53 protein-coding genes and 1 pseudogene (1 of these 54 running past the window's edge) are annotated in these 57,671 nt (G+C 54.7%); 23 read left to right on the plus strand and 31 right to left on the minus strand.

Annotation, left to right across the window (positions count from 1 at the left end; genetic code table 11):
- Nucleotides 1–85 precede the first annotated feature (85 nt).
- From IM299_RS04770 to IM299_RS04800, 7 genes are all read right to left on the minus strand, one after another.
- A complete protein-coding gene (locus tag IM299_RS04770; RefSeq protein ID WP_041907797.1) occupies nt 86–844 on the minus strand; it encodes an amino acid ABC transporter ATP-binding protein in 759 nt (252 codons plus the stop codon).
- 7 nt (nt 845–851) lie between these two features.
- Nucleotides 852–1,955, minus strand: coding sequence for an amino acid ABC transporter permease (locus IM299_RS04775; protein ID WP_041907798.1), 1,104 nt, complete (start codon nt 1,953–1,955; stop codon nt 852–854).
- A gap of 9 nt (nt 1,956–1,964) precedes the next feature.
- On the minus strand, nt 1,965–3,146 hold the full coding sequence (locus tag IM299_RS04780; protein WP_048959000.1) for an amino acid ABC transporter permease: 1,182 nt from the start codon (nt 3,144–3,146) through the stop codon (nt 1,965–1,967).
- A 67-nt stretch (nt 3,147–3,213) separates the two neighbouring features.
- Nucleotides 3,214–4,239 carry an amino acid ABC transporter substrate-binding protein gene (locus IM299_RS04785; protein WP_028014619.1) on the minus strand — a complete coding sequence of 342 codons (1,026 nt, stop codon included), beginning with the start codon at nt 4,237–4,239 and terminating at the stop codon, nt 3,214–3,216.
- Nucleotides 4,240–4,687: 448 nt separating this feature from the next.
- The gene (locus tag IM299_RS04790) at nt 4,688–4,909 is read right to left on the minus strand and encodes a lipoprotein (protein WP_008502867.1); all 222 of its coding nucleotides are present in this window, start codon (nt 4,907–4,909) and stop codon (nt 4,688–4,690) included.
- 301 nt (nt 4,910–5,210) lie between these two features.
- Nucleotides 5,211–8,324, minus strand: coding sequence for an efflux RND transporter permease subunit (locus IM299_RS04795; RefSeq protein ID WP_088204332.1), 3,114 nt, complete (start codon nt 8,322–8,324; stop codon nt 5,211–5,213).
- Between the two features lie 11 nt (nt 8,325–8,335).
- On the minus strand, nt 8,336–9,475 hold the full coding sequence (locus IM299_RS04800) for an efflux RND transporter periplasmic adaptor subunit (protein ID WP_193357111.1): 1,140 nt from the start codon (nt 9,473–9,475) through the stop codon (nt 8,336–8,338).
- Nucleotides 9,476–9,859: 384 nt separating this feature from the next.
- Between IM299_RS04800 and envR the strand changes: the two genes are divergently transcribed.
- On the plus strand, nt 9,860–10,576 hold the full coding sequence (gene envR, locus IM299_RS04805) for an acrEF/envCD operon transcriptional regulator (protein ID WP_193357112.1): 717 nt from the start codon (nt 9,860–9,862) through the stop codon (nt 10,574–10,576).
- On the opposite strand, the gene IM299_RS04810 is transcribed toward envR, so the two are convergent.
- The 14 genes from IM299_RS04810 to IM299_RS04875 form a co-directional block, all read right to left on the minus strand.
- Nucleotides 10,492–12,573 carry a bifunctional diguanylate cyclase/phosphodiesterase gene (locus IM299_RS04810; RefSeq protein WP_041907809.1) on the minus strand — a complete coding sequence of 694 codons (2,082 nt, stop codon included), beginning with the start codon at nt 12,571–12,573 and terminating at the stop codon, nt 10,492–10,494. The genes envR and IM299_RS04810 overlap by 85 nt on opposite strands.
- Before the next feature lie 138 nt (nt 12,574–12,711).
- Nucleotides 12,712–12,876 carry a DUF2556 family protein gene (locus IM299_RS04815; protein ID WP_014885446.1) on the minus strand — a complete coding sequence of 55 codons (165 nt, stop codon included), beginning with the start codon at nt 12,874–12,876 and terminating at the stop codon, nt 12,712–12,714.
- 179 nt (nt 12,877–13,055) lie between these two features.
- On the minus strand, nt 13,056–13,352 hold the full coding sequence (fis, locus tag IM299_RS04820) for a DNA-binding transcriptional regulator Fis (RefSeq protein ID WP_000462905.1): 297 nt from the start codon (nt 13,350–13,352) through the stop codon (nt 13,056–13,058).
- Between the two features lie 23 nt (nt 13,353–13,375).
- Complete coding sequence (gene dusB, locus IM299_RS04825; RefSeq protein ID WP_008502861.1) at nt 13,376–14,341, minus strand: tRNA dihydrouridine synthase DusB; 966 nt, start codon at nt 14,339–14,341, stop codon at nt 13,376–13,378.
- A 330-nt stretch (nt 14,342–14,671) separates the two neighbouring features.
- Nucleotides 14,672–15,412 (minus strand): carbonic anhydrase, encoded by a 741-nt coding sequence (locus IM299_RS04830; protein WP_041907814.1) that lies wholly within the window; start codon nt 15,410–15,412, stop codon nt 14,672–14,674.
- 138 nt (nt 15,413–15,550) lie between these two features.
- Nucleotides 15,551–16,432, minus strand: a complete 882-nt coding sequence (gene prmA, locus IM299_RS04835; protein ID WP_028014613.1) for a 50S ribosomal protein L11 methyltransferase — start codon at nt 16,430–16,432, stop codon at nt 15,551–15,553.
- 11 nt (nt 16,433–16,443) lie between these two features.
- The gene (gene panF, locus IM299_RS04840) at nt 16,444–17,895 is read right to left on the minus strand and encodes a sodium/pantothenate symporter (protein WP_193357162.1); all 1,452 of its coding nucleotides are present in this window, start codon (nt 17,893–17,895) and stop codon (nt 16,444–16,446) included.
- Nucleotides 17,885–18,127 carry a YhdT family protein gene (locus tag IM299_RS04845; RefSeq protein ID WP_006178860.1) on the minus strand — a complete coding sequence of 81 codons (243 nt, stop codon included), beginning with the start codon at nt 18,125–18,127 and terminating at the stop codon, nt 17,885–17,887. The genes panF and IM299_RS04845 overlap by 11 nt, the downstream gene beginning before the upstream one ends.
- 109 nt (nt 18,128–18,236) lie before the next feature.
- A complete protein-coding gene (gene accC / locus IM299_RS04850) occupies nt 18,237–19,586 on the minus strand; it encodes an acetyl-CoA carboxylase biotin carboxylase subunit (protein ID WP_003860388.1) in 1,350 nt (449 codons plus the stop codon).
- A 10-nt stretch (nt 19,587–19,596) separates the two neighbouring features.
- Nucleotides 19,597–20,061 carry an acetyl-CoA carboxylase biotin carboxyl carrier protein gene (gene accB, locus IM299_RS04855; RefSeq protein ID WP_008502856.1) on the minus strand — a complete coding sequence of 155 codons (465 nt, stop codon included), beginning with the start codon at nt 20,059–20,061 and terminating at the stop codon, nt 19,597–19,599.
- A gap of 21 nt (nt 20,062–20,082) precedes the next feature.
- Nucleotides 20,083–20,535 carry a type II 3-dehydroquinate dehydratase gene (gene aroQ / locus IM299_RS04860; RefSeq protein ID WP_028014610.1) on the minus strand — a complete coding sequence of 151 codons (453 nt, stop codon included), beginning with the start codon at nt 20,533–20,535 and terminating at the stop codon, nt 20,083–20,085.
- A 234-nt stretch (nt 20,536–20,769) separates the two neighbouring features.
- On the minus strand, nt 20,770–21,369 hold the full coding sequence (gene msrQ / locus IM299_RS04865) for a protein-methionine-sulfoxide reductase heme-binding subunit MsrQ (protein ID WP_059354997.1): 600 nt from the start codon (nt 21,367–21,369) through the stop codon (nt 20,770–20,772).
- A complete protein-coding gene (msrP, locus tag IM299_RS04870) occupies nt 21,370–22,371 on the minus strand; it encodes a protein-methionine-sulfoxide reductase catalytic subunit MsrP (protein ID WP_028014608.1) in 1,002 nt (333 codons plus the stop codon).
- A gap of 77 nt (nt 22,372–22,448) precedes the next feature.
- Nucleotides 22,449–23,423, minus strand: a complete 975-nt coding sequence (locus tag IM299_RS04875; RefSeq protein ID WP_041907830.1) for an MDR family oxidoreductase — start codon at nt 23,421–23,423, stop codon at nt 22,449–22,451.
- Nucleotides 23,424–23,605: 182 nt separating this feature from the next.
- Between IM299_RS04875 and csrD the strand changes: the two genes are divergently transcribed.
- From csrD to tldD, 8 genes are all read left to right on the plus strand, one after another.
- Nucleotides 23,606–25,546, plus strand: coding sequence for an RNase E specificity factor CsrD (gene csrD, locus IM299_RS04880; RefSeq protein WP_041907831.1), 1,941 nt, complete (start codon nt 23,606–23,608; stop codon nt 25,544–25,546).
- A 282-nt stretch (nt 25,547–25,828) separates the two neighbouring features.
- On the plus strand, nt 25,829–26,872 hold the full coding sequence (gene mreB / locus IM299_RS04885; RefSeq protein ID WP_000913396.1) for a rod shape-determining protein MreB: 1,044 nt from the start codon (nt 25,829–25,831) through the stop codon (nt 26,870–26,872).
- Between the two features lie 61 nt (nt 26,873–26,933).
- A complete protein-coding gene (mreC, locus tag IM299_RS04890) occupies nt 26,934–27,950 on the plus strand; it encodes a rod shape-determining protein MreC (RefSeq protein WP_028014605.1) in 1,017 nt (338 codons plus the stop codon).
- On the plus strand, nt 27,950–28,438 hold the full coding sequence (gene mreD, locus IM299_RS04895) for a rod shape-determining protein MreD (RefSeq protein WP_008502849.1): 489 nt from the start codon (nt 27,950–27,952) through the stop codon (nt 28,436–28,438). The genes mreC and mreD overlap by 1 nt, the downstream gene beginning before the upstream one ends.
- A 9-nt stretch (nt 28,439–28,447) precedes the next feature.
- Nucleotides 28,448–29,041, plus strand: a complete 594-nt coding sequence (locus IM299_RS04900; protein ID WP_041907832.1) for a nucleoside triphosphate pyrophosphatase — start codon at nt 28,448–28,450, stop codon at nt 29,039–29,041.
- Nucleotides 29,031–30,500, plus strand: coding sequence for a ribonuclease G (gene rng, locus IM299_RS04905; protein ID WP_008502847.1), 1,470 nt, complete (start codon nt 29,031–29,033; stop codon nt 30,498–30,500). Before IM299_RS04900 ends, rng begins: the two co-directional genes overlap by 11 nt.
- A 42-nt stretch (nt 30,501–30,542) precedes the next feature.
- Nucleotides 30,543–34,340 carry an AsmA2 domain-containing protein YhdP gene (yhdP, locus tag IM299_RS04910; protein WP_193357113.1) on the plus strand — a complete coding sequence of 1,266 codons (3,798 nt, stop codon included), beginning with the start codon at nt 30,543–30,545 and terminating at the stop codon, nt 34,338–34,340.
- 84 nt (nt 34,341–34,424) lie between these two features.
- Nucleotides 34,425–35,870: a metalloprotease TldD gene (gene tldD, locus IM299_RS04915; protein ID WP_028014602.1), complete on the plus strand. Its 1,446-nt coding sequence runs from the start codon at nt 34,425–34,427 to the stop codon at nt 35,868–35,870.
- Nucleotides 35,871–35,916: 46 nt separating this feature from the next.
- On the opposite strand, the gene IM299_RS04920 is transcribed toward tldD, so the two are convergent.
- Both IM299_RS04920 and aaeR read right to left on the minus strand, forming a co-directional pair.
- Nucleotides 35,917–36,531 (minus strand): YagU family protein, encoded by a 615-nt coding sequence (locus IM299_RS04920; RefSeq protein WP_032644925.1) that lies wholly within the window; start codon nt 36,529–36,531, stop codon nt 35,917–35,919.
- A gap of 217 nt (nt 36,532–36,748) precedes the next feature.
- Nucleotides 36,749–37,675, minus strand: a complete 927-nt coding sequence (gene aaeR, locus IM299_RS04925; RefSeq protein WP_028014600.1) for an HTH-type transcriptional activator AaeR — start codon at nt 37,673–37,675, stop codon at nt 36,749–36,751.
- Nucleotides 37,676–37,854: 179 nt separating this feature from the next.
- On the opposite strand from aaeR, the gene aaeX reads away from it, so the two are divergent.
- The 5 genes from aaeX to IM299_RS04950 all read left to right on the plus strand — a co-directional run bounded on the left by aaeX (nt 37,855) and on the right by IM299_RS04950 (nt 42,833).
- Nucleotides 37,855–38,058, plus strand: coding sequence for a p-hydroxybenzoic acid efflux pump operon protein AaeX (gene aaeX, locus IM299_RS04930; protein ID WP_003860416.1), 204 nt, complete (start codon nt 37,855–37,857; stop codon nt 38,056–38,058).
- Nucleotides 38,059–38,065: 7 nt separating this feature from the next.
- Nucleotides 38,066–38,998, plus strand: coding sequence for a p-hydroxybenzoic acid efflux pump subunit AaeA (aaeA, locus tag IM299_RS04935; protein WP_028014599.1), 933 nt, complete (start codon nt 38,066–38,068; stop codon nt 38,996–38,998).
- 5 nt (nt 38,999–39,003) lie between these two features.
- On the plus strand, nt 39,004–40,971 hold the full coding sequence (gene aaeB, locus IM299_RS04940; protein WP_047367037.1) for a p-hydroxybenzoic acid efflux pump subunit AaeB: 1,968 nt from the start codon (nt 39,004–39,006) through the stop codon (nt 40,969–40,971).
- Nucleotides 40,972–41,060: 89 nt separating this feature from the next.
- Nucleotides 41,061–42,515, plus strand: a complete 1,455-nt coding sequence (locus IM299_RS04945) for an NAD-dependent succinate-semialdehyde dehydrogenase (protein ID WP_193357114.1) — start codon at nt 41,061–41,063, stop codon at nt 42,513–42,515.
- Nucleotides 42,516–42,560: 45 nt separating this feature from the next.
- Nucleotides 42,561–42,833 carry a barstar family protein gene (locus IM299_RS04950; protein WP_028014596.1) on the plus strand — a complete coding sequence of 91 codons (273 nt, stop codon included), beginning with the start codon at nt 42,561–42,563 and terminating at the stop codon, nt 42,831–42,833.
- Nucleotides 42,834–42,894: 61 nt separating this feature from the next.
- Here the strand turns inward: IM299_RS04950 and yhcN (IM299_RS04955) are convergent, their stop codons facing one another.
- From yhcN (IM299_RS04955) to argR, 3 genes are all read right to left on the minus strand, one after another.
- Nucleotides 42,895–43,161, minus strand: a complete 267-nt coding sequence (yhcN, locus tag IM299_RS04955; RefSeq protein ID WP_028014595.1) for a peroxide/acid stress response protein YhcN — start codon at nt 43,159–43,161, stop codon at nt 42,895–42,897.
- 110 nt (nt 43,162–43,271) lie between these two features.
- Nucleotides 43,272–43,535: a peroxide/acid stress response protein YhcN gene (yhcN, locus tag IM299_RS04960; RefSeq protein WP_014885423.1), complete on the minus strand. Its 264-nt coding sequence runs from the start codon at nt 43,533–43,535 to the stop codon at nt 43,272–43,274.
- Between the two features lie 374 nt (nt 43,536–43,909).
- Nucleotides 43,910–44,380, minus strand: coding sequence for a transcriptional regulator ArgR (gene argR / locus IM299_RS04965; RefSeq protein ID WP_008502836.1), 471 nt, complete (start codon nt 44,378–44,380; stop codon nt 43,910–43,912).
- 397 nt (nt 44,381–44,777) lie between these two features.
- Here argR and mdh point away from each other — a divergent pair, with 397 nt between their 5' ends.
- Entirely contained in the window at nt 44,778–45,716 is a 939-nt protein-coding gene (gene mdh / locus IM299_RS04970; protein ID WP_028014594.1) for a malate dehydrogenase, read from the plus strand.
- 88 nt (nt 45,717–45,804) lie between these two features.
- On the opposite strand, the gene degS is transcribed toward mdh, so the two are convergent.
- From degS to zapG, 3 genes are all read right to left on the minus strand, one after another.
- Nucleotides 45,805–46,872, minus strand: coding sequence for an outer membrane-stress sensor serine endopeptidase DegS (gene degS / locus IM299_RS04975; protein ID WP_028014593.1), 1,068 nt, complete (start codon nt 46,870–46,872; stop codon nt 45,805–45,807).
- 92 nt (nt 46,873–46,964) lie between these two features.
- A complete protein-coding gene (gene degQ, locus IM299_RS04980) occupies nt 46,965–48,332 on the minus strand; it encodes a serine endoprotease DegQ (protein ID WP_048960843.1) in 1,368 nt (455 codons plus the stop codon).
- A 170-nt stretch (nt 48,333–48,502) separates the two neighbouring features.
- Nucleotides 48,503–48,901: a Z-ring associated protein ZapG gene (zapG, locus tag IM299_RS04985; RefSeq protein WP_010436126.1), complete on the minus strand. Its 399-nt coding sequence runs from the start codon at nt 48,899–48,901 to the stop codon at nt 48,503–48,505.
- Nucleotides 48,902–49,090: 189 nt separating this feature from the next.
- Between zapG and zapE the strand changes: the two genes are divergently transcribed.
- The 8 genes from zapE (at nt 49,091) to IM299_RS05025 (ending at nt 56,300) form a co-directional block, all read left to right on the plus strand.
- Complete coding sequence (gene zapE / locus IM299_RS04990) at nt 49,091–50,215, plus strand: cell division protein ZapE (protein WP_060572031.1); 1,125 nt, start codon at nt 49,091–49,093, stop codon at nt 50,213–50,215.
- A 292-nt stretch (nt 50,216–50,507) separates the two neighbouring features.
- Nucleotides 50,508–50,936: a 50S ribosomal protein L13 gene (gene rplM / locus IM299_RS04995; RefSeq protein ID WP_006178824.1), complete on the plus strand. Its 429-nt coding sequence runs from the start codon at nt 50,508–50,510 to the stop codon at nt 50,934–50,936.
- 15 nt (nt 50,937–50,951) lie between these two features.
- The gene (gene rpsI / locus IM299_RS05000) at nt 50,952–51,344 is read left to right on the plus strand and encodes a 30S ribosomal protein S9 (protein ID WP_003860436.1); all 393 of its coding nucleotides are present in this window, start codon (nt 50,952–50,954) and stop codon (nt 51,342–51,344) included.
- Between the two features lie 307 nt (nt 51,345–51,651).
- Nucleotides 51,652–52,290 (plus strand): stringent starvation protein SspA, encoded by a 639-nt coding sequence (gene sspA, locus IM299_RS05005; RefSeq protein ID WP_014071978.1) that lies wholly within the window; start codon nt 51,652–51,654, stop codon nt 52,288–52,290.
- A 5-nt stretch (nt 52,291–52,295) separates the two neighbouring features.
- The gene (gene sspB, locus IM299_RS05010) at nt 52,296–52,796 is read left to right on the plus strand and encodes a ClpXP protease specificity-enhancing factor (RefSeq protein ID WP_028014588.1); all 501 of its coding nucleotides are present in this window, start codon (nt 52,296–52,298) and stop codon (nt 52,794–52,796) included.
- Nucleotides 52,797–52,898: 102 nt separating this feature from the next.
- A complete protein-coding gene (gene nanR, locus IM299_RS05015) occupies nt 52,899–53,681 on the plus strand; it encodes a transcriptional regulator NanR (protein ID WP_193357115.1) in 783 nt (260 codons plus the stop codon).
- 122 nt (nt 53,682–53,803) lie between these two features.
- The gene (gene nanA / locus IM299_RS05020) at nt 53,804–54,697 is read left to right on the plus strand and encodes an N-acetylneuraminate lyase (RefSeq protein WP_193357116.1); all 894 of its coding nucleotides are present in this window, start codon (nt 53,804–53,806) and stop codon (nt 54,695–54,697) included.
- Nucleotides 54,698–54,809: 112 nt separating this feature from the next.
- Nucleotides 54,810–56,300 carry an MFS transporter gene (locus IM299_RS05025; protein ID WP_047364731.1) on the plus strand — a complete coding sequence of 497 codons (1,491 nt, stop codon included), beginning with the start codon at nt 54,810–54,812 and terminating at the stop codon, nt 56,298–56,300.
- A 90-nt stretch (nt 56,301–56,390) separates the two neighbouring features.
- Here IM299_RS05025 and IM299_RS05030 read toward each other — a convergent pair whose 3' ends face one another.
- Nucleotides 56,391–57,671, minus strand: coding sequence for a cytosine deaminase (locus IM299_RS05030; RefSeq protein WP_193357117.1), 1,281 nt, complete (start codon nt 57,669–57,671; stop codon nt 56,391–56,393).
- Nucleotides 57,661–57,671: pseudogene (codB, locus tag IM299_RS05035) on the minus strand (cytosine permease); it runs 1,239 nt beyond the window's last position. The gene IM299_RS05030 and the pseudogene codB overlap by 11 nt, the downstream one beginning before the upstream one ends.

Raw genomic sequence — 57,671 nt, forward strand, 5'->3', positions numbered from 1 at the left:
TCCGAAAGGATGGCCTTTTTGCGTTTCTGCGCTGCACAAACCGTAGGCCGGGTAAGGCGAAGCCGCCACCCGGCAGAGCAAACGACTAATGAATTACCTGCGATAAAAATGCTCGCGTACGTTCTGACTTCGGATGCGCAAAGAACTCATCCGGCGGTGCCTGCTCAACAATCTCGCCGCGGTCCATAAAGATCACCCGGTCGGCCACGGTTCTCGCGAATCCCATCTCATGCGTGACGCACAGCATCGTCATGCCGGATTGGGCCAGCCCAATCATGGTATCCAGTACTTCTTTCACCATTTCGGGATCCAGCGCAGATGTCGGTTCGTCAAACAGCATGATTTTGGGTTTCATGCACAGCGAACGGGCGATAGCCACGCGCTGCTGTTGCCCGCCCGAGATCTGACCAGGAAACTTATTGGCATGCTCCGCGATGCGTACGCGTTCAAGGTAGTGCATCGCCAGCGCCTCCGCCTCCTGTTTCGGCATCTTTCGGACCCAAATCGGCGCAAGCGTACAGTTCTGCAGAACGGTCAGGTGTGGAAACAGATTAAAGTGCTGAAATACCATTCCCACTTCCTGCCGCACGCGTTCGATATTGCGGATATCTTCATTCAGTTCAATACCATCAACCACAATGCGCCCTTGTTGATGCTCTTCAAGATGGTTAATACAGCGAATGGTTGTGGATTTACCTGAACCGGAAGGGCCGCAAAGGACGATGCGTTCGCCCTGCTTTACCTTAAGATTGATGTCCTTCAGGACATGAAACTGTCCATACCATTTATTGACGTTTTCCAGCGTAATCATCGCGTTGGCGGTTGTCATAGTCATTTGGCTCATAATTTCCTCAGTGCGGTGTACGCCCGGTGTTAAAGCGCTTTTCCAGATGCTGGCTATAGCGCGACATGCTAAAACAAAAGATCCAGTAGATCAGAGCGGCAAAGACATATCCCTCGGTGGACATACCCAGCCAGACAGGGTCAACGGTTGCCTGCTGCACGCTGCTAAAGAGATCGAACAATCCGATGATGATCACCAGGCTGGTATCTTTAAAGAGAGCAATGATCGTATTGACCAGACCAGGGATAACCAGCTTGAGCGCTTGCGGAAGGATCACCAGCCCCTGCGTTTTCCAGTAACCGAGCGCCAGCGATTCCGCCGCTTCGTACTGGCCTTTAGGCAATGCCTGCAGGCCACCGCGTACAACTTCAGCGACATAGGCGGACTGGAAGAGAATCACCCCGACCAGGGCACGGATCAGCTTGTCGATCGTTGTACCTTCCGCCATAAACAGTGGCAGCATGACCGACGACATAAACAGTACGGTGATAAGCGGTACGCCGCGCCAGAACTCAATAAAGATAACGGAGAGCACGCGTACGACTGGCATTTTTGAACGGCGACCCAGGGCGAGTAAAATGCCCAACGGTAGCGCGCCGGCGATCCCTACTGAAGCGATAATCAATGTCAGCGTCAGGCCACCCCACTGGCGTGTTTCAACGCGTTCCAGCCCCAGAAAACCGCCATACAGCAGCACCCAGACAATAATCGGATAAACCACCGCCCAGACGGCAATATAGCGTCCACGGTGAGGCAGCTTTTTCCAGAACATGACTGCAACAGAGAGCAGGCCGATAACCAGCGCCAGATTAATCCGCCAGCGCTGTTCATGCGGATACAATCCATACATGAACTGACCGAAGCGCTCATGAATAAACACCCAGCAAGCGCCGGCTTTTGTGCAATCTGCCCGAGTTGTACCGACCCAGTTGGCCTGTATAACCGCCCAGTTCAGCAGGGGAGGAATCAATTCCCACATTAGCCACAGGCAGACAATCGTCAGCAGGCTATTACTCCAGCTGGAGAAGAGATTCTTACGCGCCCAGAGAATAAAACGTCCACCCGTCGAGCTGGCAGGGCGCGAGGAGTGCGACAGTATCGCTTTTGTCATCATAGATCCTTAGCGCTCGACCAGTGCTATACGACGGTTATAAAGGTTCATCAGCAACGAAATGGCCAGACTGATGATTAGATAGACGGACATGGTGATGGCAATGGTTTCTATGGCCTGTCCGGTCTGGTTAAGCACGGTTCCGGCGAAGAGAGACACCATATCCGGATAACCAATGGCAGCTGCCAGCGATGAGTTTTTGACAATGTTGAGATACTGGCTGGTCAGGGGCGGAATGATCACCCGTAAAGCCTGCGGAATAATGACCTGGCGAAGCGTCACGGTATTCGGCAAACCGAGTGAACGTGCCGCCTCGTGCTGCCCGTAAGGCACGGCCTGGATCCCGGAGCGGATGATTTCCGCAATAAACGCGGAGGTATAAATTGAAAGCGCCAGCGTGAGTGCTGCCAGTTCAGGAATTAACACCATACCACCCTGGAAGTTGAACCCGCGTAGGTGAGGAATATCCCAGTGCAAGGCTGCACCAAAAAGCCAGTGAGCAACTAACGGTAAGCCAACAATCAGCGCAGCGGCAACTGGCCATGTTTTACGAAGCTGTCCGGTTTTAATCTGATGCTTACGATTATAGCGGAACAGGCCGACGGAAATCGCGAGCGCAACAATAATGGCGACGATAAAGGCGTAAATCCCTTCGGCCACCTGCGGAGAGGGAATGTATAACCCACGATTACTCAGGAAAAACAGCTCAAACGCATCGACGGCCTGGCGGGGACCGGGAAGATTACGCAGCACCGCGAAATACCAGAAGAAGATCTGCAGCAGCGGTGGGATGTTGCGAAACGTCTCAATATAGATGGTGGAAAGCTTTCGCAGCAGCCAGTTTTCAGAAAGACGCGCCAGCCCAATAAAGAAGCCCAGGATGGACGCGAAGACAATACAAAGTGCCGATACCAACAGCGTATTCAGTAAACCGACCACAAACACGCGTCCGTACGTGTCACCCTCCTGATAGTCGATAAGGTGCTGAACAATCCCAAAGCCCGCGCTGCGATCCAGAAACGCAAAACCGGAGGTGATACCGCGATTATTCAGGTTAGTGATGGTGTTATGGATGAGATACACGGCGATAAGAACAACCGCAACAATAGCAATAATCTGGAATAGCCAGGCGCGGACCGCGGGATGAGAAAAGGATAGCGATCCTTTTACGGCTGAGCGGCGATGGGACATAAAGAAACCTCAGTAACCATGACTCTGGAGTGGGCACTGCCCGAGCAGTGCCCGTTACAGCTATGACTTAACGTACTGGTGGCGCGTACTGAATACCGCCGTTATTCCAGAGATTGTTCTGGCCGCGTTTGATCTTCAGCGGGCTTTCCGATCCCACGTTACGCTCGAAGATCTCTGCGTAGTTACCCACCTGTTTGATGATGTTGTAAGCCCACTTGTTATCCAGCTTCAGATCCTTGCCGAAATCACCTTCTTTACCGAGCAGGTGCGCCATATCCGGGGTGGAAGGATTCGCCGCTTTCTCATCAACGTTTTTCGAGTTGATGCCCATCTCTTCTGCATTCAGCATGGCAAACAGCGTCCAGCGAACGATAGAGAACCAGTCTTCATCGCCACGACGCACAACCGGTCCGAGAGGTTCTTTGGAGATCACTTCAGGCAGGACAATCCATTCCGCCGGATTGCTCAGCTTAATGCGTAAGGCATACAGCTGTGACTGGTCAGAGGCCAGGGTGTCGCAGCGACCGGATTCCAGCGCTTTGGCTGATTCATCCGAGCGGTCGAAAGTCACAGGGGTGTATTTCATCTTATTTGCTTTGAAATAATCCGCGACGTTCAGCTCGGTATCGGTACCCGCCTGGATACACACGGTGGCGCCATCCAGTTCTTTGGCGCTTTTCAGGCCCGCTTTATTGTGGGTCAGGAAGCCGATGCCGTCATAATAGGTCACGCCCGTAAATGACATCCCCATACCTGCATCGCGGGAGGAGGTCCAGGTGGTATTACGCGAGAGCATGTCAACCTCGCCGGACTGCAGCGCCGTAAAGCGCTCTTTCGCCGTCAGCGGGGTGTATTTTACTTTGCTGTCATCACCAAAAACCGCTGCTGCGACGCCACGGCAGACATCCACATCAATACCGGTAAATTTGCCGTTCGCATCGGCATAAGAGAAGCCAGGCAGACCGTCGCTGATACCGCATTGAACAAAACCTTTCTTTTTAACGGCATCCAGCGTCGTTCCCGCATGGGCTTGACCGGCTATGGCAAACAACATGCCTGCAGCGGTCAGGCTGGCTATCATCGTCTTTTTCATAATGGATCCTGTGTGGCGAAATTTATTGTTATAGAAGCGTTTTTAAGCGCTTAACCTGTCTGTGGCATTGGCCAACGTTTATAAAGCAAACGTAATGCCAGTTTTGAGTTCAGCGAGATAAGAGAAAACTGAACGCTTAATGCAGAGTGTAGACAGGCTTAAATAAAATGAGCGCCCCGAAACAGTGCGAAATTACAACCTGTGCCACAAATTGGAGCAAAAGTTTTAACCGGGATGAGATAAAAAGAAGAGATAGTTTCTGAGGTGAATATTGGCAGAGTATTCAATAGTATTAATGTATGAAAATCATCAGAGATAAGAAAAAGGTGTTGATAGCGGTTGGTTGAAATGAAATATAAGAATAAATGCGGAACTTTTTTATTTATTAGAAAATGGTGCACTCATTAAAAGCAAAAGCGCGACCGGAGCCGCGCTTTCTGAACAGATGTTACTTCGTCAGGGCAACAATACCTAATGTTAAACCCGCTACTGCGGCAGCGCCGCCGGCGATGGCACCTGCTGTTTCCCAGTTGTCCTGGGTGGTGCCTTTCATACAGGTATTGGTATGAACCAGTCGGCCCTGATCATCGTAAACCGGTACACAAGGAGAGTCGTGCGCGCAACCAGCAAGCAGCGCAGCGAGAAGTGCAACGGAAATGAATCTTTTCATGATGTTACCTCAGTATTATTTCTTATTCGCTACATAGCCAGGAGGGCTATTAACGAACTGGAGATTATTTTACCACCAGGGTAAGTTCCCGTTACACGTGGAATAATCTCAAATTATGTAGTTTGTAAAAATCATGGAGAAAAAGCGTTTTCTGGATAAATTCATGGAGAAATTATGGAGTCGCAAGAGGGCGCTTTTACTTAATGCAAACTCATGAATTTTTTATATGCGATTCAATAATGACTAATCCATTGTTTATATTAAAATAAAAAAGGCACCAAACGGTGCCTTCAGGGATACGTTAATCCTTATGGTTGGTAAACCGTCTTCGGACAACCACAAAGAAAACGGGCACAAAGAAAATAGCCAGAAGCGTTGCGGAAAGCATGCCTCCCATCACACCCGTACCGACGGCGTTTTGCGCGCCGCTCCCGGCTCCGGTGCTAATTACCAGCGGCATGACGCCAAGAATGAAGGCCAGGGAGGTCATCAGGATCGGGCGAAGGCGCATTCTTGAGGCTTCCAGCGTGGCCTCAATGATACCTTTACCTTCTTTATCCATCAGATCCTTAGCAAATTCGACGATCAGGATGGCGTTTTTCGCTGATAACCCAATCGTTGTCAGCAGGCCGACCTGGAAATATACGTCATTGTTTAACCCGCGCAGTGACGCTGCGAAAAGAGCCCCGATGACGCCTAACGGCACAACCAGCATGACAGAGAAGGGTATGGACCAGCTTTCATACAGTGCAGCCAGGCACAGGAACACCACGATCAGTGAAATGGCGTACAGTGCAGGCGCCTGGTTACCGGAAAGGCGTTCCTGATAAGACATTCCCGTCCAGTCATAGCCGATGCCGGAAGGCAGTTTTGCCGCCAGGCTTTCCATCATCACCATGGCCTCACCGGTACTTTTCCCTGGGGCTGACTCACCGAGGATCTCCATGGACGGCATGCCGTTATAGCGTTCCAGACGAGGAGAGCCGTAAACCCAGTGAGCGCTGCTAAAGGATGAGAACGGCACCATTTCCCCATTCGCGCTGCGCACGTAGAGATTATTGATGTCCCCCGGCAACATACGGAATTTCGCATCCGCTTGGACGTAAACTTTTTTCACGCGGCCATGATCGATAAAGTCATTCACATAGGTACCACCCAATGCCGTCGATATCGTCTGGTTGACGTCAGAAATGCTAATACCCAGCGCCTGCGCTTTCTCCTGATCGACATCCAGTTTGAACTGCGGTGTATCCTCCAGGCCGTTAGGACGCACGCGAACCAGCAGGTCAGGGTGCTCTTTCACCATGCCGAGCAGCTGATTACGCGCCTGCGTCAGCTGGATATGCCCCAGGTTTGCCTGATCGATAAGTTCAAAGTCGAAGCCCGTTGCGGTTCCCAGTTCGATAATGGCAGGCAGGTTAAACGGAAATACAAGGCCGTCTTTAATCTGGCTGAACGCTTTTGTCGCTCGGCCCACGATGGCCTCAACGCTATTTTTCTCCCCAGAACGTTCTTCCCAGGGTTTCAGGCTGACGAAGGCGATACCGGAGTTCTGGCCCTGACCGCTAAAGCTAAAGCCGTTAACGGTAAAGACGGATTCAACGTTCGCTTTCTCTTGGGTCAGATAGTAGTCCTGAACCTGGTCGAGAACCTGCTGAGTACGCGTCTGGGTCGCACCCGCCGGGAGTTGAACCATCGTCATAAATACCCCCTGATCCTCTTCAGGCAGGAAGGAGGTAGGTAAGCGCAGGAACAGCACCGCCATCCCACCGACAATAAGGACGTACACCACCAGATAGCGGCCGGTCTTACGCAAAATACCGCTTACGCTGTTGCTGTAGTGCTCCACGCTTTTATCAAAGAGTGCATTGAACCAGCCAAAGAACCCCCCTTTCTTCTCATGATGATCGCCAGAAACGGGCTTAAGCAGCGTTGCGCAGAGTGCGGGCGTCAGGATCAGCGCAACCAGCACGGAGAGCGCCATGGCGGAAACGATAGTCAGCGAGAACTGGCGATAGATGGCGCCCGTCGAGCCACCAAAAAAGGCCATCGGGACAAAGACCGCCGAGAGAACCATCGCGATCCCCACCAGCGCGCCCTGGATCTGCTCCATCGACTTCTGCGTGGCCTCTTTCGGCGGCAGCTTGTCCTCTACCATCACGCGCTCAACGTTCTCGACCACCACGATGGCGTCATCAACGAGTAGCCCTATCGCCAGTACCATCCCGAACATCGTCAGGGTGTTGATGGAGAAACCGAACGCCGCAAGAACCGCGAAGGTACCCAGCAGAACCACCGGCACCGCGATAGTCGGAATGAGCGTCGCGCGCAGGTTTTGCAGGAACAGATACATGACCAGGAAGACCAGAACGATCGCTTCAAACAGGGTCTTCACCACTTCATGAATAGAAATTTTCACAAAAGGCGTGGTGTCATAGGGATAGACGACCTTCAACCCCTGCGGGAAGAACTGTTGCAGTTGCGCCAGTTTGCTCTTGATGGCTGCCGCGGTATCCAGCGCGTTTGCCCCGGTTGCCAGCTTAATCCCCAGGCCGGTTGCGGCCTGCCCGTTGATTTTGGTCACCATATTGTAGTTTTCGCCGCCGAGCTCAATGCGAGCGACATCCTTCAGGTGAACCATCGAGCCGTCCTGGTTCACCTTGAGCGTCACGCGGCCAAACTCTTCCGGTGATTTCAGGCGAGTTTGCGCGATGATGGAGGCATTCAACTGCTGTCCAGGAACCGATGGCGTACCGCCCAACTGACCTGCCGCTATCTGGTCGTTCTGCGTTTTCAGCTGGTTGATAATATCCAGCGGCGTCAGCTGGTATTTATTCATCGCATTGCTGTCGAGCCAGATGCGCATCGCATACTGGGCGCCAAACAGCTGAACGTCGCCGACACCCGTCGTTCGGCTGATAGCATCTTTGACGTTCGAGGCGACATAGTCGGAGATATCATCCTGAGTGAGGTTTTTGTTGTCCGAAACAAAACCGGCGACCAGCAGGAAGCTGCTGCTGGATTTCTCAACGCCAATCCCTTGCTGCTGTACCTCTTGCGGCAGCAGCGGCATGGCGAGCTGCAGCTTGTTCTGCACCTGCACCTGGGCGATGTCCGGATCCGTTCCTGACTCGAAGGTCAGTGTGATGGTGACATTACCTGCTGAATCGCTGGTGGAAGACATGTACATCAGGTTGTCGATACCGTTCATGTTCTGTTCGATAACCTGGGTCACGGTATCCTGCACCGTCTGGGCATCAGCGCCGGGGTAGGTCGCTGAAATCGCCACGGCTGGCGGAGCAATCGTCGGATACTGGGCGACGGGCAGTTTGAGAATGGCCAGCCCGCCTGCAATCATCAAAATGATGGCAAGTACCCAGGCGAAAACCGGCCTTTGAATAAAGAAATTAGCCATGTCGTCGTTCCTTAACTGGCGGGAGTCGTGATGGTATCTGGCGTGGCGACGACGGTAGCCCCTGGTCTGACTTTTTGTAATCCGCTAACAATCACGCGGTCACCGTTTTTCAGCCCTTCCGTCACCAGCCAGCGGTCGCCAATGGCCTGAGGCGCAACGACGGTACGTGATTCAACCTGGTTTTTATCATTAACCACCAGCACGGTTGCGTCGCCTCGCGGCGTTCGGGTCATCCCCTGCTGCGGAACCAGAATGGCATCTGGCTGTGTGCCTTCATCAATGCGGGCGCGAACGAACATCCCCGGTAACAGCAGGTGTTGAGGATTCGGGAAAATGGCGCGCAGCGTGATTGAGCCGGTGCTTTCATCCACCGTAACGTCGGAGAACTGCAGGGTACCTTTCAGAGGATAGGGCTGACCATTCTCCATCAGCAGCTCAACGCTGCTGGCCGTGTCGCCTTTTTGCAGGCTCGTCTGCTTCAGGCGCATAAATTCATTGCTCGACTGGGTCACATCGACATAAATCGGATCAAGCTGCTGGACCGTCGCCAGCGCTGCGGCCTGCCCGTTCGTCACGAGCGCCCCTTCCGTCACGCTGGATTTGCCGATGCGGCCATCGACAGGGGACGTTACTTTGGTATACGCAAGGTTGATGCGTGCGCTTTCAACGCCCGCTTTTGCGGCGACAACGCTGGCATCTGCCTGCTGGGCCGTGGCCACGGCCTGGTCATACTCTTGTTTGCTGACATACTGTGTTCCCACCAGCGGGAGATAACGTTTCACCGTCAGGTGTGCAATATTGGCCGCCGCCTGCGCCTTTGCCAGCTCGCCTTTCGCGCTGTCGTAAGCCGCCTGATAGGTCGCAGGATCAATTTGATAAAGTGAGTCCCCAGCTTTTACATCGCTACCTTCCGTGAAGTTGCGACGGAGAATGATACCGCTAACCTGTGGACGAACCTCCGCAACGCGGAACGCATCTGTTCTGCCCGGGAGTTCAGTTGTGACGGCCAGCGGCGCACTTTTCACGATATGGACGCTGACCTGAGGCGCCTGTGCATGTTGTTGTTGATTTTCCTGGCCATCGCATCCAGTGAGCAGTACAGCGCAGACAATGAAACCGGCTAAGGGTAAACGTCTGAAATGATTCGTCATGACTGTTCCTTTAAATACCCATTAACCGATGTTTGCCGTAGATCGGTAGTGGGGCAGAGGGAAAAAATAAAATGTAGCTGCGTATAATAATGAGGGTATTTAATGTTTTTTAATTTATAAGTGCGAATGACGAGGCCTGAGAGGAAAATCAGAATCAGTCCCGTAGAAAATACGGCTATACTTCTGCCCGCTAAATCAGGCTAATAGAGCTTAACCGGTAAATTTATTTATTTCGTGAATTTAATTCCGGGCATGTATTTAGATTGTTTATAGATTAAGTAAATTGACTTTTTTTGTGCAAAATTAAAACGGCTTTTAGTGAATACTTCCAGCCATCCGAACCTGATGTTATGTATATACCCTGCGAGTAAAGAGTAGCTGTCAATGGCGCGTAAAAAGAAAGAAGAGGCTCAACAAACCCGACAGCAGTTGATTGAGGCGGCTATCGGGCAGTTTGCGACGCGAGGCGTAGCCAGCACGACGCTGACGGATATCGCCGATGCCGCAAAGGTTACGCGTGGTGCTATCTACTGGCACTTTACCAGTAAAGCAGAGATATTTAATGCCATTTGGGAACAGCAATTACCGCTACGTGACATCATTCGCGACAGGCTTTCTCTCTCCGAAAATGATGATCCGTTGTTAATACTTCGTGAGCAATTCATTACTGCGCTTCAGTATATCGCATGCGAACCCCGTCAATGTGCGCTATTACAAATTTTGTATCATAAATGTGAATTTACTAGCGATATGATTTCAGAGGATGAAATTCGGAAACGTATTGGGTTCAATTATGATTCTTTGCGCGTTACGCTGGAAAAATGTATTTCTCGAAACATCATTTCGTCGCAGGTGAACGTTGAGCTGACCATGATAGTATTCCACGGTTTTTTTAGCGGCATCATTAAAAACTGGTTAATGAATACCGACAGTTTTAATCTTTATCAGCAGGCGCCAGCCCTGGTCGACAGTATTCTGGCGACACTCCCTCTCTTGCGCGTGTCGCCTCATAATAATTACGGCTCAGCGCCTGGCAACATTTCACCCCGTGCACAAAGCGCCTCGATGGTCTGCGCGCTGGCGGGTTTACCTAACAGGTAACCCTGTAAGGTATTACAGCCCAGCTCCGTCAAAAAGGCTTGCTGCGCTTCGGTTTCCACACCTTCGGCCACGACTTTCAGGTTGAGCGTTTTCGCGAGGGCCACAATCGCAGAGACAATGGTGGCATCCTCGCTTTCACCGCTTAACTCTTTCACAAACGCTCTGTCTATCTTCAGTTCACAGGCCGGTAAACGCTTGAGATACAGCAGGCTCGAATATCCGGTCCCAAAATCATCAATCGAGGCTTTCACCCCAGCATCCGTCAGCTCTGTCAGCACCCGCACGCTCTCATCGGGGTTGCTCATCGCCGTAGTTTCCGTGACTTCCAGGATCAACATTTCCGGCGGGACGTGATGACGCTCCAGGCAGTCGAGCACTGTTTTAACCAGCGAGGGCTGTTCGAACTGCAGCGTCGACAGGTTTACTGCCATTGACCAGTTTCGATGCCCCTGCAGATGCCATTCTCTCAGCTGGCGACAGGCTTCATTGAGCACCCAGTTACCAATAGGGATGATAAGCCCGGTTTTTTCCGCCAGCGGCAGGAAAAGATCCGGCGTCAGTAAACCCTGCTTCGGATGCTGCCAGCGCAGCAGCGCTTCAAACCCGAGGAGAGGGCCCGCGGGCGCGTGAAACTTTGGCTGATAAAGCAGGCGCAGTTCATTACGATCGACGGCCATCCACAGATCGTTCATTAACTGAAGATGGGTCTGCGCCAGAGTGTTCATGGAGGGCTGGAAAAAGTGATAGCCGTTTCGGCCCATATGCTTGGTGTGATACATCGCCGCGTCGGCGTTAAACATCAGCTCACGTTCGGTTTTGCCGTCGTGAGGGTACAGGGCGATACCAATGCTAAGCGTTACCACCAGTTCGTAGGGGTCGAGAGTGAACGGGCTATCGATCGCCCGCACCAGCGAATTTGCCAGCGAGGCCGCATCGTCCGGACCTTCTCCCTCAGCCAGCAGAACAAACTCATCGCCGCCAATGCGTGCAAGGGTAAACTGGCCCTTCAGGAGATGCAGCAGACGCTGCGTAACGGCGACCAGCAGCCTGTCACCGACATCATGGCCGTAGGCGTCATTGATGGCTTTAAAACCGTCGAGATCCATGAACATCAGGGCGAAATGGGTACCTTCACGGTCAGCTTTGCTGATGGCCTGATCGAGCCGGTCCTCCAGCAGGATACGGTTGGGCAGACGCGTCAGCGTATCGTGCAGCGCCAGCTGCGCAAGTTCCCGGTTCGCTTCTGCCAGCGACGAGGCCAGAAGGGCGGTTCGTGCCTGCAGGCGGGCATCCAGCATCGACACCAGCAGGGTGATCCCAAGAATAGAGAGCGCGACGACGCTGACCAGCACGGCCAGCCAGCTGCCGTTAATACCCTGATGGTGAACCATGGTGGACATTGGAAACTGCGCGGCCTTCATCCCGGCGTAGTGCATACCGGCGATAGCAATTCCCATCGTGATGGCGGCACCCAGGCGCATCAGCACCACCTGAGCGGCTTCGTGGCGCAGGCGGAAGGTCAGCCACAATGCTGCAAGCGAAGCGACAAGCGCAATCACGACCGAAATGGCCACCCACAGCGTGTCCCAAACGATCCCCGGCCTCACCTCCAGCGCCGCCATACCGGTGTAATGCATGGCAACAATGCCGATTCCCATCACCAGAGCGCCGGGGAGCAGGCGGCGCATGCGCAGCTGTTCACAGCTGACGAGCCATAGCGCAAACAGTGACGATCCCACGGCGATGACCATAGATAAAATCGTCAGGGTCGCGTTGTAGCTCATGCTCATGGAGAGATCCATCGCCAGCATGCCGATAAAGTGCATTGCCCATACGCCAATGCCCATCGCAACACCGCCTCCCGCCAGCCAGACGCGCGCTGCGACACCCTGACTCCCGGCGACGCGTGCAGCCATATTCAGCGCGGTGTAAGCAGCAAGGATAGCAACAGCAAAGGAGAGGGCTACTAGGATAGGGTTATATTGGCTAACCAGCATGGTCGGTTCTACTCGAGTATGACGTTACGCAGAAGAGGTTGAGAAGGGCGAGACATTATCACCGTCAGGTAACGGCTCAAAGGGATTTAAATCCCCGTTTTTAGTGGGCAATACGGGGAGGCCGATGACGGCAGGGTGTTAATCGAGTTCTGAACAGTTCACTAATTTCAGCGGATTGACGGAGTTCATATTGCGGCACTTGTCGGTTTCGGTGCTCATCAGTTCAATCCACTGCATCAGGAGGGCATCGAAAAGGAAAACGGAGATTGCAAAGACGACCAGCCACCAGTATTTACGAATCATTGTGTCATTCCGCGAGAAGAGAGCCACTGAAGTGGTGGAAATATACACGAAAAGAAGCGGTTTAAAAGCGGGATAAGCAAAGGTTTACAAAGCGTTGACGGTGAAAGAATAAGACAATAAAAAAGGCGCATCCCCATGCCAGGTAGCGCCTTTTTAAACAAGCATTTAACTGATTAGTATCAGTTCATGCCGTATTTTTTCAGTTTCTTACGCAGAGTACCACGGTTGATACCCATCATCAGCGCAGCGCGGGTCTGGTTACCGCGGGTGTATTGCATCACCATGTCCAACAGTGGCTGTTCAACTTCAGCCAGTACCAGCTCATACAGGTCATTAACATCCTGACCATTCAGTTGAGCAAAATAGTTCTTCAGTGCCTGTTTAACCGAGTCACGCAGGGGCTTTTGAGTTACCTGATCCTGAGAGTTAACGGTAGAAACGGTCAGTACGTCAGAATTTACGCGTTGTTCGAACATAGTTCTGTCAGCTCTTTATTTCATTACGCAAGATTTTCGAAGTATGCCTCCAACGCCTCCAGCTGTTCGCTGGCATCCTCAATGGCGTTGAATGTGCGCCGAAACTGGTCATCTGGAGCGTGCTCCTGGAGATACCAGGAGACGTGTTTACGCGCAATTCGGTACCCTTTTGCCTGACCGTAGTGGTCATGCAGTTCCCGAACATGCGAACAAAGCAAGCGCTTTACCTCTGCCAGAGGCAGTGGGGCAAGCAGCTCCCCAGTGTCCAGATAATGCTGGATTTCCCGGAAGATCCAGGGTCTTCCCTGAGCTGCACGTCCTATCATCAGAGCATCAGCTCCCGTATAGTCGAGTACAGCCCTGGCTTTAAGCGGGTCAGTTATGTCGCCATTCGCGATAATCGGAATGGAAACCTTCTGCTTAACTGCCCGAATGCTGTCGTATTCAGCTTCACCATTGAACAAACAGGCGCGAGTGCGTCCGTGGATGGTCAGGGCCTGAATACCACAATCTTCGGCCAGTTGGGCAATCTCTACACAGTTACGGTGTTCCGGCGACCAACCCGTGCGAATCTTCAACGTAACAGGAACGTCCACTGCGCTGACAACCGCCGTCAGGATAGCTTTCACCTGGTCGGGGTATTGCAGAAGGGCTGAACCTGCAAGCTTGCGATTCACCTTTTTGGCCGGGCAACCCATATTGATATCAATAATCTGGGCACCACTTTCCACGTTAATACGCGCGGCATCTGCCATCTCTTCAGGCACGCTTCCGGCAATTTGCACGGTGCGAATACCTGGTTCATCAATGTGCACCATCCGAAGGCGGGATTTATCGCTTTCCCAAACCTGCGGGTTAGACGACATCATCTCGGATACGGTTAAACCGGCTCCCATCTCATAGCACAGCGTCCTGAACGGCCGGTCGGTAATACCTGCCATTGGGGCTGCGATCAGGCGATTTCTAAGCTGGTGGTGTCCGATGCGCATGAGTTAAGAAATGACCATACTGTGACTGCAAGGCGGCGTATATTACGCATTTTTTGCACGAGATGAAAGGCCAAACTTTGAACAATCCACTGTTGTAGATCAAGGAATCGCCGCGCAATCTTTTCGTTTAAAATTATTCATTATTTAAATCATTGAGTTATGCGATGATGGCTATTTTATGTGCGCTTACAATTTCCCGTAACTTCTCATCATTTCTGAATAAATGCGACAGATGAGCGGGATAATCTGCTGTTTTTAACAGCAGATTTCCCCACTTCTTTGCGATCTGCGTCGCATTTTAGAACATGATCTCAGGGCAAAAAATAGACGTTATTCGAGGATAACACGACCATGGAGGGACTGTACCGGCCGGTTATTATCGTGATGCATTGTGTGGGTGAATTTCTCGAGCTGCCCGGCGGAGACCGTCAGAGGATGCTTAAGCACGATCCAGGTGACGCCTTCTGAACACGGTGGCGTTGTCAGCGAGCCGCTAAAGCGCCAGTACGTTTTATCTTCCGGCAGCAGCTTATTCAGGTTGAGCTCCTGCTTGATGGAGACGTTCAGCTCAGCCTGCTGAGGCATAACGTCCCACAGTTTATCAAGCTCACGGTTCTCTGCCCCTTTGTCGAACATGACCGCGACCACCGCCAGTTCCCCCTTCGCATTTTTATGCACAAGGTGCATCTCCATCGCGTAATGCTTGCCGTGCACGGTGTTTTCGCTCGGCGCGTGGAAGTGGAACTGCTGTAATGTCCAGGTTTGCTTATCCAGCGTGATAGTGTCGCGAGTGTCGGCCTGCTCGCTTGCCTGAATGGTATGGCCATTGTTTGTCAGCGTCACAGGGCCGTCAACATAGTGCGTTTGCAGCGGGGAGAGATGGGCGTTAGCGGTTGAATCAATATCAATGGGAGACTGGTTCATTCCACTGTTACAGGTCTTGTACGCTTCATCCAGTTCACCCCAGTGCTCCGGTGAACTTTCTCCTTTGTAGCTCCAGTGTGATGCGCATGCTGAAGCCGAGATCATGCTCAGCGCTAACAGCGCTGCCTTGCTATAAACGTGTTTCATAATATTCTTCCCGTGAATTTTTATTATCCAAATCAAAATTTATCAATATGATTTGTAGGGTTATTTTACCGGAGGCAGGCCAGGTGCGGGAGGAATATTCGAGGAGAAAAGGCGTGGTCAGAGGACCACGCCAAATACTTATTTTTTACGACCGGTAATGCGGCACCACTCTTCTTTCTCTACAACCGGGTCGAGCGCAAAGAGATCGGCGTAGGCTTCGCAAACGCTCTCCGCCTGGCTTGCCAGAATGCCGGAAAGTCCCAGCAGACCGCCCTCAACCGGCAGCACGCTGATTAATGGCGCCAGTTCACGCAGTGGGCCCGCGAGAATGTTTGCGACCACCACATCGGCTTTCATGGCTTCTGGCTGCGCTTCCGGCAGGTAGAGCTCCAGACGATCGGAGACGCCGTTACGCTCGGCATTATCGCGGCTGGCCTGAATGGCCTGCGGATCGATATCGATCCCGATGGCTTTCGCCGCGCCCAGTTTCAGAGCGGCAATCGCGAGGATCCCGGAACCGCAGCCGAAGTCGATCACCGTCTTACCTTCCAGATCGAGACCATCCAGCCACTGCAGGCACAGAGACGTGGTTGGATGGGTGCCGGTGCCAAACGCCAGGCCTGGGTCAAGCATCACGTTCACCGCGTTTTCATCGGGAACCTCGCGCCAGCTTGGGCAGATCCACAGACGTTTGCCGAACTGCATCGGATGGAAATTGTCCATCCACTCGCGTTCCCAGTCTTTGTCTTCCAGCTGTTCGATTTTATGCGCGAAGCCTGCACCCAGCAGCGGATGGTTTTCCAGAATCGCCACCACCTCTTTCATGTCGGTTTCGGCATCGAACAGGCCGATCACGTCGGTATCACCCCACAGGCGCGTTTCGCCCGGCAGCGGTTCAAAGACCGGCGTGTCGTGCGTGTCCTGAAAGGTGATGGAGACAGAGCCGGCTTCCATCAGCGCATCGCTTAGCTCTTCGGCGTTCGCGCCGGTTGTGTTCAGTTTTAGTTGGATCCACGGCATGGCAAAACTCTTTATTTATCAGTAGAAATCATAGCGGGTTGTGGGGCGGGCTGACCGAAACGGTTCCCCACCACAAACGCCAGTAAACTTAGCAGTAACGAAGGCACAATCGGATGGAAGCCCAGATACTGAATCTTAAATGTCGCAAGGATGGCATACAGCACACCGCCAACAATCATCGCGCTCAGCGCGCCTGCAGCGTTCGCGCGTTCCCAGTAAAGACCTAATACCAGCGGCCACAGGAAAACGGCTTCAAGACCGCCAAACGCCAGCAGGTTCAGCCAGATGATCATCTCCGGCGGATGCCATGCAGCTAACATCAGCAAAGCTCCTAACACCAGCGTAATGACGGCAGACATCCGCTTCAGGCGACGTTCATTTTCAACCTGCTCAGGGCGCAGGTTCAGATAGAGATCTTTAATGATCGTAGCGGAACTTTGCAGTAACTGGGCGTTAATGGTCGACATAATGGCGGCCATTGGCGCTGCGAGGAAAATTCCGGCGGCGAAGGGCGGCAGCACTTTAACCATCAGCGTCGGGATCACCAGATCCGGCACGGTAAGGTCGGGGATCACCGCGCGCCCTAACGCACCTGCCAGGTGCATACCAAACATCAGGACCGCGACCACAATCGTCCCGATGATGATGCCCTTGTGAACGGCTTTACTGTCTTTATAGGAGATACAGCGCACGGCGGTATGCGGCAGACCAATCACCCCGAAGCAGACTAACACCCAGAACGAGGTCATAAAGGTCGGCGAGAGGATATCATCCGCGCCCTGCGGTGAAATCAGTTTCGGGTCAATCGCTTCAAGGGTTTCCACCGCATGAGTGAGTCCACCCGCGGCATGAACAATCCCCACCAGCAGAACAATCGTGCCGATGAGCATGACCATTCCCTGCAGCGTATCGTTCAGCACGCTGGCGCGGAACCCGCCAAACGCGGTATAGAGCGCGATGCTTACCCCGAAGATAAGCAGGCCTGTCTCGTAAGGGATCCCGGCCGCCGTTTCCAGCAGGCGTGCCCCGCCGATAAACTGTACGGTCATCGCGCCAATAAAGGCGACCAGCAGGCTTAAGCTCGCCAGCCACACCAGTAAGCGGCTCTGGTAACGGGCAAACAGCATGTCGTTGAGCGTGACGGCATTATAGCGGCGCGCCAGAATGGCAAATTTCTTACCAAGAATACCGAGGGAGAGCCAGACGGCAGGCAGCTGGATCATCGCCAGCAGTACCCAGCCTAACCCGTACTTGTAGGCCGCACCGGGGCCGCCAATAAACGAGCTGGCGCTGATATAGGTCGCGGTCAGCGTCATTGCCAGCACAACGCCGCCCATCGAACGGCTGCCGAGGAAATACTCGTTCAGAAAAGCACCGGTCGTTCTTTTGCGCATGGCGTAAATGGATAAACCAAACACGACCAGCAGGTATGCGACAAGCGGCAGAATGACTTCAAGCTGCATCATCGTCCTCCAGCGGAATATCGCGATAGATGAATTTCACCATTGCCCAGCACAGCAGAATAAACACTAGCGGTACCAGCAGGCAGGCCATTTCGAACCAGTGCGGCAGGCCGGTGATGCCAATAGCGGAGTCAGGTAAGTAAGCAGTTACTAACCATGCGGCAAGATAGAGAAGGGTCAGCCACAGCGCCCAGCGCGCTTCTTTATGGGCCTGAACAAAACGTTTGTCCATTTTTTGTCCCTTGTGGATGCAGAAAGCGGGGATTGTACATGATGGGGCTTGGCGATCCCCAGAAATAAAAAAAGGCCGGATAATCCGGCCTTTTAGCAACACAGCTCTCTTACTTCTCGTTCAGGCCGAGTTTTTTCTCCAGGTAGTGGATATTCGTTCCACCATTCTGGAAGTGCTCGTCGCTCATGATACGCATCTGCAGATCAACGTTGGTTTTAATACCGTCGATGATCAGCTCCTGCAGGGCGTTCTTCATGCGGGCAATCGCCACGTCACGGTTTTCGCCGTAGCAGATCAGCTTACCGATCATTGAGTCATAGTACGGCGGTACGGTGTAGCCGGCGTAGATATGAGATTCCCAACGCACACCAAAGCCACCCGGCGCGTGGAAACGCGTGATTTTACCCGGGCTTGGCAGGAAGGTGTTCGGGTCTTCGGCGTTGATACGGCACTCTACCGCATGGCCTTTCACCACAACTTCTTCCTGCTTGATGGACAGAGGCTGACCGGCTGCGATACGCAGCTGCTCTTTGATCAGGTCAACGCCGGTGATCATTTCGGTAACCGGGTGTTCAACCTGAATACGGGTGTTCATCTCAATGAAGTAGAACTCGCCGTTTTCGAACAGGAACTCAAAGGTACCCGCCCCGCGATAGCCGATATCAACGCACGCTTTGGCGCAACGCTCGCCGATGTAGCGACGCAGTTCCGGGGTAATGCCCGGCGCTGGCGCTTCTTCGACCACTTTCTGGTGACGACGCTGCATGGAGCAGTCACGTTCTGCCAGATAGATCGCGTTACCCTGACCGTCAGCCAGCACCTGAATTTCGATGTGGCGTGGGTTTTCCAGGTATTTTTCCATGTACACCATGTCATTGCTGAAAGCCGCTTTCGCTTCCGCTTTGGTCATGGAGATGGACTGCGCCAGTTCAGCATCGCTGCGCACAACGCGCATACCGCGACCGCCGCCGCCGCCGGACGCCTTGATGATAACCGGGTAGCCAATGCGTTTAGCATGAGCACGGTTAGCATCCATGTCGTCGGTCAGAGGGCCGTCAGAGCCTGGCACGGTTGGAACACCGGCTTTTTTCATTGCGGTGATTGCAGACACTTTGTCGCCCATCAGGCGAATGGTGTCGGCTTTCGGACCGATGAAGATAAAGCCAGAGCGTTCAACCTGCTCAGCAAAGTTGGCGTTCTCAGAGAGGAAGCCGTAACCCGGATGAATTGCCACCGCGCCGGTGATTTCAGCGGCGCTGATGATAGCCGGGATGTTCAGATAGCTTTTTACGGACGGAGCCGGGCCAATACAGACCGTCTCATCCGCCAGCAATACGTGTTTTAAATCGCGATCCGCGCTTGAGTGCACGGCCACGGTCTTGATGCCCAGTTCTTTACAGGCACGAAGAATACGCAGTGCAATCTCGCCACGGTTGGCGATAACAATTTTATCCAGCATGTTCGCCTCGTTACTCGATGACGACCAGCGGCTCGTCAAATTCAACCGGCTGACCACTTTCGACCAGAATCGCTTTCACAGTACCTGACTTGTCAGCTTCGATCTGGTTCATCATTTTCATCGCTTCAACGATGCACAGGGTATCGCCTACGTTGACTTTCTGACCCACTTCGATGAACGCCTTCGCGTCCGGGCTCGGGGTGCGGTAGAAAGTACCAACCATTGGGGAACGTACGATGTGACCACTGATTTCTGCTGCAGCGGCAGGTGCGGCTTCAGCTGCTGCTGGCGCAACGGCTGCGGAAAGCGCAGGCTGCTGCACTGGCGCAGCGTAAGCTTGCTGCATTACCGGGAAGCTAGCGGCTGGGGCTGCACGGCTGATGCGTACAGACTCTTCGCCTTCAGAAATTTCCAGTTCGGAGATGCCTGATTCTTCAACCAGCTCGATCAGTTTTTTAATCTTACGAATATCCATGAGTGGGTTCCGTACTCTTGTTTAGTGTGATTGTGACAAGCGTTTTACCGCTGTCTGTAAAGCGTATGAATAGCCGTCTGCGCCCAGTCCGCAGATAACGCCAGCAGCGATATCCGACAGATACGAATGGTGGCGGAACGGCTCTCGGGCGTGCACGTTACTCAGGTGGATCTCGATAAACGGGATACTCACCGCGAGCAGTGCGTCGCGGATAGCAACACTGGTGTGCGTAAACGCGGCCGGATTGATCAGGATATAGTCCACAGTGTCTTTAGCCTGATGAATACGGTCGATGATTGCGTACTCCGCGTTTGACTGAAAATGATCCAAATCCACATTCAGCGAGGCTGCTTCCGTGCTCAGACGGTTAACAATTTCGCTCAATGTCAGCGTGCCGTACTTCTCTGGCTCACGGGTGCCGAGCATGTTCAGGTTCGGTCCGTTTAAAACTAAGATGTGGAACTTATCAGTCATTATGCCGCTATCTCCTGCGATTTTCGGGTAAAAAACAAAATATACCGTCGAAGCGCAAATGTCACCTTTTCAGAGGCCTAAAACCGCTGTCAGGCGAACCAAGGTCGCACATTATAACGATTTCGTAGCATTTGGCAGCTAAATACTGGTCTTATCAGGGAAGATTATCAACCGCAATCCAAAAAAGATTTGCGGTTGAGAGGTAATCTGCGGGAAAACGCACAGTTTCGCGAACTATCGCAACCACTGGCGGAACTTCTTGTAACGCCATGCTAAAAGCGCCACGGCTGCCAGCGCGTAAAGGACCGGCTGCGGAGAGAGGATCTTCACCGACCACAGATAATGAATGGGGGCGAGGATCGCGACAAGATAGACGAAGTTGTGCAGCAACTGCCAGCGACGGCCCAGCTTTCGCTGCGCATATTGCGTGGATGTCAGCGCTAACGCCAGCAGGATCAGCCAGCTAACAATGCCCAGCATCAGGTAAGGGCGTGTTACCAGCTCGCGGCCAAGCAGTGTCAGATTGTTAATTCCCAGTTCCAGCAGGGCGTAACTGGTGAGGTGCAGGCTCGCCCAGGCAAAACACCATAGCCCCAAAAGCCGACGGGTGCGTATCAATAATGGCTGTTTAGCGTAGCGCGCCAGCGGCGAGACGAGCAAGGTGGCCAGCAAAAATTTCAGAGCCATCCGACCGGTAAAATGCTGGATATCCTTTGCCGGATCGGCGCTAAAGAGGCCCTGGCTGGCCGCCCAGAACAGCCAGATAAAAGGAAGTATCCCGGCTAAATGCAGCAGCACTTTCAGCCAGGTAATCTGCTTTGCCGTTAAACGCACTCAGAAGTTCTCCCGTAAATTGAGGCCACGGTAAAGGGACGCCACTTCATCCGCATACCCGTTAAACAGCAGCGTGGGCTGGCGCTTCACGTCCAGCGCGCCGCCGGAGCCAATAAAGCGTTCCGTCGCCTGCGACCAGCGGGGATGATCCACATGCGGGTTCACGTTGGCGAAGAAGCCGTATTCACCCGGCGCCGCCAGGTTCCATGTCGTCGGCGGACGTTCGCGGGTCAACTTAATGCTGACGATCGATTTAATCCCTTTGAAACCGTATTTCCACGGCACGGTTAAACGGATGGGGGCACCGTTCTGCGGCGGAAGCGCCTTGCCGTAAACGCCGACGGTCAGGAGGGTAAGGGGATGCATGGCTTCGTCAAGACGTAACCCTTCAACGTATGGATACTCCAGCCCGCCGCCGATGAACCGGTCTTTCTGGCCCGGCATCTCGTCCGGGGCGTAGCGCGTCTGGAAGGCGACGTATTTTGCGTTGCTGGTGGGTTCAACCATCGCCAGCAGCTTATGCAGCGGGAAGCCTACCCAGGGCACCACCATCGACCAGGCCTCTACGCAGCGCATGCGATAGATACGCTCTTCAAGCGGGAAGCGGGTGGTCAGATCGTGATGGTCCAGCGTCAGAGGTTTTGCCACTTCACCGTCGATTTTCAGCGTCCACGGATCGGTTTTCATGCTGCCGGCATTGGCGGCAGGATCGGCTTTATCCAGACCAAATTCGTAGAAGTTGTTGTAGCCGGTGACTTTATCTTCCGGCGTGAGCGCCAGCGTGTTTTGCCATTCGGCGGGTTTGGTAAAGGTAAGCGGGGCACCGGAAGGCGCCTTAGGGCGATCGTTGCCTTTAAACCAGTCGAGCAGGTCGGCGTGTGCCGCTGGAGAGAGCGTCAGTGCCGTGGCGCTGATGCCAAGCATTTTCAGGATCTGGCGGCGCTGTAACATAAAGACAGATTCAGACGTTACGTCGGCTTCCGTCAGTTTTCGGTTTTTCATGGCATCCTCCGTCATGCGTTTTTCTAAGCATGACGGAGGAGAAGCGTTAGCGCGAATATGTCACGAAAATTTGAAGATTAGGCGATTTTCACCAGCGCGCGGCCGTGGAACTGGTTATCCATGATCTTACTGGCATATTCAGGTGCCTGGCTGAGCGTAATTTCGGTAGCGCTCTGGGTATAGAACGATTCCGGCAAATCGCGCACCAGACGCTCCCATGCCTCTGCACGGCGAGCCGCAGGCGTCATCACGGAATCCACACCCTGCAGGCGGACGTTACGCAGAATAAATGGCATGACGGTCGTTGGCAGGGCAAATCCGCCCGCCAGGCCGCAGGCTGCCACGCAGCCGCCGTAGTTCATCTGCGCCAGGACTTTTGCAAGCACCTTGTCACCGACGGTATCCACCGCACCTGCCCAGACCTGTTTTTCCAGCGGGCGGGTCTCGGCAAACTCATCGCGGCCAAGAATGCGGCTGGCGCCGAGCTGGCGCAGATAATCATGCGTGCTTTCACGGCCGGAAACCGCCGCAACCTGATAACCCAGCTTGTGCAGCAGCGTGACCGCCGTGCTGCCCACGCCACCGCTGGCCCCGGTCACAACAATTTCACCCGACTCGGGGCGAACACCCGCCTCTTCCAGCGCCATCACGCACAGCATGGCGGTAAAGCCTGCGGTACCAACGATCATCGCTTTGCGGCCATCTATGCCTTTCGGCATAGGCACCAGCCAGTCGCCCTTCACACGCGCCTGCGTTGCCAGCCCGCCCCAGTGATTTTCGCCCACGCCCCAGCCGGTGAGCAGCACCTGCTGGCCCGCATGAAAACGGGGATCTTCGCTGCTATGAACCCGGCCAGCAAAATCAATACCCGGCACCATAGGGAAATTTCGGATGATTTTACCCTTGCCGGTGATCGCCAGCGCATCTTTATAATTTAAACTGGACCAGTCGATGTCGACGGTGACGTCGCCTTCCGGCAGGCGAGTCTCTTCTACGGCCTGTACTGAGGCAAGCGTTTTGCCGTCCTGCTGTTCTAAGATTAAAGCCTGCATACGGGGTCCTCACGGCTCAGATGATTGGAAAAGAGTTCCTGAAGACTATACTCGCTCAGGGTAAAGCAATGCCGATTTAACGCAATAAATTGCCAGATACGCCAGGTTTGGTAGTATGCCGCATTTGAAATGCAAGTTAGCGCTTACTCGCTACCCCATCAACCCACGGAGTAATCTCAAGGATGCGATTAACGACGAAGTTCTCGGCTTTTATCACCCTGCTGACGGGGCTTACCATCTTTGTCACGCTTCTTGGTTGCTCTCTGAGCTTTTATAACGCCATTCAGGACAAACTGGTCAACCGGGTGCAGTCCGTTGCGTCGGTCATTGATACGCGTCTGCTGACCACTCCACTTCCTGAGCTATCCCGGGAGCTGGATGAGTTGATGGTGCCGGTTGATATTATTCAGGTCGACATCCAGCAGGGAAAGCATCCGGTTTTAAGCCATGAACGACAGGACAGCTATCGACCTGCGGGCGTGGTGAGCCAGTATCGGGAAGTAACGGTGCACTCCCTCAAAAATCCGGGGATGACCATACACATGGTCTACCTCGATCCGATGGCCAGCTATTTCCGTTCTATGATGACCACCGCGCCGCTTACTGTTGCCGTCGCCTTCATTATTTTGCTGATTTTTCTCGCGGTCCGCTGGCTGCGCCGCCAGCTTTCAGGCCAGGAACTGCTGGAGATCCGCTCCGTGCGTATCCTGAACGGTGAACGCGGCCCGCAGGTTCGCGGCTCGGTCCATGAATGGCCCTCACGCGCCAGCAGCGCGCTGGATACGCTGCTCTCAGAGATCCAGTTTGCCAGCGACCAGCGCAGCCGAATGGATACGCTGATCCGCTCTTATGCCGCGCAGGATAATAAAACCGGCCTTAACAACCGCCTTTTCTTTGACAATCAACTCGCCACGCTGCTCGACGACCCGGAAAAAGTGGGTACGCACGGGGTGGTGATGATGATTCGCCTGCCCGATTTCGATCTGCTGCGCGACACATGGGGGCAGCGGGCGGCGGAAGAAAATCTCTTTACGCTGATCAACCTGCTCTCCACCTTTATTATGCGCTATCCGGGGGCGCTGCTGGCCCGCTACCACCGCAGCGACTTTGCCGTATTGCTGCCGCATCGCACGTTGAAGGAATCAGAAAGCATTGCCAGCCAGCTACTTAAGGCCGTCGACGCGCTGCCGCAGAGCAAAATGCTCGACAGAGACGATATGGTCCATATGGGGATTTGCGCCTGGCGCGGCGGACAGTCGACAGAGCAGGTGATGGAGCATGCGGAAGCGGCCACCCGCAACGCGGTATTGCAAGGGGCGAACGGATGGGCGGTCTATGATGATTCGCTGCCTGAAAAAGGGCGTGGAAACGTGCGCTGGCGTACTTTGATTGAGCAAATGCTGAGTCGCGGCGGGCCGCGTATTTATCAAAAACCGGCGGTCATGAAGAACGGTTTTGTCCACCACCGGGAATTGATGTGCCGTATTTTCGACGGGACGGAAGAGGTTATTTCTGCGGAATATCTGCCGATGGTTCTGCAATTTGGGCTCTCCGAAGAGTATGACCGCCAGCAAATTACACGCTTGATTCCATTTTTATCATTCTGGCCTGAAGAGAATCTGGCGTTACAGGTTACCGTTGAGTCATTAATACGCCCGCGTTTTCAGCGCTGGCTGCGTGATACATTAATGCAATGCGAAAAATCGCAACGCAAACGCATTATTTTTGAACTTGCTGAGGCGGATGTGGGTCAACACATCAGCCGGTTGCGTCCGGTGGTCCGTTTGATCAACGCGCTCGGTGCCCGTGTCGCGGTAACGCAGGCGGGTTTAACGCTGGTCAGTACCAGCTGGATCAAGGAGCTGGATGTTGAGCTATTAAAGCTACATCCGGGGCTGGTAAGGAATATTGAGAAGCGCACGGAAAACCAGCTGCTGGTTCAGAGTCTGGTTGAAGCGTGTAAGGGAACGCGAACACAGGTATTTGCCGCAGGCGTGCGCTCCAGAGGCGAATGGCAGATGTTAACAGAGCGCGGAGTGACGGGCGGTCAGGGCGATTTTTTTGCCGCCTCTCAGCCGCTTGACACCAACGTGAAAAAATATTTGCAAAGATACTCTGTTTGACCTGCCGTTTACGTTGTTTTCACGTAGAATATCGCGCCTGTAGCTTTGAGTATGTCGAGCAAAAAGCCAGTGAACGACCTTTAATGAGTTACAAATATCAGTGAGGAACACGACTGTTTACTCAGCCCTGAGGGAGTCAGGGGATGAATTTGTAACAACAGGAAACGTACTGCACAAATTTTCACCGTTGCAGATGATTTTTGCGCCTTGTCGCTGCTGCGTGTGGTTGGTAAAGTAAGCGGATTTTGTTTTCCGCCCCAGCTTTCAGGATTATCCCTTAGTATGTTGAAAAAATTTCGTGGCATGTTTTCCAATGACCTGTCCATTGACCTGGGTACCGCGAATACCCTTATTTATGTAAAAGGACAAGGCATCGTATTGAATGAGCCTTCTGTTGTGGCCATTCGTCAGGATCGTGCAGGCTCGCCGAAAAGCGTGGCCGCAGTGGGTCATGACGCGAAGCAGATGCTGGGTCGTACCCCTGGCAACATCGCCGCTATTCGCCCAATGAAAGACGGCGTTATCGCTGATTTCTTCGTGACTGAAAAAATGCTTCAGCACTTCATCAAGCAGGTTCACAGCAACAGCTTCATGCGCCCAAGCCCGCGTGTTCTGGTGTGTGTGCCGGTTGGCGCAACCCAGGTAGAACGTCGCGCAATCCGTGAATCTGCCCAGGGTGCAGGCGCACGTGAAGTGTTCCTGATTGAAGAGCCAATGGCTGCGGCAATCGGTGCAGGTCTGCCAGTTTCTGAAGCCACCGGTTCTATGGTGGTGGATATCGGTGGTGGTACCACTGAAGTGGCCGTTATCTCACTGAACGGCGTGGTGTACTCCTCCTCCGTACGTATCGGTGGTGACCGCTTCGATGAAGCCATCATCAATTACGTGCGCCGTAACTACGGCTCTCTGATCGGTGAAGCCACCGCAGAGCGTATCAAACACGAAATCGGTTCTGCGTATCCGGGCGATGAAGTGCGTGAGATCGAAGTGCGTGGCCGTAACCTGGCGGAAGGTGTTCCACGCGGCTTTACCCTGAACTCCAACGAAATTCTGGAAGCACTGCAGGAACCACTGACGGGCATCGTGAGCGCGGTAATGGTTGCGCTGGAACAGTGCCCACCAGAGCTGGCGTCTGACATCTCCGAGCGCGGTATGGTTCTGACCGGTGGTGGTGCGCTGCTGCGTAACCTCGACCGCCTGTTGATGGAAGAGACAGGTATTCCTGTCGTAGTTGCAGAAGATCCACTGACTTGCGTCGCCCGCGGTGGTGGCAAGGCGCTGGAAATGATCGACATGCACGGCGGCGACTTGTTCAGCGAAGAGTAGTCATGGTGAAAGGGTAGCGAATCGCTACCCTTTCTCTCTGACACGAGAATACGCATAGCCTATGAAGCCAATTTTTAGCCGTGGCCCATCGCTACAGTTTCGCCTCATTCTGGCGGTTCTGGTTGCGCTTGGCGTCATTATTGCCGATAGCCGCCTCGGTACGTTCAGCCAGATCCGAACGTACATGGATACCGCCGTCAGTCCTTTCTACTTTATATCAAATGGTCCCCGTGAACTGCTCGACTCCGTTTCTCAAACGCTGTCTTCACGAGACCAGCTCGAACTTGAAAACCGGGCATTACGCCAGGAATTGCTGCTGAAAAACAGCGAACTGCTGATGCTGGGGCAATACAAGCAGGAAAACGCGCGTCTGCGTGAACTGCTCGGCTCGCCGCTGCGTCAGGACGAGCAGAAGATGGTTACCCAGGTGATCTCCACCGTGAACGACCCTTACAGCGATCAGGTTGTGATCGACAAAGGGAGCGTGAACGGGGTGTATGAAGGTCAGCCCGTCATCAGTGATAAGGGCGTAGTAGGCCAGGTTGTTGCCGTCGCCAAACTGACCAGCCGCGTGCTGCTGATTTGCGACGCCACCCACGCACTGCCGATCCAGGTCCTGCGTAACGATATCCGCGTGATTGCGGCCGGTAACGGCTGCACGGACGATCTGCAGCTGGAACATCTGCCTGCTAACACGGACATCCGTGTCGGCGACGTGCTGGTGACGTCCGGTCTCGGTGGACGCTTCCCTGAAGGTTACCCGGTTGCGGTGGTCTCTTCGGTTAAGCTGGATACGCAGCGTGCATACACCGTGATTCAGGCCCGTCCAACCGCCGGTTTACAGCGTCTGCGCTACCTGCTGCTGCTCTGGGGTGCCGATCGTAACGGTGCTAACCCGATGACGCCTGAAGAGGTGCATCGCGTGGCGAACGAACGCCTGATGCAGATGATGCCGCAGGTTCTTCCGCCAGCGGACTCTATGGGGCCGCCTGCGCCCGTGCCTGCGCCGGCAACCGGGTTAACGCAGCCGCAGCCTGATGCGCCGCCACCGCCTAAACTCTCTTCGGGAGGGCAGTAGTGGCAAGCTATCGTAGCCAGGGACGCTGGGTCATCTGGCTCTCGTTTCTCATTGCACTGTTGCTGCAGATTATGCCCTGGCCGGATAACATTCTCGTTTTCCGGCCAAACTGGGTCTTGCTCATTTTACTTTACTGGATCCTTGCCCTGCCGCATCGCGTAAATGTCGGCACGGGTTTTGTGATGGGTGCCATACTGGATCTCATTAGTGGCTCTACGCTGGGCGTGCGCGCCCTGTCCATGAGCATTATTGCGTACCTCGTCGCACTGAAATTCCAGCTCTTCCGTAACCTCGCGCTCTGGCAACAGGCCCTGGTCGTGATGCTGTTGTCGCTTGCTGCGGATATCGTTGTTTTCTGGGCAGAGTTTTTAGTGATCAACGTCTCTTTCCGACCGGAAGTGTTCTGGAGTAGTGTAGTAAACGGTGTGCTCTGGCCGTGGCTATTCCTGCTGATGCGTAAGGTTCGCCAGCAGTTTGCTGTGCAATAAAAGGTTTCTATGACGTCTCTGTATCTTGCTTCCGGCTCCCCGCGCCGTCAGGAACTCCTGACGCAGTTAGGGGTCTCTTTTGAACGCATCGTGACCGGCATTGAAGAAAAACGTGCTGAGGGCGAAAGTGCTCAGCAGTACGTGTCTCGCCTGGCACGCGAGAAAGCGCAGGCGGGCGTGGCCTGTGTGCCGCGCGATCTGCCCGTGCTGGGAGCAGATACCATCGTTATCCTTAACGGTGAAGTCCTCGAGAAACCGCATGACGCCGGCCATGCGGCGCGCATGCTGCGCAAGATGTCCGGGCAAACGCACCAGGTGATGACGGCCGTCGCGCTGGCGGACAGCCAGCACGTGCTGGATTGCCTGGTGGTTACGGATGTCACGTTCAGAGTGATTACCGACGACGAGATCGCCGCTTATATTGCCAGCGGTGAACCGATGGATAAAGCAGGTGCATACGGTATTCAAGGGTTGGGTGGCTGTTTTGTCAGGAAGATTAATGGCAGCTATCACGCCGTAGTCGGCTTACCGCTGGTGGAAACGTATGAGTTGCTGAGCAATTTTAACTCACTGCGTGAGGGAAGGGATAATTATGACGGCTGAATTGTTGGTAAACGTAACGCCATCGGAAACCCGTGTGGCCTATATTGACGGTGGCATTCTTCAGGAAATTCATATTGAGCGTGAAGCGCGGCGCGGAATAGTAGGCAATATCTACAAAGGTCGTGTCAGTCGTGTACTGCCGGGTATGCAGGCGGCTTTTGTAGATATTGGACTGGATAAGGCGGCATTTTTACATGCCTCCGACATCATGCCGCACACCGAGTGCGTCGCGGGCGAAGAGCAAAAGCAGTTTGCCGTGCGCGACATTTCCGAGCTGGTGCGTCAGGGCCAGGACTTAATGGTGCAGGTGGTGAAAGATCCCCTTGGCACCAAAGGTGCCCGTCTGACCACCGACATTACCTTACCTTCCCGCTATCTGGTGTTTATGCCCGGCGCGTCGCACGTGGGCGTTTCGCAGCGTATTGAGAGCGAAAGCGAGCGCGAGCGGCTGAAGAAAGTGGTCAGCGCCTACTGCGATGAACAGGGCGGGTTTATTATCCGTACCGCTGCAGAAGGGATCAGCGAAGAAGACCTGGCGTCGGATGCGGCTTACCTGAAGCGCGTCTGGACCAAAGTGATGGAGCGTAAAAAACGCAACCAGACTCGCTACCAGCTGTACGGTGAGCTGGCGCTTGCGCAGCGCGTGCTGCGTGACTTTGCCGATGCCCAACTCGACCGCATTCGCGTGGACTCTCGCCTGACGTATGAAGCGCTGCTGGAGTTTACCGCTGAGTACATCCCGGAAATGCCGGGCCTGCTGGAGCATTACACCGGGCGTCAGCCGATCTTCGATCTCTATGATGTCGAAAACGAGATCCAGCGAGCGCTAGAACGCAAGGTCGAACTGAAGTCCGGCGGCTATCTGATCATCGATCAGACCGAAGCGATGACCACCGTCGATATCAACACCGGCGCGTTTGTCGGTCATCGCAATCTGGACGACACCATCTTCAACACCAACATCGAAGCCACGCAGGCGATTGCGCGTCAGCTTCGTCTGCGCAACCTCGGCGGCATTATCATCATCGACTTTATCGATATGAGTAATGAAGACCATCGTCGTCGCGTGCTGCACTCGCTGGAACAGGCGCTGAGTAAAGATCGCGTGAAGACCAGCATCAATGGCTTCTCGCAGCTCGGCCTGGTGGAAATGACCCGGAAACGGACCCGCGAAAGCGTGGAACATGTCCTGTGTAATGAGTGTCCAACCTGCCATGGACGCGGAACGGTAAAGACGGTTGAGACCGTCTGCTACGAGATCATGCGTGAAATTGTCCGTGTCCATCATGCCTACGACTCAGACCGTTTTCTGGTCTATGCTTCCCCTGCGGTGGCTGAAGCCCTGAAAGGCGAAGAGTCGCACGCGCTGGCGGAAGTGGAAATCTTTGTCGGCAAACAGGTAAAAGTACAAATTGAACCGCTCTATAACCAGGAGCAGTTTGACGTCGTAATGATGTAAAACGCAGTACGCTGCGTGACGAAAGCTGACAAGGAGAGATGCGTGAGGCGATTGCCGGGGATTTTAGTGCTTACAGGGGCAACGCTGGTCGTGATTGTCGCGTTGCTCGTGAGCGGGCTACGCCTCGTTTTACCGCATCTGGACAGCTGGCGTCCGCAGCTGCTGGCGAAAATCGAATCCACCACCGGCGTGCCGGTCGACGTAAGCCTGGTTAGCGCCAGCTGGCAGAATTTTGGCCCGACGCTGGATGTCCGTGACATCAACGCCAGCCTGAAAGATGGCGGTCATCTCAAAATCAAACGCGTAACCCTGGCGCTGGACGTCTGGCAAAGCCTGCTGCATCTGCGCTGGCAGTTTCGCGATCTCACCTTTTATCAACTCCAGTTGCTGACCAATACGCCGCTGACGGGCGGTGATAACAATCAGGGCCTGGAAGCCAACCGCTTCAGCGATCTCTTCCTCCGCCAGTTCGATCATTTCGATCTGCGCGACAGCGAAGTGAGCTTTATTACCCTTTCTGGCCAGCGCGCCGAACTGGCGATCCCGCAGCTGACCTGGCTTAACGGCAAGGATCGACACCGCGCCGAGGGGCAGGTCAATCTTTCCAGCCTGAACGGCCAGCACGGCGTCATGCAGGTGCGTATGGACTTGCGTGACGATGACGGCCTGTTAAACAACGGCAAAGTCTGGCTGCAGGCCGACGATGTGGATGTAAAGCCCTGGCTCGGCGACTGGCTGCAGCAAAACATGCAGCTGGAAACCGCCCGTTTCAGCCTTGAGGGCTGGATGACCCTGACGAAAGGGAAATTTGCCAGCGGCGATATCTGGCTGAAGCAAGGGGGCGCGAGCTGGAAGGGTGAAAGACAGCAGCATCAGCTTTCCGTTGATAACCTCACCGCGCACGTGACGCAGGAAAAAGAGGGCTGGCAGTTCGCCATCCCGGATACGCGCATCACGATGGACGGCAAGCCGTGGCCGCGCGGTGCGCTGACGCTGGCCTGGATGCCGGAGCAGGACGTGGGCGGCGCGGCGAGTAAACGCAGCGATGAGCTGCGCATCCGCGCCAGTAACCTTGATTTGGCGGCCATTGAAGGCCTGCGCTCCATGGCGGCAAAGCTCTCTCCGGACCTGGGCGAGATCTGGCTGGCAACGCAGCCGAGCGGAAAAATTGATTCTCTGGCGCTGGATATCCCGCTTCAGGCGACGGAAAAAACCCGTTTCCAGGCAACATGGAAAGATCTTGCCTGGAAGCAGTGGAAGATGCTGCCGGGCGCGGAGCATTTCAGCGGCAAGCTGGAAGGCAGCGTGGAGAACGGCAGGCTCACGGCCGATATACACAACGCTAAAATGCCTTACGAGACGGTCTTCCGCGCGCCGCTGGAAATTGAGCAGGGCAGCGCGGTGCTTAACTGGCTCCGTAACGATAAGGGCTTCCAGCTTGATGGTTGCCATATCGACGTCAAAGCCAAAGCGGTACACGCGCGGGGTGACTTCCGCTATTTACAGCCGCAGGGTGACGAACCGTGGCTGGGCATTCTGGCCGGGATCAGTACCGATGACGGTTCTCAGGCCTGGCGCTATTTCCCGGAAAATCTGATGGGTAAAGCGCTGGTCGACTATCTGAGCGGCGCAATTCAGGGCGGTCAGGCGGAAAACGCCACGCTGGTCTACGGCGGTAACCCGCATCTTTTCCCGTACAAACATAATGAGGGGCAGTTCCAGGTGCTGGTGCCGCTGCACGACGCCACCTTCGCGTTCCAGCCGGGCTGGCCCGCGCTGAAAAACCTGGATATCGAGCTTAACTTCCTCAACGACGGATTATGGATGAAGGCGGACAGCGTTGCGCTGGGAGGCGTAACGGCCAGCAACCTGACGGCCAACATCCCGGACTACTCAAAAGAGAAGCTGCTGATTGATGCCGACATCAACGGCCCGGGGAAAGCGGTGGGGCCGTACTTTGAGGAGACGCCACTCAAAGAGTCGCTGGCGGCGACCCTTCAGCAGCTCCAGCTCGATGGCGATGTGAATGCTCGCTTACATCTGGATATCCCACTGGACGGTGAAATGACCACCGCCAAAGGTGACGTCCGTCTGAAGAACAACAGCCTGTACATTAAACCGCTTGATAGCACCCTGAAAGACCTCAGCGGACAGTTCAGCTTTGTGAACGGTAATTTGAAAAGCGAACCGCTGACCGCCAGCTGGTTTAATCAGCCGGTGAATATCGACTTCTCAACAGCCGAGGGGCAAAAGGCTTATCAGGTGGCCGTTAATCTGGACGGCAACTGGCAGCCGTCGCGTATGGACGTCCTGCCGAAGCCGATTGAGGCGTCAGTAGCGGGCGCGGTCGCCTGGCAGGGCAAAGTGGCAATCGACCTGCCTTATCACGCGGGTGCACACTATAAGGTCGACATTACGGGTGACCTGAAGAATCTTCAAAGCCAGCTGCCTGCGCCGCTGGATAAACAGGCCGGACAGCCGCTGCCGGTGAAGCTTAACGTGGATGGCAATCTGGACAGCTTCGCGCTGACCGGAAGCGCGGGCGGAACAAACCACTTTAACAGCCGCTGGCTGCTTAACCGCAAGCTTACCCTCGACAAAGCCATCTGGACGACGGACAGCAAAACCACGCCGCCGTTGCCTGAGCATGCGGGCGTTGAGCTGAATCTCCCGCCGATGGACGGCGCGGAGTGGCTGGCGCTGTTCCAGAAAGGCGTTGGGCAAAACGTTGATGAGGCCGCCCAGTTCCCGCAGACCATTACCGTACGCACGCCGTCGCTGATGCTGGGCGGACAGCAGTGGAACAATCTGAGCATTGTCTCCCAGCCAACCGCTAACGGCTCAAAAGTGGAGGCGCAGGGCCGGGAGATCAACGGCACGCTGACCATGCGCAATAACGCGCCGTGGCAGGCAGCGATCCGCTATCTCTACTACAACCCGGCTGCTGCGAGTAAAGATAAACCGGCGAATACATCGCCGCTGAGTAATACTACCCGCGTCGATTTTAGCGGCTGGCCCGATCTGCAGCTGCGCTGCGCGGAGTGCTGGCTGTGGGGGCAAAAATATGGCCGTATCGACGGTGATTTTGCCATCCAGGGGAATACGCTCAAGCTCTCCGGCGGATTGATCGACACCGGCTTTGGCCGCATGACGGCGGGTGGAGAGTGGGTGAATAACCCGGGCGAGCAGCGCACGTCTCTGAAGGGTGACATTAAAGGCAACAAGCTGGATGCGGCAGCCAACTTCTTTGGCATCAGCACGCCGCTGCGCGGCTCCTCGTTTAACGTTAATTACGATCTTCACTGGCGTGCCGCGCCGTGGACACCGGACGAAGCGTCACTGAACGGTATTCTGAAAACACACTTTGGCAAAGGTGAAATCGCCGACGTGAGCACGGGGCGTGCCGGGCAGATCCTGCGCCTGCTGAGTTTTGATGCGCTGCTTCGCAAGCTGCGCTTCGATTTCAGCGACACCTTCAGCGAAGGTTTCTATTACGATTCCATCCGCAGTACGGCGTGGATCAAGGACGGCGTTCTGCACACGGACGACACGCTGGTGGATGGGCTGGAAGCGGACATCGCCATGAAAGGCTCGGTCAACCTCGTGCGTCGCGAGCTGGATATGGAAGCCGTGGTGGCGCCGGAAATTTCCGCCAGCGTGGGCGTGGCGGCGGCCTTTGTGGTTAACCCGATTGTCGGTGCGGCGGTGTTTGCCGCCAGTAAAGTGCTGGGGCCGCTGTGGAGCAAGGTCTCCATCCTGCGCTACCGCATTACCGGTCCGGTGGATAAACCGCAGATTAACGAGGTGCTGCGCCAGCCGCGCAAAGATGCACAGCAATGATTTGACGTGGGCTGGTAATTGCCTCACTCTCAATAAATACGATCTTTATACCGCCACGGGCGGCAACGAACGAGTAGCAATACGATGAGTCTGAACCTGGTAAGTGAACATTTGCTCGCAGCGAACGGCCTGAGCCATCAGGACCTGTTCTCCATTCTTGGTCAACTGACCGAACGCCGTCTCGACTACGGCGATCTCTATTTCCAGTCGAGCTATCACGAATCCTGGGTTTTAGAAGACAGCATCATCAAAGATGGCTCATATAACATTGACCAGGGCGTCGGCGTGCGCGCCATCAGCGGCGAAAAAACCGGTTTTGCCTATGCCGACCAGATTAGCCTGGCCGCGCTTGAGCAGAGCGCTCAGGCCGCGCGTACCATTGTGCGCGATGCCGGCGACGGTCGCGTGAAAACCCTGGGTGAAGTGCAGCACTCCGCGCTTTATACCAGCATTGACCCGCTGCAGAGCATGAGCCGCGAAGAGAAGCTGGACATCCTGCGCCGCGTGGACAAAGTGGCCCGCGCGGCCGACAAACGTGTTCAGGAAGTCTCCGCCAGCCTGAGCGGTGTGTATGAACTGATTCTGGTGGCGGCAACGGACGGTACTCTGGCGGCCGATGTGCGTCCGCTGGTGCGTCTCTCCATCAGCGTGCAGGTCGATGACAACGGCAAACGCGAGCGCGGCTCAAGCGGCGGCGGCGGTCGTTTCGGCTATGACTGGTTCCTGGGTGATGTTGACGGCGAAGCGCGCGCTGACGCGTGGGCTAAAGAAGCCGTGCGCATGGCGCTGGTGAATCTTAATGCTGTTGCGGCGCCGGCCGGGACGTTCCCGGTGGTGCTGGGCGCAGGCTGGCCGGGCGTGCTGCTGCACGAAGCGGTGGGCCACGGTCTGGAAGGCGATTTTAACCGTCGTGGGACGTCCGTGTTCAGCGGCCAGATCGGACAGCTCGTCTCCTCTGAGCTTTGCACCGTAGTGGATGATGGCACCATGCTTGACCGCCGCGGCTCGATTTCTATCGACGATGAAGGTACGCCAGGCCAGTACAATGTGCTGATCGAAAACGGCGTGCTGAAAGGCTACATGCAGGACAAACTCAACGCGCGCCTGATGGGCGTAGCGCCAACGGGTAACGGCCGCCGTGAATCTTACGCGCACCTGCCGATGCCACGCATGACCAACACCTATATGCTGCCGGGCAAATCCACGCCGCAGGAGATTATCGAATCCGTGGATTACGGTATCTTTGCGCCAAACTTTGGCGGCGGTCAGGTGGATATCACCTCCGGTAAGTTTGTCTTCTCGACTTCAGAAGCGTACCTGATTGAGAAGGGCAAAGTGACCAAAGCGGTGAAGGGCGCGACGCTGATTGGCTCCGGCATTGAAGCGATGCAGCAGATTTCCATGGTCGGTAACGATCTGAAGCTGGATAACGGCGTGGGTGTTTGCGGTAAAGAAGGCCAGAGCCTGCCGGTTGGCGTGGGTCAGCCAACGCTGAAAGTGGATAATCTGACGGTGGGCGGCACGGCCTGACCTGAGCAAACATAAAAAATGGCGCTACAGATGTAGCGCCATTTTTTTAACGTAAGTTACCCAGCGGGATCTCCGGATCCGGCTCGTGAGTAATGCGGTTACGCAAGTCACGTCGAATGATTTCGATCGACCAGAACCAGACCAGATGACCCACGATCTCTGACACGTGTTCATACCAGGGCAGATCAAACAGCGGTGGCGTCAGCCCCATCAGCGGGAAGGAGAGCATGTGAACAAAAAGCTGTGCCAATGCACCCGCCAGCAAACCCTGCCAGAGTTTAATTTTCGGGAAGACTTCAGCAACGACACAATACCCAACCGCGAAGACGATTGAGAAAATAATATGCGTTACGCCGACCCAGTTAAATATATGTCCGGCAAAGGTATAAACTGCTGCGTTAGGATCAACTACGCCCAGCCAGTCGCGTAAAAAAACATAGGGTGGATTTAAAAAATTGCGGGAGCAATCTATTTGGCCTGCGGCTCTTATTAATTGCTCAGGGCCGCATGCGCCGGTAAATAAATCGGTGGGACTGCGTGGCGGGAGTGGTACCTCGGCTCCCCATTTGACAAACGCGGAGACAATTCCTGCAATTAAGCCAATGAACGCGGCGAGTCCGTAGCGCCTGCGTGACGGCGGTGTTTGTTCAAATAGATTCATTTCGTTTCCTTGTTTAACGTCATCCTGCGAAATACATTTTATTATTCAAATCAGCAACAAAATAATAACAGTCTGAATGCCAGACTGTTTATAAGGTAAAGGGCAGGCGGCGGCAGTGTCAATTCGCTATTCCTGATAGAAGCTAAAGAATATTCCTGGATGAAGGCCGGCTTCATCCTGAAATATTAATGGCGCGGATATTTCAGAAATTAATTACTTATTCCTTTCTTCTTCCGCGCATTCCCTGAAACAGCTCTGCTACGTCGACAAAATAGTCGGTCAGATAGTTAATACACACCTGTACTTTGAGGGGCAGCTTGTCCTTCTCGGTATACAGAGCGTAGACCGGGCGTGGATCGGACTGATAGCGCGGGAAGAGGATCTCCAGCACGCCGCTGTTGATCTCATTGATCACCCACATCAGCGGCACGTAGGCGATCCCGGCGCCGGCCACCAGCCAGCGCGAAATGGTCATCGGATCGTTGGTGACGAACCGGCCTTCCGGGAGCAGCCTGGTGGAGATCCCTTCCGGAGCAATCAGTTCAAATTCATTATCGGGGCGGACGCTGTACTCCAGCCAGGAGTGGTTAGCGAGATCGGCAGGTTTCTCCGGCACACCGTACTGCGCCAGATAGCTCTTCGAGGCACAGACCACCATCGGCATGCTCCCGAGGCGACGCGAGAACAGGCTGGAGTCCTGCAACGCGCCAACGCGGATCACCACGTCTAAACCATCGGCGATCAGGTCTGGGGCAGGGATGCCCGTCACCAGATTGACGGTAAGCCCAGGGTACTCTTTCAGCATGTCCGCCGTCATGGCAGCGAGAACATTTTGTGCCATAGTTGAAGAACACCCTATACGCAGCGTGCCGATGGGCGTGTTGTTAAAGGCATAGAGTTGTTCGTGAACATCCTGCACTTCATGCAGCATGCGGCGACAGCCCTGATAGTAAATTTTACCGGCTTCCGTCAACCCGATGCTGCGGGTGCTGCGGTTGAGCAGCTTAACCTGAAGCTCATCTTCCAGTTTGGACACCGTCTGGCTGATGGATGAGACGCTCATCTGAAGCTGGCGCGCAGCGGCGGTAAATGAGCCGAGTTCAACCACTTTGGCGAAGACGGACATGCGTTTTAAACGTTCCATTGTTCACTCTGGCTTAAAAGTGATTTAGATCACATATGATAGATAACAGCATAACAGTTACGTTAATATATTATTAATTACATAACGGCTGCGCCATTCTCGCCCTGCGTTTCTAGCTCTCCTGCGATGGCGTGCGCTAAAAAATTCTGAAGCCTGCACTCTCTCTTATCAAGGTCAACATGAGTCTGTTTCCCGTTATCGTGGTGTTCGGTCTGTCGTTCCCACCGATATTTTTCGAGCTTCTTTTATCACTGGCGATCTTCTGGCTGGTGCGCAAGGTGCTGGTCCCGACTGGGATCTACGATTTCGTCTGGCACCCTGCATTGTTCAATACCGCGCTGTATTGCTGCCTGTTTTACCTGATATCGCGCATGTTTGTCTGAGGTTGATGTGAAAACGCTAACAAGAAAAATCTCCCGCACCGCCATTACCATGGCGCTGGTTATCCTCGCGTTCATCGCTATTTTTCGCGCCTGGGTTTATTACACCGAATCACCGTGGACGCGTGACGCGCGCTTTAGCGCCGATGTGGTGGCAATTGCCCCCGACGTGGCCGGCCTTATCACGGCGGTTAACGTTCACGATAACCAACTGGTGAAGAAAGATCAGGTCCTGTTCACCATCGACCAGCCTCGTTACCAGAAGGCGCTGGAGGAAGCAGAAGCAGACGTGGCCTATTACCAGGCGCTGGCCGCAGAGAAACGCCGAGAGGCAGGCCGTCGTAACCAGCTGGGCGTTCAGGCCATGTCCCGCGAAGAGATTGACCAGTCCAACAACGTGCTGCAAACCGTGCTGCACCAGTTAGCGAAAGCGCAGGCAACGCGCGATCTGGCGAAGCTCGACCTGGAGCGTACCGTGATCCGCGCGCCGGCCGATGGCTGGGTGACCAACCTGAACGTCTATGCCGGGGAGTTTATCACCCGTGGCTCAACCGCCGTGGCGCTGGTTAAACAGAACTCCTTCTACGTGCTCGCCTATATGGAAGAGACCAAGCTGGAGGGCGTTCGTCCGGGTTATCGCGCAGAAGTCACGCCGCTTGGCAGCAACCGCGTCTTTAAAGGTACCGTCGATAGCGTTGCCGCAGGGGTAACCAACTCCAGCAGCTCTAACGATGCCAAAGGGATGGCGACGGTAGATTCTAACCTGGAGTGGGTGCGTCTGGCGCAGCGCGTGCCGGTACGTATTCATCTGGATGAGCAGCAGGGCAACCTGTGGCCAGCGGGTACCACGGCGACGGTGGTGATCACCGGAGAAAAAGATCGGGATGCCAGCCAGGACTCCCTCTTCCGTAAAATTGCCCATCGCCTGCGCGAGTTTGGTTAATCGCCATGGGTATCTTTTCCATCGCCAGTCAGCACATTCGCTTCGCCGTGAAGCTGGCGTGCGCCATCGTGCTGGCGCTGTTCGTTGGCTTCCACTTCCAGCTTGAAACCCCTCGCTGGGCGGTGCTGACCGCCGCGATTGTCGCGGCGGGCCCTGCCTTCGCCGCGGGTGGAGAACCCTACTCTGGTGCGATCCGCTATCGCGGGATGCTACGTATCATCGGGACGTTTATCGGCTGTTTCGCGGCGCTGACCATTATTATTCTGATGATCCGCACGCCGCTGCTGATGCTAATGGTGTGCTGCATCTGGGCGGGCTTCTGCACCTGGGTCTCGTCTCTGGTAAAAGTGGAGAACTCATACGCCTGGGGGCTGGCGGGCTATACCGCGCTGATCATTGTCATCACCATCCAAAGCGAACCGCTGCTCGCGCCGCAGTTTGCCGTGGAGCGCTGCAGCGAGATTGTGATTGGTATTGTCTGCGCGATCGTGGCTGACCTGCTTTTCTCCCCGCGCTCGATCAAGCAAGAGGTGGATCGCGAGCTGGACGCGCTGATCGTTGCCCAGTACCAGCTGATGCAGCTGTGCATTAAACACGGCGACAGCGAAGAGGTGGATAAAGCCTGGAGCGGGCTGGTTCGTCGTACGCAGGCGCTGGAAGGGATGCGCAGCAACCTCAATATGGAGTCGTCTCGCTGGGCGCGGGCGAATCGTCGCCTTAAAGCCCTGAATACCGTCTCCTTAACGCTGATTACCCAGGCGTGCGAAACCTATCTTATCCAGAACACCCGCCCGGAATCGGTCACCGACACGTTCCGTGAGCTGTTTGCCGAGCCGGTAGAGACCGTACAGGACGTGCATAAGCAGCTTAAGCGCATGCGCCGGGTGATTGCCTGGACCGGGGAGCGCGAGACGCCGGTGACGATCTACACCTGGGTTGGGGCCGCAACGCGCTATCTGCTGCTTAAGCGCGGCGTGATCGGTAACACCAAAATCAGCGCGGCGGAAGAAGAGGTGCTCCAGGGCGAAGTGGTGATCAAAGCGGAGTCTGCCGAGCGCCATCACGCGATGGTCAACTTCTGGCGTACCACGCTTGCCTGTATGCTCGGCACGCTGTTCTGGCTGTGGACGGGCTGGACGTCCGGCAGCGGCGCGATGGTGATGATTGCCGTCGTGACCGCACTGGCGATGCGTCTGCCTAACCCGCGCATGGTCGCCATTGATTTCCTTTACGGCACCATCGCCGCGCTGCCGATAGGCGCGCTCTATTTCCTGGTCATCATCCCGTCGACGCAGCAGAGCATGCTGCTGCTCTGTATTAGCCTGGCGGTGATGGCGTTCTTTATCGGCATTGAAGTGCAAAAGCGCCGCCTGGGATCGCTGGGGGCGCTGGCGAGTACGATTAACATCATCGTGCTGGATAACCCGATGACCTTCCACTTCAGCCAGTTCCTCGACAGCGCGCTGGGTCAGCTGGTGGGCTGCTTCCTGGCGATGATGGTGATTCTGCTGGTCCGGGATAACTCGCAGGCGCGGACGGGGCGCGTATTGCTGAACCAGTTTGTATCGGCTGCCGTGTCGTCGATGACTACCAATACCGCGCGTCGTAAAGAGAACCACCTGCCCGCGCTCTACCAGCAGCTGTTTTTACTGCTGAACAAGTTCCCGGGCGACATAGCGAAGTTCCGCCTGGCGTTAACCATGATTATCGCGCACCAGCGTCTGCGCAACGCGCCGGTGCCGATCAACGACGATCTCTCGGCCTTCCACCGTCAGCTGCGTCGTACCGCCGACCATGTGCTTTCCGCCAGCAGTGACGACAAACGCCGTCGTTACTTTACCCAACTGCTTGAAGAACTGGATATTTATCAGGAAAAACTCAAGCACTGGCAAGCGCCGCCACAGGTGACCGAGCCGGTAGGGCGGCTGGTGTTTATGCTGCATCGCTACCAGAATGCCCTCACGGATAACTGACTGAAGTAAAAAAACCGACGCCAAAAGCGCCGGTTTTTTTGTGGCTATACTTATTCCAGCACGTACTTACATTCAGGAAGGGAGGACACATGACGACTCAGGCGCTTCAGGACAACACCCTTTTTCAGACCGGCTATCTGGTCGACGGCATCTGGAAAACGCTGGACACAACGTTTGATGTGCTGAACCCCGCGACCGGTGAGGTCATCGCTAAAGTTGCGAAAGCGGGGAAAGCGCAAACCGAAGAAGCGATCGCAGCGGCCACCAAAGCCTTCCCGGCATGGCGTGCCAAAACCGCGAAAGAGCGTTCGGCGATTCTGTACCGCTGGTACGAACTGATTATTGAAAATAAAAGCTGGCTCGGGCGGTTAATGACCACCGAGCAGGGCAAGCCCCTGAAAGAGGCGGAAGGGGAAGTGGAGTATGCCGCCAGCTTTATCCAGTGGTTCGCCGAAGAGGCCAAGCGCGCGAACGGTGAAATTATTCCGCCAATCAAGCCCGGCTCGCGCATTCTGGCGACCCGTGAGCCCATCGGCGTCGTCGCGGCCATCACGCCGTGGAACTTCCCGATGGCGATGCTCACCCGCAAGCTAGGCCCGGCGCTGGCAGCCGGGTGTACCGGTGTCATCAAACCGGCCAATAACACGCCGCTCAGCGCCTTTGCGCTGCTGACGCTGGCAAAACAGGCGGGCGTGCCCGACGGTGTGCTCAACGCGGTGGCCGGAAATACCCATGAAATCAGCGATGCGATCATGGCCAGCCACGACGTGCGTAAAATCTCCTTTACCGGTTCGACCTCCGTCGGCAAAACGCTGGTGCGCAACGCCGCAGAAACCATGAAAAAAGTCTCGATGGAGCTGGGGGGAAATGCTCCGTATATCGTCTTTGAGGATGCCGACATCGAGGCTGCGGTAAAAGGCGCAATTGCCAATAAATTCCGCAATGCCGGGCAGGTCTGCGTCAGCGTGAACCGCTTCTACATTCAGGAAACCGTCTACGACAAGTTTGTGAATAAGCTCGCAGATGCGGTTAATGCCCTTAAGGTGGGGAATGGCCTTGAGGACGGCGTCGTCGTCGGGCCGCTGATTGAATCCGCCGCGGTCGACAAGGTCCGTGAGCATGTTGAAGATGCTGTCACACGAGGGGCGACCGTGCTGGCAGGCGGCAAACCCCATCCGCTGGGCGGTAATTTCTGGATGCCAACCGTGCTGGGCGACTGTCACGAAGGCATGAAGCTTGCAGAAGAAGAGACGTTTGGTCCGGTTGCGGCGTGTTTCCGCTTCACCTCGGAAGATGAAGTTATCCAGCGTGCGAATAACACGCCTTATGGGTTGGCGGCTTACTTCTACACCCAGAACCTTTCCCGGGTTTTCCGCGTTTCACAGGCCATCGAGAGCGGGATGATTGGCATTAACGAGTTCGCCGTTTCCACCGAGCTGGGGCCTTTCGGCGGAGTAAAAGAGTCCGGTCTTGGACGTGAGGGATCCGTGCTGGGGCTGGAAGAGTATCTGGAAGTTAAAACCCTGCATATCGGGGGATTATAATAGACTGGGCGGCATCTGCCGCCCGCCTGGACTGGGTGGCTGGCAATGAAAACCTATACTTTTGATTTTGACGAAATCGACAGTCAGGAAGACTTTTATCGGGAATTTATCCGGGCGTTTGATCTTGAACGGGAAAGCGTGACCAATCTGGATACGCTGTGGGACGTGGTCACCGGCAGCATGCTGCCGCTACCGCTGGAGATTGAGTTTATCCATCTGCCCGATAAGTTGCGCAGACGTTTCGGCGCGCTGATATTACTCTTCGATGAAGCGGAGGAAGAGCTTGAAGGACAGCTTCGCTTTAACGCGCGGCATTAAATGAAAAAAGCCCCTGACCACGAGGCCAGGGGCAAGTCGTATGATGAGATACGACGAGGGTTTATTTATACAGTTCAGCCGTGGCGTGCCAGTGGTCACCCTGATTCAGTTCGGTGACGCGATAGCTGCTGGCGCCTGCTTTTTCAGCTTTGGCGGCAAGTTCCTGACGAATGTCCATCGGGGAGCCGGTGACTGACGTCACGGAGACGCTGCCCATTGGCTGTAGATTTTGTGCCTGATCGGCATTCACTTGCTGTACGGCTGCGCTTGCGCCGAAAGAGAGAGCGGATGCCAGACCCAGGGTTGCGATGATCAATTTGGTTTTCATAGTCTTTACTCCTGAACAGGTTTTTTGCTCAACGGCGAGAAGGGTTGAACTGCTATTTTTATGCCTGGTGCCGTTGAGTGGAGAGTTATGTCTTCAGTGATTACTTAAACTTATTTGTACAGCTCGGCGGTAGCGTGCCAGTGGTCACCGGAACGCGCTTCGATAATGCGATAGGATGACGCACCTTTTTCTTCCGCTTTTTTGTTCAGCATCTCATGCATGTCCATTGGAGACGTGCCAACAGCGCCGACAGAAACCGTACCGATTGCCTCACGGGATTGCGCCTGGTCAGCATTAATAGCGTCAGCCGCGAAAGCACCGAAGGACAGGACAGACAGGACGCTCAGCGCCGCTACAGTAGTTTTGATTTTCATGATTCTTACCTCGTCGAATTTTTTAGTGGGGTCTTGTTTCGTGACCCTCATCACAAAATCAAGTATACACTAATAACGTAAAAAATTAATACCAGACTAATGGTTTCCCTTGTTATTACGTGTTAAACACGCTTTTTTTTATAACCTAATTGCATAATGTTGGGTGTTTTATGAGCAATTTGTGTTGGTATTTATAAGAAAATCATAGGGATAATGCTTTTTGATTTTTTGTGCGATTTGCGGGATTGTTATTCACTGGATGAATGTTAATGAGTGGTAAAAAGCACTAATCGTCAAAGCAAGGGCAGTGAAATAAAGGGGGAAATGATGCGAGATCAGAATGATCCCCGCAGCGGAGCTACGGGGAGAGCGCATTACAGTTCCTGTTCGAACAGAACCAGAATCGCTTCGTGGAGATCCTTCACGGAGAAACCGCTAGCCGGGGTGGTAAAGATGGTGTCATCACCGGCAATGGTGCCGAGGATACCCTCTGTTTTACCTAACGAGTCCAGCATGCGGGCAATCAGCTGCGCGGCACCCGGGCTTGTGTGGATGACCACAACGGCGTCGTTATAGTCGATATCCAGAACCAAATTCTTGAGCGGGCTGGAGGTGGTCGGCACGCCAAGTTCAGCCGGCAGGCAATAGACCATCTCCATCTTGGCGTTGCGGGTACGCACCGCGCCAAACTTGGTTAACATGCGGGAGACTTTCGACTGGTTGATGTTATCGAAGCCTTGTTCCTGCAGCGCCTGAACAATTTCTCCCTGAGAACTGAATTTCTCTTCTTTAAGTAGCGCCTTGAACGCTTTTACCAATTCTTCTTGCTTAGACGAGCTTCGCATAAGTCACCCGGAATATGACGAAAGAAACAACATTATTATGCATGTGGATGAATTTTTATGCAAATTATCTGCTCAACGGCAGGCTGAAATAATGTTATGAAAGGGAGTGATTTTATCAGATTTCGTTATCAGAAAACATGCCTGGGTCACGCCGCGCAAATAAGCTTAAAAGTAAATTAAATGTTATCAAAATGATGTTGTTTTGGTGGCGTGGCAGGGTGTATTGTAACCACCTCTTAATTCGTTGCCATCTGTTGTCAGATAGCTTTCTGGTGAGAGATAAAGTCGTGTGACCTCAAATTCTTTAGCTTCGAAAATTGTAATTAAAGACATGCTGATTTAAGGTCGCGGCAACGGATTTACAGATACTTAAGTTAACCATAATAAGGAGTTTAGGATGAAAGTCGCAGTCCTCGGCGCTGCTGGTGGTATCGGCCAGGCGCTTGCCCTACTACTGAAAACCCAACTGCCTTCAGGCTCAGAACTCTCCCTGTACGATATTGCTCCGGTAACCCCTGGCGTGGCGGTTGACCTGAGCCACATCCCGACCGCTGTAAAAATCAAAGGCTTCTCCGGTGAAGATGCGCGTCCTGCGCTGCAGGGTGCTGACGTGGTCCTGATTTCTGCAGGCGTGGCGCGTAAGCCAGGCATGGATCGTTCAGACCTGTTCAACGTCAACGCGGGCATCGTGAAAAACCTGGTGCAGCAGATCGCTGAAGTGTGCCCGAAAGCATGCATCGGTATCATCACTAACCCGGTGAACACCACCGTTGCTATCGCAGCCGAAGTGCTGAAGAAAGCGGGTGTGTACGACAAAAACAAACTGTTCGGCGTGACCACGCTGGATATCATCCGTTCCAACACCTTCGTTGCTGAGCTGAAAGGCAAACAGCCAACAGAAGTGGAAGTGCCGGTTATCGGCGGCCACTCTGGCGTGACTATTCTGCCTCTGCTGTCCCAGATCCCGGGCGTGAGCTTCACCGAGCAGGAAGTGGCTGACCTGACCAAACGAATCCAGAACGCGGGCACCGAAGTGGTGGAAGCGAAGGCGGGTGGCGGTTCTGCAACCCTGTCTATGGGCCAGGCGGCTGCACGTTTCGGTCTGTCACTGGTTCGCGCCCTGCAGGGCGAGAAAGGCGTTGTTGAATGTGCTTACGTTGAAGGCGACGGCGAACATGCCCGCTTCTTCTCTCAGCCGCTGCTGCTGGGCAAAAACGGTATTGAAGAGCGTAAGCCTATCGGTACGCTGAGCGCGTTTGAGCAAAACGCGATGGAAGGCATGCTGGACACGCTGAAGAAAGATATCACTCTGGGTGAAGAGTTCGTTAACAAGTAAAACGAAGTGTCTCCCGTAGGCCGGGTAAGCGTTAGCGCCACCCGGCAAAAAAACCGAAGCCAGTAAGTGCTTCGGTTTTTTTATGGGGTTAATTTGTTGCCGGGTATTCCTGAATCGTCACGTGCAGCGTCATTTTCTTATCGTTGCGCATAATTTCCACAGGGATGATCGAGCCAGGGCGAATTTCGGCTACCTGGTCCATCGTCTCCAGGGCAGAGACTGCCGGCGTGCCGTTGACCGACACGATGACATCATTAACCTGAATCCCCGCGTTAGCCGCCGGGCCACCCGGTGCCACCTCGTTGACGACGATGCCCTGAATCTGATCGATACCGCCGCCCTGAGTATGCATTGGCGCAATTTCGCGCCCGCCGATACCGATATAGCCGCGGATCACGCGTCCGTCGCGGATCAGCTTATCCATAATCTTGGTCGCCAGCTGGAACGGAATAGCAAAGCCGATCCCTTCCGGCGTCTCGCCGTCGTTGCTTTTATCGAACGAGAGGGTGTTGATGCCCATCAGTTCGCCCAGCGAGTTGACCAGCGCGCCGCCGGAGTTGCCGTGGTTGATTGACGCATCCGTCTGCAGGAAGTTCTGCCGTCCTGACGGGTTGAGGCCGATTCGACCGGTCGCGCTGATAATTCCCTGCGTGATGGTCTGGCCCAGGTTGTACGGGTTACCGATCGCCAGCACCACATCGCCGATGTGCGGCGTACGTTTACGGTTGATCGGAATGACCGGCAATCCGCCCGTGGCGTTAATCTTCAGCACGGCCAGATCGGTCAGGCTGTCTGAACCCACAAGCAACGCCTCAAACACGCGGCCATCCTGCAGGGCGACGATGATCTGGTCGGCATCGTTGATCACGTGTTTGTTCGTAATAATGTATCCGCGCTCGTCCATAATCACCCCGGAGCCAAGGGTGCGGATCTCAAGCTGGTTATGTGCTGAGCTGTTGAGGCCGCGGTTATAAACGTTAACCACGGCAGGGGCGGCACGGCGAACGGCCTGGTTATAGGTCGCCGGCGTTTCATCCGTGCTGTCGAACTGGGGGGCAGACAGCTTGTTAAACTGACGCAAAGACGGCATCGCCAGCAGCAGCAGGCCAGCGACAATCAAACCGATGACAATGGAACGTAAGAGCTTTAAAAGCATGATGCGCGTGTCGTGAAAAAAGGAACGATTTGCAGCATAACATGAGTTATCCGGACATCACACGCAGCGGTGATGTCCGGGATCGCAAATGCTTAGCGCAACAGAATGTAGATAGACTCATTGCCACGCATGACCTGCAGGGCAATGACCGCCGGTTTGCTCTCCAGCACCTTGCGCAGTTCGGCAATGGACTGCACGCGATTGCGGTTCACGCCAATGATGACATCTTCCTGATGCAATCCGGCCTGCGCGGCAGGGCTGCTCTTCTCGACGGTGTCCAGGCGAATGCCTTTCGTACCGTCTTTCAACTGCCCATCGCTTAGCGTTGCCCCTTGCAGCGCCGGGGCGATAAGCTCCGCGCTGGCAGAGGACGAGGTGCTTTTATCCAGCGTCACTTCGACGTTCAGCGGCTTACCGTCACGGATCAGGCCCAGCTTCACTTTGGCCCCCGGTTCGGTGGTGGCGATACGCGAACGCAGTTCAGCAAAGCTGCTCAGCGGCTTGTCGTTAAGGCTGACGATCACATCGCCCGATTTGATGCCTGCTTTTGCCGAGCCGGAGTTTGGCAGCACTTCACTGACAAACGCACCGCGCTGCACGTTGATATTGAACGCTTTCGCGATATCCGCGCTCATCTCCATGCCTTTAATACCCAGCAGTCCACGTTTGACTTCGCCGAACTGGATTAGCTGCTGCGCCAGCGTTTTAGCCATATTGCTCGGGATCGCAAAGCCAATCCCAATGCTGCCGCCGCCCGGAGCCAGAATTGCCGTGTTAATGCCAATCAGCTCGCCGTTAAGGTTGAGTAATGCCCCGCCGGAGTTGCCCCGGTTGATTGAGGCATCGGTCTGGATGAAGTTTTCCAGACCTTCCAGATTCAGGCCACTGCGTCCCAGCGCCGAGATTATGCCGGAGGTGGCGGTTTGACCTAAACCAAAGGGATTGCCCACGGCGACGGCAAAATCACCGACGCGCAGCTTGTCGGAATCCGCAATGGCAATCTGGGTCAGGTTGCTCGGGTTCTGCACCTGCAATAGCGCGATGTCGCTCTGATCATCGCCGCCAATCAGTTTGGCATCAAATTCACGACCATCGTTCAGCTGGACGCTGATTTTATCGGCCTGGCTGATGACATGATTATTGGTCAGGATATAGCCTTTAGCCGCATCAATGATGACGCCAGAGCCCAGGCCTTCAAAAGGCTGAGCCTGCTGGTTGGGGGACTCATCGCCAAAATATTTTTTCAGTTCTTCCGGTACGCGCTGGCTTTGAACCGCCGTGCCTTCTACCTGAACGCTCACGACCGCGGGCAACACTTTTTCCAGCATCGGCGCGAGGCTGGGAGTGGCTGCCTGTCCCGGCACCTGCGAAGGCAGCGCCGCACCGGCAGGGAAGGACGCCGAGAGAGATAACCCGACACTTAACGCTATAGCGCTCAACAGCTGGTTTTTTTTCTTCATTGATGCTGACTCTCGTATCCTGGAATGAAAGAAGAACGGCCCAAAATCATGATGATGTTATTGAATTTTATACCGCTGAACAATGAGGTGTTTGACTAAATAATAGCTGGGGACGGGAAGAAAGGACGGGCGCAAGAGATGCGCCCGTAAAATATATTTATGTTGTGCGATTAATCGCGTTTTGCGCCACCGCGCAGCAGGCCGGACGCGCCGTCAGAGTAGTCGCGTGGCATCTGAACCGGAGCCTGATCGTTACCCGCTTCTGAGTCGGCCAGACGGTTGCGGAACGGGTTAGTCTCCGCGGTCATTTCCGGCAGCAGGCTGCTGGAGCTTTTCGCCATATGCTGATACAGCTGACGGTAGTCGGTCGCCATGTTGTCCAGCAGCTCAGCGCTACGGGCAAAGTGGCTGACCAGCTCTTCGCGATACTCTTCCAGCTCTGCTTTATTCTTTTCCAGTTCGTACTGCAGTGACTGCTGCTGACGCAATTTGCGGTTACCGAAACGCATGGCCACAGCACCGATCACGATGCCGACGACTAAACCGATTAGCGCATATTCCCAGGTCATGAACTTCTCCCGTTGTCTTGTTGTTCCGTAGGGTGTTGGCTCGGCTCCTGCCTGTGCCTGATAATGCCACTATAACCGCTATTTCCGCAGAAGTGGAATCCTGACGTATCATCGCGTAGTGTAGAACGGCCTTTTTTTCATCAGTCACGCCTGCTGATGAGCATTAATTGAAGGAATAACAATAAGATTATGCAAATCCTGTCCCCTGCATCGCGATATCAACTGGCCCTGAATGAGGGTACTCATCAGCCTGATGACGTTCAACGTGAGGCGGTAAACCGTCTGGAGATGATTTATCAGGCGCTCACGGCAAAACCTGCTGAAGTAGAACAGAGTGGTGGGCTCAAAGCGGCCTTTGGCCGACTGCTCGGCAAAAAAGCGCCGCAGGCTCAGGCTCCGGTGCGCGGTTTATATATGTGGGGCGGCGTCGGTCGCGGAAAAACCTGGCTGATGGATCTGTTTTATCTCAGCCTGCCGGGGGAGCGTAAACAGCGCCTCCACTTCCATCGCTTTATGCTGCGGGTGCATGAAGAGCTGACAGCGCTGCAGGGCAAAAGCGATCCGCTGGAGATTGTGGCTGACAGGTTCAAGGCGGAAACGGACGTGCTCTGCTTCGATGAGTTTTTTGTTTCTGACATTACCGACGCCATGCTGTTAGGCGGACTGATGAAAGCGCTGTTTGCCCGCGGGATCACGCTCGTTGCCACGTCGAATATCCCGCCGGATGAACTCTATCGCAACGGCCTGCAGCGGGCGCGTTTCCTGCCAGCTATTGATGCTATCAAACAGCATTGCGACATCATGAATGTCGATGCCGGTGTCGATTATCGTCTGCGTATGTTAACGCAGGCGCACCTGTGGCTTTCGCCGTTAAACGCCGATACCGCTCGCGAGATGGATAAACTCTGGCTGGCGCTGGCGGGCGCAAAACGCGAAAACGCACCGACGCTGGAGATTAACCATCGCCCGTTACCCACCCTTGGCGTAGAAAACCAGACGCTGGCGGTCTCTTTTGCGACGCTCTGCGTGGATGCCCGCAGCCAGCATGACTATATTGCACTTTCGCGCCTGTTCCACACCGTGATGATGCTGGATGTGCCGGTGATGACGCGGCTGATGGAGAGCGAAGCGCGGCGCTTCATTGCGCTGGTGGACGAGTTTTACGAGCGCCACGTCAAGCTTGTCGTCAGCGCCGAGGTGCCTTTATATGAGATCTACCAGGGCGAGCGGCTGAAGTTTGAGTTCCAGCGCTGCCTCTCGCGCCTGCAAGAGATGCAGAGCGAAGAGTATCTCAAGCGTGAGCATATGCCCTAATCAATGCTCCTCTCTCCCACTGGGAGAGGGGCTGGGAGTGAGGGCACCAGACCGCACAAACGCGCCCCCCGAAAAACCCATTCCAAATCACATTTAAGGGTCGATCTTTGACCTCAACTTCTCTATAATCTTGCGACCCCACGTTACGAGAAGGTTTTTTTCCCGAAACTTTCTATGTGTCGGCATGTGCTATTCGAAGGGGTAGGTTTGCCGGACTTTGTCGTGTGAACCTCAACTGACTAAACGTTTGGGTGTTCACCAACGTGTAACTTATTATTTGGGTAAGCTTTTAATGAAAACTTTTACAGCTAAACCAGAAACCGTACAGCGCGACTGGTATGTTGTTGACGCGACCGGTAAAACTCTGGGCCGTCTGGCTACTGAACTGGCTCGTCGCCTGCGCGGTAAGCATAAAGCGGAATACACTCCGCACGTTGATACCGGTGATTACATCATCGTTCTGAACGCTGACAAAGTTGCTGTTACCGGCAACAAGCGTACTGACAAAGTGTACTACCACCACACCGGCCACATCGGTGGTATCAAAGAAGCGACCTTTGAAGAGATGATTGCCCGCCGTCCTGAGCGTGTGATTGAAATCGCGGTTAAAGGCATGCTGCCAAAAGGCCCACTGGGTCGTGCTATGTTCCGTAAACTGAAAGTTTACGCAGGCAACGAGCACAACCACGCGGCACAGCAACCGCAAGTTCTTGACATCTAATCGGGATTATAGGCAATGGCTGAAAATCAATACTACGGCACTGGTCGCCGCAAAAGTTCCGCAGCTCGCGTTTTCATCAAACCGGGCAGTGGTAAAATCGTAATCAACCAGCGTTCTCTGGAACAGTACTTCGGTCGCGAAACTGCCCGCATGGTAGTTCGCCAGCCGCTGGAACTGGTTGATATGGTAGAAAAACTGGATCTGTACATCACCGTTAAAGGTGGTGGTATCTCCGGTCAGGCAGGTGCGATCCGTCACGGTATCACCCGCGCTCTGATGGAGTACGACGAATCCCTGCGTTCTGAACTGCGTAAAGCTGGCTTCGTTACTCGTGACGCTCGTCAGGTTGAACGTAAGAAAGTGGGTCTGCGTAAAGCACGTCGTCGTCCACAGTTCTCCAAACGTTAATCCATTCTGCTTACGCAGAACGATTGGCGAAAAACCCGCTTCGGCGGGTTTTTTTATGGATAATGCGCAGGTTATCCACAGTAACATTTCATATATCTTCTCTTTTTCCACATTTCCGGCATCCCCTCACCACAAAGCCATCAAAATCTGGTAAACTATCATCCAATTTTCTGCCCAAATATCGGTGAATACTCGATTTTTGTTCGATTCTTGAACAATGTGTCTTCTCTGGGATGGGCGATACTTCATCTGGCTGGCCCCGTTGGGCTGGTAGCAGTAAAAATTCTGAATATACCTGGAGGTTTTCATGGCTGTCGCTGCCAACAAACGTTCGGTAATGACGCTGTTTTCTGGTCCTACTGACATTTATAGCCATCAGGTTCGTATCGTGCTGGCCGAGAAGGGTGTCAGTTTTGAGATCGAGCATGTGGAAAAGGATAACCCGCCTCAGGATCTGATCGATCTCAACCCGAGCCAAAGCGTACCGACGCTGGTGGATCGCGAGCTGACCCTGTGGGAATCCCGTATCATTATGGAATACCTGGATGAGCGTTTCCCGCATCCGCCACTGATGCCTGTTTATCCTGTTGCGCGTGGTGAAAGCCGCCTGTACATGCAGCGTATCGAGAAAGACTGGTACACACTGATGAACGTCATCGTCAACGGTTCCTCTTCAGAAGCAGATGCTGCGCGTAAACAGCTGCGTGAAGAGCTGCTGGCCATTGCGCCGGTATTTGGTCAAAAACCGTTCTTCCTGAGCGACGAGTTCAGCCTGGTGGATTGCTATCTGGCCCCGCTGCTGTGGCGTCTGCCAACCCTGGGCGTGGAGTTCAGCGGCCCGGGCGCGAAAGAGCTGAAAGGCTATATGACGCGCGTCTTTGAGCGCGACTCTTTCCTGGCATCCTTAACTGAACCGGAGCGCGAAATGCGTCTCGGCCGAGGCTAATGACTGTGGAAATGTCACAACTTACCCCACGCCGTCCGTATCTGCTGCGCGCCTTCTATGAATGGCTGCTGGATAACCAGCTCACGCCGCACCTGGTTGTGGATGTGACGTTGCCGGGCGTGCAGGTTCCAATGGAATACGCACGCGACGGACAGATTGTACTGAATATTGCGCCACGTGCAGTGGGTAACCTGGAGCTGGCAAACGACGAAGTGCGCTTTAATGCGCGTTTCGGCGGCGTGCCGCGTCAGGTTTCCGTTCCGCTGGCTGCGGTTCTGGCTATCTACGCCCGTGAAAACGGTGCAGGCACTATGTTCGAGCCGGAAGCGGCGTATGATGAAGAGGTTGCCAGCCTGAATGACGATGAGGCATCCGATGAACGCGAAAGCGACCCGGTAATGTCTGTGATTGATGGCGACAAGCCCGATCGTCAGGACGACGACGAGGGTCCCGATGATGAACCGCCACCGCGCGGTGGTCGTCCCGCACTGCGCGTTGTGAAATAAACAAACAGGCCCGACGGGCCTGTTTTGCTTTCTGCCCCTTTTCGCCCCCTCTAATTTCCTGTGTTATGATGCAGCGTTTTCCTTCAATGGCACCGGACTGCAATGAAACTGACCGATCGTAACGCTGAAAACTCAGATGAAACCCTTGGCCGCAGCCTGCGTCGCCGACCGCTGACGCGCAAAAAGCTGTCGGATATGGTGGAAGAAGAGCTGGAGCAGATGATCCGCCGGAAGGAATTTGCCCAGGGAGAGCAACTGCCCTCCGAGCGCGAGCTGATGGCGTTCTTCAACGTGGGCCGCCCCTCGGTGCGCGAAGCGCTGGCGGCGCTGAAGCGTAAAGGTCTGGTACAGATTAACAACGGTGAACGCGCCCGCGTCACCCTGCCGTCTGCCGATACCATCATCAGCGAGCTGTCGGGGATGGCGAAAGATTTTCTGACCCAGCCCGGTGGTATTGCCCATTTTGAGCAGCTCCGTCTGTTCTTTGAATCCAGCCTCGTGCGTTATGCCGCAGAGTACGCCACGGACGATCAGATTGCGCGGCTGACGAAAGCGCTGGAGATCAACAGCCAGTCCCTGGATGACAACGCGCTGTTCATTCGATCCGACGTCGATTTTCACCGCGTGCTGGCGGAGATCCCCGGCAACCCAATCTTCAACGCGATCCACGTTGCGCTGCTCGACTGGCTAATCGCGGCGCGTCCTACAGTGCCGGACGCTGAGCTTTATCAGCATAACGAAGCCAGCTATCGCCAGCATATCGCGATCGTTGACGCGATCCGCCGCCGCGATCCCGATGAAGCCGATCGGGCGTTGCAAACTCACCTCAACAGCGTTTCCGCTACCTGGCACGCCTTCGGCCAGCATTCAAAAGTTAAAAAGTAACGATCCTTTAGTGAAGCAGATCGCACTATAAGCGTTCTGTATTCCACTGCTGCTTAATTGATCTGGTATAACAGGTATAAAGGTATATCGCTATAACAAACACACGAATGATTGAGGTATCTATGGCAACGCAACTCCGCGGCGTAATGGCCGCACTTCTGACTCCGTTTACCCTACAGCAGGCGCTGGATAAGGAGAGCCTGCGCCGTCTGGTGCAGTTCAATATTGCGCAGGGCATCGACGGGCTTTATGTCGGCGGTTCAACGGGGGAAGCCTTTGTCCAAAGCCTTTCTGAACGCGAGCAGGTGATGGAGATCGTGGCGGAGGAGGCGAAAGGAAAAATCACGCTTATTGCCCACGTTGGCTGCGTGAGCACCGCGGAAAGCCAGCAGCTGGCCACCGCTGCTGCCCGCCTGGGCTTTGACGCGGTGTCCGCCGTCACGCCGTTTTATTACCCCTTTAGCTTTGAAGAACATTGCGATCATTACCGTGCAATTATTGATTCGGCGGATGGTCTGCCGATGGTGGTCTACAACATCCCGGCGTTAAGCGGCGTGAAGCTAAGCCTGGATCAGATCAACACTCTGGTGACGCTGCCCGGCGTCGGCGCGTTAAAACAAACCTCCGGCGATCTGTTCCAGATGGAGCAGATCCGTCGTGAGCATCCGGATCTGGTGCTCTACAACGGCTATGACGAAATCTTTGCCTCCGGCCTGCTGGCCGGCGCTGACGGGGGGATCGGCAGCACCTACAACATTATGGGCTGGCGCTACCGGGCTATCGCCAACGCGGTTCGTGAGGGGGATAACGCCACCGCACAGCGCCTGCAAAGCGAATGCAACAAGGTCATCGACCTGCTGATTAAAGCCGGGGTCTTCCGTGGTCTGAAAACGGTTCTGCACTACATGGACGTGGTGTCCGTGCCGCTGTGCCGTAAACCGTTTGCTCCTGTAGACGAGAAATTCGTGCCGGCGCTGAAGGCGCTGGCGGAGCAGTTAATGGCGGAAAAACGCTAACGCACTGCCGGATGGCGCGTCGCTTATCCGGCCTACAAAAACGCGATACGTAGGCCGGATAAGGCGCAGCCGTCATCCGGCAAAACGACAGAGAAATCGTCGGGAGAGTGAAATGAGTAAGTCTACCCAAAGCATCCCGTGGTACCGCCATCTAAGCCGCCCTCAGTGGCGCGCCTTCTCTGCCGCCTGGCTGGGATATCTGCTTGATGGCTTCGATTTTGTTCTGATTGCCTTAGTCCTGACAGAAATTAAAAGTGAATTTGGCCTCACGACCGTTGAAGCGGCGAGCCTCATTTCGGCGGCCTTTATTTCGCGCTGGTTCGGCGGCCTGCTGCTGGGCGCCATGGGCGACCGCTATGGCCGCAAGCTGGCAATGATAACCAGCATCGTACTCTTCTCCTGCGGTACACTGGCCTGCGGTTTTGCGCCGGGTTACGTCACCCTGTTTATCGCCCGCATGGTGATTGGTATGGGGATGGCGGGGGAATACGGCTCCAGCGCAACCTACGTAATCGAAAGCTGGCCGAAACACCTGCGCAATAAGGCGAGTGGTTTTCTGATTTCTGGCTTCTCCATCGGTGCCGTGGTTGCGGCCCAGGTCTACAGCCTTGTCGTGCCCGTTTGGGGCTGGCGAGCGCTGTTCTTTATCGGCATCCTGCCCATCGTCTTTGCCCTGTGGCTGCGGAAAAATATTCCGGAGGCTGAAGACTGGAAAGCGAAGCACGAAGGTCAGGCGCCGGTACGTACAATGGTTGATATTCTTTATCGCGGCAAATACCGCCTGATCAATATGGCGATGACGCTGTTTGCCGGCACGGCGCTGTGGTTCTGCTTTGCCGGCGAACTCAACAACGCCGGGCTGGTGGTTATTCTCGGCCTGCTGTGCGCCATTGTGTTTATCAGCTTTATGGTGCAAAGCAGCGGTAAACGCTGGCCTACGGGCGTCACGCTGATGGTTGTCGTGCTCTTCGCGTTCCTCTACTCCTGGCCGATTCAGGCGCTGTTACCTACGTATCTGAAAACCGATCTGGCCTATGATCCGTCAACGGTGGCGAAGGTGCTGTTCTTTAGCGGCTTCGGCGCGGCTGTAGGCTGCTGCGTGGGTGGTTTTCTCGGCGACTGGTTGGGCACCCGGAAGGCCTACGTCTGTAGCCTGCTGGCCTCACAACTGCTGATCGTTCCCGTCTTTGCGATCGGTGGCGCAAATGTCTGGGTGCTGGGCCTGCTGCTCTTTTTCCAGCAGATGCTGGGGCAGGGGATCTCGGGGATCTTACCGAAACTCATCGGTGGTTATTTCGACACCGACCAGCGTGCGGCGGGTCTGGGCTTTACCTATAACGTCGGCGCGCTGGGCGGGGCGATCGCCCCGGTGATTGGCGCGCTGCTGTCGCAGAATATGGCGCTGGGCACAGCCCTGGGATCGCTCTCCTTCGGCCTGACCTTTGTGGTGATCCTGCTGATTGGACTGGATATGCCGTCCCGCGTTCAGCGCTGGCTGCGGCCGGAGGCGATTCGAACCCACGACGCCATCGACGGTAAACCTCTCAGCGGAGCCGTCCCGTTTGGCGGCGATAAAAACGCTTTAGCCAAAAGCAAAAGTTAATCCGCTGGAAAAAGCGGCAGGGCGTTAGCTCCGCCGTGAGGATATCTTTATGTACGCGATGACGTTTGCCACGCGGTTTCCAACCCAGAATTAGCGCTTAAACGTCACCGCTTCCGGCTGCGTCAGGTGCAAGGTTGTCTGGCTGGGCACCGTCTCGGCAATCACCTTGCCGTGGCGAACAGAGTATCGTGCCGGCGTCTGGCGACGAACGGCATCAAACCCATTCTCTGCCGGGAGAATCACCAGGTTTGCTGAACTCCCAACGCGCACTCCATAGTCCTGCAAATTGAGCGTTTTCGCGCTGTGGGTAGTGATCAGGTTAAGCCCATCGTTTATTTGCCCGTAGCCCATCAGTTGGCAGACGTGCAGCCCCATATGCAGAACCTGAAGCATATTCGCGGTTCCCAGCGGATACCACGGATCGAAAACGTCGTCATGGCCGAAGCAGACGTTGATCTCCGCTTCCAGCATTTCTTTGACGCGTGTAATGCCGCGGCGTTTGGGATAGGTATCGAAACGGCCCTGCAAATGCGTGTTAACCAGCGGGTTTGCCACGAAGTTAATGCCTGACATTTTTAACAGGCGGAACAGCCGGGACGTATACGCGCCATTATAGGAGTGCATTGCCGTGGTATGGCTGGCAGTCACGCGCGAACCCATTCCGTCACGATGTGCCAGGGCGGCAACGGTTTCAACGAAGCGCGATTGTTCATCATCAATCTCGTCACAGTGGACATCGATCAGCCGGTCGTACTTTCTGGCCAGGGAAAACGTTTTATGCAGCGACTCCACACCATATTCACGCGTAAATTCAAAGTGCGGGATTGCGCCGATGACATCCGCCCCTAAACGCACGGCTTCCTCAAGCAGTGCTTCACCGTTCGGATAAGAAAGAATGCCTTCCTGCGGGAATGCCACAATTTGCATATCGACCCACGGGGCGACTTCCTGCTTCACCTCCAGCATGGCTTTCAGTGCCGTAAGGGTAGGGTCCGAGACGTCAACGTGAGTACGTACGTACTGAATGCCGTTGGCGATCTGCCACTTCAGGGTCTGCATCGCGCGGGTTTTAACGTCTTCGTGGGTGAGCATCGCCTTACGTTCGGCCCAGCGCTCGATTCCCTCGAAAAGGGTGCCTGACTGGTTCCAGTTCGGTTCACCCGCCGTTTGCGTTGTATCCAGATGGATATGCGGTTCGATGAAAGGAGGGATAACCAGCCCGCATTCGGCGTCCAGCACCTGACCGACTGGCGCAGAGGCGGTTTCCTGAGGATCGATACGGCTGAAGCGTCCATTCTCAATCGTGATTTGCCATAAACCCTCCTGCCCTTGCAAACGGGCCTGACGGATAGTGAGGGAATTATTCTGCAT

Origin of the sequence: Enterobacter cloacae complex sp. P47BA (assembly GCF_014930485.1) — a bacterium.
In the GTDB taxonomy this organism is placed as follows: domain Bacteria; phylum Pseudomonadota; class Gammaproteobacteria; order Enterobacterales; family Enterobacteriaceae; genus Enterobacter; species Enterobacter bugandensis.

Bases quoted from the DNA above. Each gene is read 5' to 3' on its own strand.
- IM299_RS04770 (WP_041907797.1), bottom strand. From the start codon at position 844: ATGAGCCAAATGACTATGACAACCGCCAACGCGATGATTACGCTGGAA.
- IM299_RS04775 (WP_041907798.1), bottom strand. From the start codon at position 1,955: ATGACAAAAGCGATACTGTCGCACTCCTCGCGCCCTGCCAGCTCGACG.
- IM299_RS04780 (WP_048959000.1), bottom strand. From the start codon at position 3,146: ATGTCCCATCGCCGCTCAGCCGTAAAAGGATCGCTATCCTTTTCTCAT.
- IM299_RS04785 (WP_028014619.1), bottom strand. From the start codon at position 4,239: ATGAAAAAGACGATGATAGCCAGCCTGACCGCTGCAGGCATGTTGTTT.
- IM299_RS04790 (WP_008502867.1), bottom strand. From the start codon at position 4,909: ATGAAAAGATTCATTTCCGTTGCACTTCTCGCTGCGCTGCTTGCTGGT.
- IM299_RS04795 (WP_088204332.1), bottom strand. From the start codon at position 8,324: ATGGCTAATTTCTTTATTCAAAGGCCGGTTTTCGCCTGGGTACTTGCC.
- IM299_RS04800 (WP_193357111.1), bottom strand. From the start codon at position 9,475: ATGACGAATCATTTCAGACGTTTACCCTTAGCCGGTTTCATTGTCTGC.
- envR (WP_193357112.1), top strand. From the start codon at position 9,860: ATGGCGCGTAAAAAGAAAGAAGAGGCTCAACAAACCCGACAGCAGTTG.
- IM299_RS04810 (WP_041907809.1), bottom strand. From the start codon at position 12,573: ATGCTGGTTAGCCAATATAACCCTATCCTAGTAGCCCTCTCCTTTGCT.
- IM299_RS04815 (WP_014885446.1), bottom strand. From the start codon at position 12,876: ATGATTCGTAAATACTGGTGGCTGGTCGTCTTTGCAATCTCCGTTTTC.
- fis (WP_000462905.1), bottom strand. From the start codon at position 13,352: ATGTTCGAACAACGCGTAAATTCTGACGTACTGACCGTTTCTACCGTT.
- dusB (WP_008502861.1), bottom strand. From the start codon at position 14,341: ATGCGCATCGGACACCACCAGCTTAGAAATCGCCTGATCGCAGCCCCA.
- IM299_RS04830 (WP_041907814.1), bottom strand. From the start codon at position 15,412: ATGAAACACGTTTATAGCAAGGCAGCGCTGTTAGCGCTGAGCATGATC.
- prmA (WP_028014613.1), bottom strand. From the start codon at position 16,432: ATGCCGTGGATCCAACTAAAACTGAACACAACCGGCGCGAACGCCGAA.
- panF (WP_193357162.1), bottom strand. From the start codon at position 17,895: ATGCAGCTTGAAGTCATTCTGCCGCTTGTCGCATACCTGCTGGTCGTG.
- IM299_RS04845 (WP_006178860.1), bottom strand. From the start codon at position 18,127: ATGGACAAACGTTTTGTTCAGGCCCATAAAGAAGCGCGCTGGGCGCTG.
- accC (WP_003860388.1), bottom strand. From the start codon at position 19,586: ATGCTGGATAAAATTGTTATCGCCAACCGTGGCGAGATTGCACTGCGT.
- accB (WP_008502856.1), bottom strand. From the start codon at position 20,061: ATGGATATTCGTAAGATTAAAAAACTGATCGAGCTGGTTGAAGAATCA.
- aroQ (WP_028014610.1), bottom strand. From the start codon at position 20,535: ATGACTGATAAGTTCCACATCTTAGTTTTAAACGGACCGAACCTGAAC.
- msrP (WP_028014608.1), bottom strand. From the start codon at position 22,371: ATGAAAAACCGAAAACTGACGGAAGCCGACGTAACGTCTGAATCTGTC.
- IM299_RS04875 (WP_041907830.1), bottom strand. From the start codon at position 23,423: ATGCAGGCTTTAATCTTAGAACAGCAGGACGGCAAAACGCTTGCCTCA.
- csrD (WP_041907831.1), top strand. From the start codon at position 23,606: ATGCGATTAACGACGAAGTTCTCGGCTTTTATCACCCTGCTGACGGGG.
- mreB (WP_000913396.1), top strand. From the start codon at position 25,829: ATGTTGAAAAAATTTCGTGGCATGTTTTCCAATGACCTGTCCATTGAC.
- mreC (WP_028014605.1), top strand. From the start codon at position 26,934: ATGAAGCCAATTTTTAGCCGTGGCCCATCGCTACAGTTTCGCCTCATT.
- IM299_RS04900 (WP_041907832.1), top strand. From the start codon at position 28,448: ATGACGTCTCTGTATCTTGCTTCCGGCTCCCCGCGCCGTCAGGAACTC.
- rng (WP_008502847.1), top strand. From the start codon at position 29,031: ATGACGGCTGAATTGTTGGTAAACGTAACGCCATCGGAAACCCGTGTG.
- tldD (WP_028014602.1), top strand. From the start codon at position 34,425: ATGAGTCTGAACCTGGTAAGTGAACATTTGCTCGCAGCGAACGGCCTG.
- IM299_RS04920 (WP_032644925.1), bottom strand. From the start codon at position 36,531: ATGAATCTATTTGAACAAACACCGCCGTCACGCAGGCGCTACGGACTC.
- aaeR (WP_028014600.1), bottom strand. From the start codon at position 37,675: ATGGAACGTTTAAAACGCATGTCCGTCTTCGCCAAAGTGGTTGAACTC.
- aaeX (WP_003860416.1), top strand. From the start codon at position 37,855: ATGAGTCTGTTTCCCGTTATCGTGGTGTTCGGTCTGTCGTTCCCACCG.
- aaeB (WP_047367037.1), top strand. From the start codon at position 39,004: ATGGGTATCTTTTCCATCGCCAGTCAGCACATTCGCTTCGCCGTGAAG.
- IM299_RS04945 (WP_193357114.1), top strand. From the start codon at position 41,061: ATGACGACTCAGGCGCTTCAGGACAACACCCTTTTTCAGACCGGCTAT.
- IM299_RS04950 (WP_028014596.1), top strand. From the start codon at position 42,561: ATGAAAACCTATACTTTTGATTTTGACGAAATCGACAGTCAGGAAGAC.
- yhcN (WP_028014595.1), bottom strand. From the start codon at position 43,161: ATGAAAACCAAATTGATCATCGCAACCCTGGGTCTGGCATCCGCTCTC.
- yhcN (WP_014885423.1), bottom strand. From the start codon at position 43,535: ATGAAAATCAAAACTACTGTAGCGGCGCTGAGCGTCCTGTCTGTCCTG.
- argR (WP_008502836.1), bottom strand. From the start codon at position 44,380: ATGCGAAGCTCGTCTAAGCAAGAAGAATTGGTAAAAGCGTTCAAGGCG.
- mdh (WP_028014594.1), top strand. From the start codon at position 44,778: ATGAAAGTCGCAGTCCTCGGCGCTGCTGGTGGTATCGGCCAGGCGCTT.
- degS (WP_028014593.1), bottom strand. From the start codon at position 46,872: ATGCTTTTAAAGCTCTTACGTTCCATTGTCATCGGTTTGATTGTCGCT.
- degQ (WP_048960843.1), bottom strand. From the start codon at position 48,332: ATGAAGAAAAAAAACCAGCTGTTGAGCGCTATAGCGTTAAGTGTCGGG.
- zapG (WP_010436126.1), bottom strand. From the start codon at position 48,901: ATGACCTGGGAATATGCGCTAATCGGTTTAGTCGTCGGCATCGTGATC.
- zapE (WP_060572031.1), top strand. From the start codon at position 49,091: ATGCAAATCCTGTCCCCTGCATCGCGATATCAACTGGCCCTGAATGAG.
- rplM (WP_006178824.1), top strand. From the start codon at position 50,508: ATGAAAACTTTTACAGCTAAACCAGAAACCGTACAGCGCGACTGGTAT.
- rpsI (WP_003860436.1), top strand. From the start codon at position 50,952: ATGGCTGAAAATCAATACTACGGCACTGGTCGCCGCAAAAGTTCCGCA.
- sspA (WP_014071978.1), top strand. From the start codon at position 51,652: ATGGCTGTCGCTGCCAACAAACGTTCGGTAATGACGCTGTTTTCTGGT.
- nanR (WP_193357115.1), top strand. From the start codon at position 52,899: ATGAAACTGACCGATCGTAACGCTGAAAACTCAGATGAAACCCTTGGC.
- nanA (WP_193357116.1), top strand. From the start codon at position 53,804: ATGGCAACGCAACTCCGCGGCGTAATGGCCGCACTTCTGACTCCGTTT.
- IM299_RS05025 (WP_047364731.1), top strand. From the start codon at position 54,810: ATGAGTAAGTCTACCCAAAGCATCCCGTGGTACCGCCATCTAAGCCGC.
- IM299_RS05030 (WP_193357117.1), bottom strand. From the start codon at position 57,671: ATGCAGAATAATTCCCTCACTATCCGTCAGGCCCGTTTGCAAGGGCAG.